The organism is Immundisolibacter sp., from assembly GCF_050250495.1.
In the GTDB taxonomy this organism is placed as follows: domain Bacteria; phylum Pseudomonadota; class Gammaproteobacteria; order Immundisolibacterales; family Immundisolibacteraceae; genus Immundisolibacter.
This window is the reverse complement of record NZ_JBFWOM010000001.1, coordinates 306751-363707: the sequence shown is the minus strand read 5'-3', so window position 1 is coordinate 363707 and position 56957 is coordinate 306751. Positions and strand designations below refer to the sequence as shown.

Annotated in this window: 52 protein-coding genes (1 of these 52 running past the window's edge); 47 read left to right on the top strand and 5 right to left on the bottom strand. The window is 69.2% G+C overall.

Features of this window, described 5'->3' with window-relative positions:
- On the top strand, positions 1-103 hold the 3' end of the coding sequence (gene pepN / locus AB7F93_RS01745; RefSeq protein ID WP_428301155.1) for an aminopeptidase N. The gene continues 2534 nt to the left of window position 1, outside the view; only the last 103 of its 2637 coding nucleotides appear in the window; its start codon lies beyond the left edge, outside the window; the stop codon is at positions 101-103.
- 24 nt (positions 104-127) lie between these two features.
- Here the strand turns inward: pepN and AB7F93_RS01740 are convergent, their stop codons facing one another.
- Positions 128-1024 (bottom strand): transaldolase family protein, encoded by an 897-nt coding sequence (locus AB7F93_RS01740; protein WP_428301154.1) that lies wholly within the window; start codon positions 1022-1024, stop codon positions 128-130.
- Positions 1025-1183: 159 nt separating this feature from the next.
- On the opposite strand from AB7F93_RS01740, the gene AB7F93_RS01735 reads away from it, so the two are divergent.
- From AB7F93_RS01735 to AB7F93_RS01715, 5 genes are all read left to right on the top strand, one after another.
- Entirely contained in the window at positions 1184-2479 is a 1296-nt protein-coding gene (locus AB7F93_RS01735; RefSeq protein ID WP_428301153.1) for an aromatic ring-hydroxylating oxygenase subunit alpha, read from the top strand.
- A 27-nt stretch (positions 2480-2506) separates the two neighbouring features.
- Positions 2507-2989: an aromatic-ring-hydroxylating dioxygenase subunit beta gene (locus AB7F93_RS01730; RefSeq protein ID WP_428301152.1), complete on the top strand. Its 483-nt coding sequence runs from the start codon at positions 2507-2509 to the stop codon at positions 2987-2989.
- A gap of 118 nt (positions 2990-3107) precedes the next feature.
- The gene (locus AB7F93_RS01725) at positions 3108-4019 is read left to right on the top strand and encodes a VOC family protein (protein WP_428301151.1); all 912 of its coding nucleotides are present in this window, start codon (positions 3108-3110) and stop codon (positions 4017-4019) included.
- 4 nt (positions 4020-4023) lie between these two features.
- Positions 4024-4782, top strand: a complete 759-nt coding sequence (locus AB7F93_RS01720) for an SDR family NAD(P)-dependent oxidoreductase (protein WP_428301150.1) — start codon at positions 4024-4026, stop codon at positions 4780-4782.
- A 124-nt stretch (positions 4783-4906) separates the two neighbouring features.
- Positions 4907-5245, top strand: coding sequence for a tryptophan synthase subunit beta (locus AB7F93_RS01715; protein WP_428301149.1), 339 nt, complete (start codon positions 4907-4909; stop codon positions 5243-5245).
- Positions 5246-5330: 85 nt separating this feature from the next.
- Here AB7F93_RS01715 and AB7F93_RS01710 read toward each other — a convergent pair whose 3' ends face one another.
- Both AB7F93_RS01710 and AB7F93_RS01705 read right to left on the bottom strand, forming a co-directional pair.
- On the bottom strand, positions 5331-7274 hold the full coding sequence (locus AB7F93_RS01710; RefSeq protein WP_428301148.1) for a bifunctional diguanylate cyclase/phosphodiesterase: 1944 nt from the start codon (positions 7272-7274) through the stop codon (positions 5331-5333).
- On the bottom strand, positions 7271-7993 hold the full coding sequence (locus tag AB7F93_RS01705; protein ID WP_428301147.1) for a transglutaminase-like cysteine peptidase: 723 nt from the start codon (positions 7991-7993) through the stop codon (positions 7271-7273). Before AB7F93_RS01705 ends, AB7F93_RS01710 begins: the two co-directional genes overlap by 4 nt.
- A gap of 211 nt (positions 7994-8204) precedes the next feature.
- Here AB7F93_RS01705 and AB7F93_RS01700 point away from each other — a divergent pair, with 211 nt between their 5' ends.
- From AB7F93_RS01700 to AB7F93_RS01685, 4 genes are all read left to right on the top strand, one after another.
- The gene (locus tag AB7F93_RS01700) at positions 8205-10379 is read left to right on the top strand and encodes a type I secretion system permease/ATPase (protein ID WP_428301146.1); all 2175 of its coding nucleotides are present in this window, start codon (positions 8205-8207) and stop codon (positions 10377-10379) included.
- Positions 10376-11752 carry an HlyD family type I secretion periplasmic adaptor subunit gene (locus tag AB7F93_RS01695; protein WP_428301145.1) on the top strand — a complete coding sequence of 459 codons (1377 nt, stop codon included), beginning with the start codon at positions 10376-10378 and terminating at the stop codon, positions 11750-11752. Before AB7F93_RS01700 ends, AB7F93_RS01695 begins: the two co-directional genes overlap by 4 nt.
- 150 nt (positions 11753-11902) lie before the next feature.
- Positions 11903-16522, top strand: coding sequence for a retention module-containing protein (locus AB7F93_RS01690; RefSeq protein ID WP_428301144.1), 4620 nt, complete (start codon positions 11903-11905; stop codon positions 16520-16522).
- Positions 16523-16647: 125 nt separating this feature from the next.
- Positions 16648-17976, top strand: a complete 1329-nt coding sequence (locus AB7F93_RS01685) for a TolC family outer membrane protein (protein ID WP_428301143.1) — start codon at positions 16648-16650, stop codon at positions 17974-17976.
- A 65-nt stretch (positions 17977-18041) separates the two neighbouring features.
- Here AB7F93_RS01685 and AB7F93_RS01680 read toward each other — a convergent pair whose 3' ends face one another.
- Positions 18042-19223: a pyridoxal-phosphate-dependent aminotransferase family protein gene (locus AB7F93_RS01680; protein ID WP_428301142.1), complete on the bottom strand. Its 1182-nt coding sequence runs from the start codon at positions 19221-19223 to the stop codon at positions 18042-18044.
- Positions 19224-19392: 169 nt separating this feature from the next.
- On the opposite strand from AB7F93_RS01680, the gene AB7F93_RS01675 reads away from it, so the two are divergent.
- From AB7F93_RS01675 to AB7F93_RS01500, 36 genes are all read left to right on the top strand, one after another.
- Positions 19393-20226: an ABC transporter ATP-binding protein gene (locus tag AB7F93_RS01675; RefSeq protein WP_428301141.1), complete on the top strand. Its 834-nt coding sequence runs from the start codon at positions 19393-19395 to the stop codon at positions 20224-20226.
- Positions 20226-21005 (top strand): lipid asymmetry maintenance ABC transporter permease subunit MlaE, encoded by a 780-nt coding sequence (gene mlaE, locus AB7F93_RS01670; RefSeq protein ID WP_428301140.1) that lies wholly within the window; start codon positions 20226-20228, stop codon positions 21003-21005. The genes AB7F93_RS01675 and mlaE overlap by 1 nt, the downstream gene beginning before the upstream one ends.
- A gap of 15 nt (positions 21006-21020) precedes the next feature.
- Positions 21021-21500, top strand: a complete 480-nt coding sequence (gene mlaD / locus AB7F93_RS01665) for an outer membrane lipid asymmetry maintenance protein MlaD (RefSeq protein ID WP_428301139.1) — start codon at positions 21021-21023, stop codon at positions 21498-21500.
- Complete coding sequence (locus AB7F93_RS01660; protein ID WP_428301138.1) at positions 21500-22108, top strand: MlaC/ttg2D family ABC transporter substrate-binding protein; 609 nt, start codon at positions 21500-21502, stop codon at positions 22106-22108. The genes mlaD and AB7F93_RS01660 overlap by 1 nt, the downstream gene beginning before the upstream one ends.
- A gap of 10 nt (positions 22109-22118) precedes the next feature.
- Positions 22119-22412: an STAS domain-containing protein gene (locus AB7F93_RS01655; protein ID WP_428301137.1), complete on the top strand. Its 294-nt coding sequence runs from the start codon at positions 22119-22121 to the stop codon at positions 22410-22412.
- On the top strand, positions 22409-23344 hold the full coding sequence (locus AB7F93_RS01650; RefSeq protein WP_428301136.1) for an ABC transporter ATP-binding protein: 936 nt from the start codon (positions 22409-22411) through the stop codon (positions 23342-23344). The genes AB7F93_RS01655 and AB7F93_RS01650 overlap by 4 nt, the downstream gene beginning before the upstream one ends.
- A 4-nt stretch (positions 23345-23348) precedes the next feature.
- Complete coding sequence (locus AB7F93_RS01645; RefSeq protein WP_428301135.1) at positions 23349-24116, top strand: ABC transporter permease; 768 nt, start codon at positions 23349-23351, stop codon at positions 24114-24116.
- 471 nt (positions 24117-24587) lie between these two features.
- Complete coding sequence (locus AB7F93_RS01640; protein WP_428301134.1) at positions 24588-25193, top strand: GspH/FimT family pseudopilin; 606 nt, start codon at positions 24588-24590, stop codon at positions 25191-25193.
- A complete protein-coding gene (gene pilV / locus AB7F93_RS01635) occupies positions 25165-25617 on the top strand; it encodes a type IV pilus modification protein PilV (protein WP_428301133.1) in 453 nt (150 codons plus the stop codon). The genes AB7F93_RS01640 and pilV overlap by 29 nt, the downstream gene beginning before the upstream one ends.
- A 2-nt stretch (positions 25618-25619) precedes the next feature.
- Positions 25620-26717 (top strand): PilW family protein, encoded by a 1098-nt coding sequence (locus tag AB7F93_RS01630; RefSeq protein ID WP_428301132.1) that lies wholly within the window; start codon positions 25620-25622, stop codon positions 26715-26717.
- A complete protein-coding gene (locus AB7F93_RS01625; protein ID WP_428301131.1) occupies positions 26714-27241 on the top strand; it encodes a pilus assembly PilX family protein in 528 nt (175 codons plus the stop codon). Before AB7F93_RS01630 ends, AB7F93_RS01625 begins: the two co-directional genes overlap by 4 nt.
- A 38-nt stretch (positions 27242-27279) precedes the next feature.
- The gene (locus AB7F93_RS01620; protein ID WP_428301130.1) at positions 27280-30504 is read left to right on the top strand and encodes a pilus assembly protein; all 3225 of its coding nucleotides are present in this window, start codon (positions 27280-27282) and stop codon (positions 30502-30504) included.
- Positions 30501-30920 (top strand): type IV pilin protein, encoded by a 420-nt coding sequence (locus AB7F93_RS01615; protein WP_428301129.1) that lies wholly within the window; start codon positions 30501-30503, stop codon positions 30918-30920. The genes AB7F93_RS01620 and AB7F93_RS01615 overlap by 4 nt, the downstream gene beginning before the upstream one ends.
- Before the next feature lie 228 nt (positions 30921-31148).
- The gene (locus tag AB7F93_RS01610; RefSeq protein ID WP_428301128.1) at positions 31149-31385 is read left to right on the top strand and encodes a BolA family protein; all 237 of its coding nucleotides are present in this window, start codon (positions 31149-31151) and stop codon (positions 31383-31385) included.
- Between the two features lie 32 nt (positions 31386-31417).
- Positions 31418-31732 carry a Grx4 family monothiol glutaredoxin gene (gene grxD, locus AB7F93_RS01605; RefSeq protein ID WP_428301127.1) on the top strand — a complete coding sequence of 105 codons (315 nt, stop codon included), beginning with the start codon at positions 31418-31420 and terminating at the stop codon, positions 31730-31732.
- A gap of 55 nt (positions 31733-31787) precedes the next feature.
- Positions 31788-33059 (top strand): UDP-N-acetylglucosamine 1-carboxyvinyltransferase, encoded by a 1272-nt coding sequence (murA, locus tag AB7F93_RS01600; protein ID WP_428301126.1) that lies wholly within the window; start codon positions 31788-31790, stop codon positions 33057-33059.
- Positions 33059-33700, top strand: coding sequence for an ATP phosphoribosyltransferase (gene hisG, locus AB7F93_RS01595; RefSeq protein WP_428301125.1), 642 nt, complete (start codon positions 33059-33061; stop codon positions 33698-33700). Before murA ends, hisG begins: the two co-directional genes overlap by 1 nt.
- Positions 33687-34982 (top strand): histidinol dehydrogenase, encoded by a 1296-nt coding sequence (gene hisD, locus AB7F93_RS01590; RefSeq protein ID WP_428301124.1) that lies wholly within the window; start codon positions 33687-33689, stop codon positions 34980-34982. The genes hisG and hisD overlap by 14 nt, the downstream gene beginning before the upstream one ends.
- Positions 34979-36061: a histidinol-phosphate transaminase gene (gene hisC / locus AB7F93_RS01585; protein ID WP_428301123.1), complete on the top strand. Its 1083-nt coding sequence runs from the start codon at positions 34979-34981 to the stop codon at positions 36059-36061. The genes hisD and hisC overlap by 4 nt, the downstream gene beginning before the upstream one ends.
- Complete coding sequence (gene hisB, locus AB7F93_RS01580) at positions 36058-36654, top strand: imidazoleglycerol-phosphate dehydratase HisB (RefSeq protein ID WP_428301122.1); 597 nt, start codon at positions 36058-36060, stop codon at positions 36652-36654. The genes hisC and hisB overlap by 4 nt, the downstream gene beginning before the upstream one ends.
- A gap of 30 nt (positions 36655-36684) precedes the next feature.
- Positions 36685-37326 (top strand): imidazole glycerol phosphate synthase subunit HisH, encoded by a 642-nt coding sequence (hisH, locus tag AB7F93_RS01575; RefSeq protein WP_428301121.1) that lies wholly within the window; start codon positions 36685-36687, stop codon positions 37324-37326.
- Between the two features lie 13 nt (positions 37327-37339).
- The gene (gene hisA / locus AB7F93_RS01570; protein ID WP_428301120.1) at positions 37340-38077 is read left to right on the top strand and encodes a 1-(5-phosphoribosyl)-5-[(5-phosphoribosylamino)methylideneamino]imidazole-4-carboxamide isomerase; all 738 of its coding nucleotides are present in this window, start codon (positions 37340-37342) and stop codon (positions 38075-38077) included.
- Between the two features lies 1 nt (position 38078).
- Positions 38079-38861, top strand: coding sequence for an imidazole glycerol phosphate synthase subunit HisF (gene hisF, locus AB7F93_RS01565; protein WP_428301119.1), 783 nt, complete (start codon positions 38079-38081; stop codon positions 38859-38861).
- Positions 38854-39255: a phosphoribosyl-AMP cyclohydrolase gene (gene hisI, locus AB7F93_RS01560; protein ID WP_428301118.1), complete on the top strand. Its 402-nt coding sequence runs from the start codon at positions 38854-38856 to the stop codon at positions 39253-39255. Before hisF ends, hisI begins: the two co-directional genes overlap by 8 nt.
- Positions 39248-39568, top strand: coding sequence for a phosphoribosyl-ATP diphosphatase (locus tag AB7F93_RS01555; RefSeq protein WP_428301117.1), 321 nt, complete (start codon positions 39248-39250; stop codon positions 39566-39568). Before hisI ends, AB7F93_RS01555 begins: the two co-directional genes overlap by 8 nt.
- Positions 39569-39640: 72 nt before the next feature.
- On the top strand, positions 39641-39883 hold the full coding sequence (gene tatA / locus AB7F93_RS01550; RefSeq protein WP_428301116.1) for a twin-arginine translocase TatA/TatE family subunit: 243 nt from the start codon (positions 39641-39643) through the stop codon (positions 39881-39883).
- A gap of 42 nt (positions 39884-39925) precedes the next feature.
- On the top strand, positions 39926-40273 hold the full coding sequence (gene tatB, locus AB7F93_RS01545) for a Sec-independent protein translocase protein TatB (protein ID WP_428301115.1): 348 nt from the start codon (positions 39926-39928) through the stop codon (positions 40271-40273).
- The gene (gene tatC, locus AB7F93_RS01540) at positions 40263-41021 is read left to right on the top strand and encodes a twin-arginine translocase subunit TatC (RefSeq protein ID WP_428301114.1); all 759 of its coding nucleotides are present in this window, start codon (positions 40263-40265) and stop codon (positions 41019-41021) included. The genes tatB and tatC overlap by 11 nt, the downstream gene beginning before the upstream one ends.
- Before the next feature lie 119 nt (positions 41022-41140).
- Positions 41141-41755: a TetR/AcrR family transcriptional regulator gene (locus AB7F93_RS01535; protein WP_428301113.1), complete on the top strand. Its 615-nt coding sequence runs from the start codon at positions 41141-41143 to the stop codon at positions 41753-41755.
- Entirely contained in the window at positions 41755-42852 is a 1098-nt protein-coding gene (locus AB7F93_RS01530; RefSeq protein ID WP_428301112.1) for an efflux RND transporter periplasmic adaptor subunit, read from the top strand. The genes AB7F93_RS01535 and AB7F93_RS01530 overlap by 1 nt, the downstream gene beginning before the upstream one ends.
- On the top strand, positions 42849-46106 hold the full coding sequence (locus AB7F93_RS01525; RefSeq protein WP_428301111.1) for an efflux RND transporter permease subunit: 3258 nt from the start codon (positions 42849-42851) through the stop codon (positions 46104-46106). The genes AB7F93_RS01530 and AB7F93_RS01525 overlap by 4 nt, the downstream gene beginning before the upstream one ends.
- Positions 46107-46223: 117 nt before the next feature.
- Positions 46224-47306, top strand: a complete 1083-nt coding sequence (locus AB7F93_RS01520; RefSeq protein WP_428301110.1) for an efflux RND transporter periplasmic adaptor subunit — start codon at positions 46224-46226, stop codon at positions 47304-47306.
- Positions 47303-50380 carry an efflux RND transporter permease subunit gene (locus tag AB7F93_RS01515; RefSeq protein ID WP_428301109.1) on the top strand — a complete coding sequence of 1026 codons (3078 nt, stop codon included), beginning with the start codon at positions 47303-47305 and terminating at the stop codon, positions 50378-50380. Before AB7F93_RS01520 ends, AB7F93_RS01515 begins: the two co-directional genes overlap by 4 nt.
- Before the next feature lies 1 nt (position 50381).
- Entirely contained in the window at positions 50382-51746 is a 1365-nt protein-coding gene (locus tag AB7F93_RS01510) for an MFS transporter (RefSeq protein WP_428301108.1), read from the top strand.
- 78 nt (positions 51747-51824) lie between these two features.
- Complete coding sequence (gene purE, locus AB7F93_RS01505; RefSeq protein ID WP_428301107.1) at positions 51825-52328, top strand: 5-(carboxyamino)imidazole ribonucleotide mutase; 504 nt, start codon at positions 51825-51827, stop codon at positions 52326-52328.
- Entirely contained in the window at positions 52328-53437 is a 1110-nt protein-coding gene (locus AB7F93_RS01500; protein ID WP_428301106.1) for a 5-(carboxyamino)imidazole ribonucleotide synthase, read from the top strand. Before purE ends, AB7F93_RS01500 begins: the two co-directional genes overlap by 1 nt.
- 157 nt (positions 53438-53594) lie before the next feature.
- Here the strand turns inward: AB7F93_RS01500 and AB7F93_RS01495 are convergent, their stop codons facing one another.
- The gene (locus AB7F93_RS01495; protein WP_428301105.1) at positions 53595-54491 is read right to left on the bottom strand and encodes a patatin-like phospholipase family protein; all 897 of its coding nucleotides are present in this window, start codon (positions 54489-54491) and stop codon (positions 53595-53597) included.
- Positions 54492-54577: 86 nt separating this feature from the next.
- On the opposite strand from AB7F93_RS01495, the gene AB7F93_RS01490 reads away from it, so the two are divergent.
- On the top strand, positions 54578-56957 hold a 2380-nt coding region (locus tag AB7F93_RS01490; RefSeq protein ID WP_428301104.1), incomplete at its 3' end, for an AMP-binding protein.

The window sequence follows — 56957 nt, the reverse complement described above, 5'->3', positions numbered from 1 at the left end:
CGAGCCCGGCCGGCAGGCGCTGATGCGTGGGGAACTCGAACGCCTGGCCGCGGCCAGGCTGTCCAAGGATCTTTACGAGGTGGTCAGCAAGGCGCTCGCCTGAGCAGGCGCCGCTGCCTGCGGCGTCTCAGCCCCCGCTGAACACCGCGGCATCCGCGACGAACGCCTGCATGCCAAGGTCGGTCAGTGGGTGGTCGGCCACGCCGGCCAGGATCGGTGCCGGCACGGTCAGGATGTCGGCCCCGGCAAGCAGCATTTCGGACAACTGCGCCGGGTTGCGGATGCTGGCGGCCAGCACTTCCGTGCCGATGTCGTAGTGCGCGAAGGTGGTGACGATTTCCTGCACCAGGCGGGAGCCCGCGTCGTGCAGCGGGCCGCCGCAGGCCACGTACTCGGTGTTGTGGTGGCGCTGCGGGTTGCTGGCCTGATAGAGCGAATTGCCGGGCAGGCCGTCGGCGTCGTCGTGCCTGGCGAGGTAGTCCGCCACGCGACCCAGGAACGGGCTCACGCAGCTCGCGCCGGCGTTGGCCGCCCAGAACGCCTGCGTGGTGTTGAACACCAGCGTGGCGTTGGTGTGGATGCCCTGCTCCCACAGCGCGCGGATTACCTTCAGACCGGTGAACGGGTCGGCGTGCGCATCGATTGCGCGGTAGCCGCCGACCGGCACCTTGATGACGGCGTTGCTGCCGAGCGCGGCCAGTTCCTGCGCCTGCACCAGCATGGCGTCGTGGCTGAGTTCGGTCAGCTCCAGACTCACCGGGTTCGGCGCCAGCAAATTCAGGATGTCCGTCAGCATGGCCTTGGCCTGCGCCCACGAGCTGGCGCCCGCCCGTTTCACCAGCGTCGGGTTGGTGGTCACGCCGGTGATGATGCCGGCCCGGTACAGCGGTTCGATGTCGCCGATGTCGGCGCTGTCGGCAAAGATGCGCGGCGCGCGGCTGGCGGGGTGGCGCGGGTCGCGGATGGGCGGCAGACCGCGGCGACGTTGCTGGATGGCGGGGCCGAAGGCGGCGGGCTTGAACATGGCGGTTCCGGTAGTCGAGGCCGCTCGATTCTAGCAACGGCAAGCGGCTTGCCCGGCGTCAAGCGCACGGTCGCTCCCCTTTTTGCAAGCGCCTTGTAACGCGTAAAGTTAACGCCCGTTCGGCCAGCGCCGACCCCGTTCCCCGCTTCGGAGAGCCCCATGAACAAACCCGTCGAACCCGGCCTGGGCGGCACGCATTTCATCCGTATCGACCCGCAGCGCAGCGAGTTTCTGGTGCCGCGCTGGGCGTTTACCGATCCGGCGGTGCTGGACAAGGAGCGGGCGGAGATCTTCGGCCGCTGCTGGATTTACGCCGGCCACGCCTCGGAAATCCCCAAATCCGGCGATTTCGTGGCGCGCAAGGTGGGTGGCCGGCAGTTGTTCCTGTGGCGGGGCGAGGACGGCGCGGTCAAGGTGTACTTCAACACCTGCACCCACCGCGGCGCCATGGTGTGCCGCGAGAAGCAGGGCAACGCCAAGCGCCTGACCTGCCCGTACCACGGCTGGACCTTCGACACCCAGGGCGGCATGGTCGAGCAGCCGGGCGCGAGCGGCTTTCCGGAGGGGTTCTTCGACAACGGCGCCAAGGACCTGGTGTCGCCGGCGCAGGTGGACGTCTACCGCGACTTCATCTTCGTGAACTTCGACCCGGCCGCGGGCGACCTGAAAACCTACCTCGCCGGCGCCGCCGAGTATCTCGACCTGGTCGCCGACCAGGGCGCGCAGGGCATGGAGGTGACGCCGGGCGAGCAGGTGTACTCCATGCGCGCCAACTGGAAGCTGCTGTACGAGAACAGCGCCGACGGTTACCACGCCATCACCGCGCACGCGTCCTACTTCGACTACCTGCGCGCCACGGTGGGCGTGTTCCGCGAGGACTTCAACCCGCACGACGTTGGTGGCGGCGGCAAGAGCCTCGGCAACGGCCACGCGGTCATCGAATACCAGGCGCCGTGGGGCCGGCCGGTGGCGCAATGGGTGCCGCAGTGGGGCGAGTCCGGCAAGCAGGAAATCGCGCGCGTCCGGGCCGAACTGTCGGCGCGTCTTGGCGACAAGCGCGCCGACCGCATCGCCAACTGGAACCGCAACATCCTGATTTTTCCGAACCTCATCATCAACGACATCATGGGTCTGACGGTGCGCACCTTCCAGCCGGTGACGCCGGGGTATCTGGAGGTGAACGCGGTGTCGCTGGCGCCGCGCGGCGAGCACGCCCAGATGCGCGCCTGGCGGCAGTACAACTTCAACGAGTTCCTCGGCCCGGCCGGCTTCGCCACGCCGGACGACGTGGAAATGCTCGAGCTGTGCCAGCAGGCCTACCAGAACATGCCGGAAGTCGGCTGGAACGACATTTCCAAGGGCATGAACCGGCCGGACAACAACCAGGGCGACGACGAGGTGCAGATGCGCTCGTTCTGGATTCGCTGGGACGAGCTGATGGGCGCGAAGGGTTAAGCGTTACTCAAACCAAGGAACACAACGATGGCACTGCTGACCCGGGCCGAGGTGGAGGATTTTCTCTACCACGAGGCGGCCCTGCTGGATGACTGGAAGACGATGGAATGGTCCGGGCTGTTCACCGAGGACGGCGAGTACCTGGTGCCGCCGACGGACCTGCCGGACGCGGACAAGAACGCGGCGCTGTTCATCATCAACGACGACCACCACCGCCTGGTGCAGCGCGCCAAGCGCCTGACGCGGCGCACCGCGCACGTGGAATTCCCGCACTCGAAGGTGCGCCACACCATCCACAACGTGCGCATCCTGGAGCAGGACGAGGCCGGTGTGACCGTGGCCAGCAACCAGGTGGTCTACCGCGCCAAGCGGCAGAACCTAGACACGTTCGTGTGCCACACCGTGCACAGGCTGGTGCGCACGCCCGCCGGCCTGCGTATCAAGAGCAAGCGCGTGATGCTGGACATCGACGGCCTGCGCCCGCACGGCATGGTGAGCGCGATTCTTTGAATCGCTTCGCCCGTCGCGGCACACGTCCGCGACGGGCTCCACCGATCACGCGCGAAAGCGCCTGATCCGTGAGCAAGCCAGCCCTGGCCTGCGCCGCCGTAATCTCAAGGAGAAACCCATGTTCCGCTACAAGAAACTCGGCTACGTCGCGCTCAACGTGAGCGATCTCGCCCGGTCGGTGCCGTTCTACCGCGACCTGGTCGGCCTGCAACTGAACGAGCAGGTGGACGGCGGCCCGGCGTTCTTCGCCTGCAGCGCAGATCACCACAACGTCGTGCTCTACGAGGGCGGCGAGGTGGGCCTCAAGCGCGTCGGCTGGGAAATGGAGCAGCCGGAGGAACTCGACGCGCTCTATGAGCACCTGCAAGCGGCCGGCCTCAAGCCCGCGTACCTGTCGCCCGAGGAATGCCGGGCGCTGCGCCAGCGGCGCACGCTGCGCATCCGCGAGCCGTTCAGCGGGCTCACGTTCGAGTTTTATGAAGGCCAGCTCGAACGCGGCAGCACCTACACGCCCACCGTCACCAAGATCGCGCGCCTCGGGCACGTGGTGCTGAACGTCGACCGCTGGCCGGAAGCGGTCAAGTTCTTCAAGGAGACGCTCAACTTCCGCATCTCGGACTACGTGGACGGCTTCATCGCCTTCATGCGCTGCTTCCCGAACCCGTACCACCACTCGCTCGGCGTCGGCAACGCCGCCGCCACGCGCAAGGAGCCGGGCCTGAACCACGTCAACTTCATGGTGACCGACATCGACGACATCGGCTGCGCGCTCACGCGCGTCAAGCGCCACGACGTGCCGATCGTCTACGGCCCGGGCCGCCACCCGCCGTCCGGCAGCATCTTCCTGTACTTCCTCGACCCGGACGGCATGACCGTCGAATACAGCTACGGCATGGAAGAGTTCCCCGAGGAGCGCCCGCGCAAGGCGCGCGTGCTGGAGGCGCGGCCGGATTCGCTCGACTACTGGGGCAACGTGCCGGACCCGCGGTTTGCCTCCACCGGCCGCTTCGAGCCGGCCGCGGAGGGCTGAGCGCATGAGTCTCCACAAGGACCGCGCCGCCATCGTCACCGGCGCCGCCAGGGGCATCGGCCGCGCCATCGCGCGCGAGCTGGCGCGCGAGGGCGCCGACCTGCTGCTGGCCGACATGGACGGCGACACGCTGCGCGCCACCGCCGCGGCCATCGGCGCCGAGTACGGCGTGCGCACCGCCTGCCATGTGGCGGACCTGGCCACCGAGGCCGCCAACCAGGCCATGACGGACGCCGCGCTCGCCGCCTTCGGGCGCATCGACATCCTGGTCAACAACGCCGGCGGCGGCGTGATCAAGCCGTTCCTGGAACACACGCCCGAAACGCTGCACACCACCATCGACCGCAACCTGTGGACCGTGCTGTGGGCGAGCCGCGTGGTGCTGCCGGTGATGCTGCGCCAGGGCTACGGGCGGATGGTGAACATCGGCGCCGATTCCGTGCGCAACGGCCTGTGGGAGCACGCGGCGTACAACGCCGCCAAGGGCGGCGTGCACGGCCTCACCACGGGTCTCGCGCGCGAGTTCGCGGCGCAGGACATCACCTTCAACACCGTCGCGCCATGCGCCGTGCGCACCGAGCAGGTGGACGAGCTGGTCAAGGCTTACCCGCAGGCGTTCGAGAAGTTCGTCGGCGTCATCCCCAAGGGCCGGCCGGGCGAAATGACGGAGGTCGCCGCCGTGGTGAGCTTCCTGGCTTCCCAGCAGGCGTCGTTCGTCACCGGCCAGGTGATCAGCGTGAACGGCGGCAGCACGATGCTGTGACCGCAGGTCGCGGGGTCCGGGCCGTGGGCGCGGCGGGAATCAAGGAACTGCCGGGCCTGGTCGATACCGGGACAGCCCGAGCCCGGCCGCACCATGATGATGGCCACCAACCCTGGGATCCGAAATGTTCTACGTGCAGCGTGGTGCCGACGGCAAGGTGAGCGGCGTGTCGGCCGAGCCGCCGGCGAGCGGCGAGCCGCCGCTGCCGGCCAACCATCCGGACGTGCTCGAATTCCTGTTGCGCCACGGCGATCAGGAAACGACGGCCGCGGCGCTTGCCGCCACCGACACGAACCTCGCGCGGGTGGTGGAGGATCTGGTATCGCTGCTGGCCGACCGCGGCGTGATCCTGTTTACCGACTTGCCGGATCAGGCGCAGCGCAAGTTGCTGTTGCGCGGGCGCTTGCGCTCGCGCCTGGGCGATGGCAACCCGCTGGTGGACGGCGAGGACGCGATTCTCTAGCGGGCCGTCGCAGGAACTTTTCAACCGCCTGTCTGGGCCTCACGGCGCCGCGCGGACGCCCGGTCGCGGCGCGTTCGCCGTCGGCTCAAAGCGGCTGCGGCGTGGCCAGGTGATAGCCCTGCGCGCCGTCCAGGCGCAGCTCCGCCACCGCGGCCAGTTGCGCGGCGTTCTCCACGCCCTCGGCGATGATCAGGCAATCGAGGCCGTGGGCGATTTCGCGCAGCGTGCCGATGAAGTGCCGGCTGTCCGGTTCGCCCGCCAGGGCCTGGATGTAGCGCCCGTCGACCTTGATGTACGCGAGCTTCAGGCCGGCGAGATAACCCAGCGGGTTGAAGCCGCGCCCGAAATGGTCAAGTCCCAGCCCGCAACCGCGCGCGGCAAGGCCGCCGGCCAGCGCACGCAGGGCCGGCGTGTCGCTGGATGCGCCGTATTCCGGCAGCTCGAAGGCGAGCCTGGGCGCGACCGGCGCGTGCTGGTCGAGCTGCGCCAGCAGCCAGGCGAGGAACTGCGGGTCGGCGAGTGACCCGGGGCTCAGGTTCACCGCCAGCGGTCCGCTGCCGGGCGACAGGGCAAGCCACGCGAGCACGGCGCTGATGACGGCGCGGTCGACCGCCGGCGCGAGGCCAAGGCGCTCGGCCATCGGCATGAATCCGCCAGCCGGCAGCAGGCCCTCGTCGGTCGGCAGGCGCAGCAGCACTTCGTGGTGGAGCACCGCCGTGTGGTCGTGCGGGCGCAGCACCGGTTGCGCGTACAGCTCGATTCGGTCGCTGGCCAGCGCGTCGGTGATCAGCGCGCGCCAGGCGGACGCCGGCCGCGCTGGCCGGGTGACATCGCCGCGCGCCAGTTGCCAGGTGTTGCCGGACGTGGCCTGTGCGGCGCGCAGCGCTGCGTCGGCGCGGCTGAGCAGCGTGGCAGCGGTGTCGGCCGGGGCACGGCGCGCCATGCCGATATGGCCGACGTCGGCGTCCGGGGCAACGCCGCTTTCGTAGAGGCGCGCCAGGGCTTCGCCGAGTGCGGCGCCGAGGCTCGTGACCTCGTCGTCATCGCTCGCAGGCACCAGCAGGCCGAAGTCCGCCCCGGTCAGCCGTGCCAGGCAATGTGGGCGGAAGGCGCCGGCGGCGTCGCCGAGCGCGCTGGCTGCCTTGCGCAGCAGTTCGTCGCCAGCGGCGTAGCCGTGCGTTTCGTTCACGTGCCGCAGGTGCCGCAGCTGCACCAGTACCAGCAGACCCTCGAAATGCGCCTCGTGGGACTCCAGCAGGTGGGCGAGGTCGCGCTCGAACAGCGCGCGGTTGCCGACACCTGTCACCGGGTCCCTGAACGCCTGCTCGCGCAGGCGCTCGCCCAGCGCGATCTGCTCGTCGAGCATCTGGCGCACCTTGCGCGACATGTGGTTCATCGCCTCGACCACGCGGCGCAGCTCGCGCGTGCGCGGCAGCCGCTTCTGGACCGGGAACTCGCGGTTGGCGATGGCGGCGGCCTGCGCCTCCGTGGCGCGCAACGGGCGCAGCAGCACGTGCACGCCGAGTGCCGCGAGCCCGGCCGCCACGGCGGCGATCAGCGCGAAAAGGCCGGCGGAGTCGCGGGCGGTACGCCACAGTTCAAGGTAGGCATAGCCGGGGTTGCTGGTCACCGTTATCGTGCCGAGCCGGCGCCAGCCGGACATCAGCAGCGCCTCGCCGCGCGGCGCGTGCAGCGGCAGCAGGCGCACGAACCAGGCCGGCACGTCGTCAAAGCGCGCCGCCTGCTCGCGCTGGGCCAGCGTGCGGCCTGCGGTATCGACGACCTTGACGGTGCGGTAGTAGCCGCTGTCGGACAGCGCGTCGACCATGGCCTCGATGGTCGCCTGATCGCCCTGCGCGGCGCTGCTCGACAGCGACAGGCCAAGCGACGTGGCAGCATCCTGCGCATGTGAGCGCAGCTGAGCATTGAGGTAGCTGCGCGTGTGGGCAACGCCGATGGCAAGACTGCCGACGAGCACCACCGACAGCAGCGCGAGGATGGCGATCAGCAGTTGCCGCAGCAGGGTCATCGCAGGGTCTCGGTGGGCGGCGCGGGCGCCGGCGCGTCCAGGCGCGCGATAAGGTCTTGCCAAAGGCCGAGGCGTTCGGCGCCGCCGACGCGTTTGCCGCGCCCGCGCGCGCGGGACAGCCACAGCCCCTGACCGTTGAAACTGTACACGGGGACCAGATCGTCGCGCGATGAGCCCGGCAGGACCTCGACGACCAGGTTGTCGAGCACCAGCGGGTCAGCCGCCGGGTGGGCGTAGTAGGCAAGCACCATGTGCGCCTGGTTCAGGCGAACGGCCTTGACGTAGGTGATCTGCAGCCGGCTCTCCGGCACTCCGAGCTCCAGCAGCGTGAAATACTTGGCAATGGCAAAGTCTTCACAGTCGCCACCATCGGAGCCCAGAAACTCGACCGGCGTCGCCCAGTAATCGCGCCTGTGCCAGTGCGTGGCGTCGTCGACGAATTGCAGCTGGTTGAAGAAATCATTGACCGCGGCGAGTTTGCCCGTCACGGGCAGATCGCGTTCGCGGGCGATCAAGTCGCGCCAGGCGAGCACGCGCGCCGCGCCCGCCGGCCCGAAGCGCGCCTCGACTGCCTGCACGGTGCCGGTGTCGAAGGTCGGCCGATTGGCCGCCGCCGGCGCCAGCAGCAGCCCCAGCAGCGCGCCGAGCCAGCGCCTGCGCGTGAATCGCCGTCGACGCTCGCTGCGCGGCCAGCCGATGGCGTCGGGGGGCAGCGACACGAAATAAATCCTGCCCGCAGGGTCAAGGGCTTGGATGAGGCAGCCGACAATAGGCTGCCAGCGACGCGTTGGTCACGGATCGGGGTGCAAGGTGTCGCGGATACGGCATGGCCCGGGGTCCAGATGGGCGCAGCGCGCCGCGGTGATCAGGTTTCATCAAGGGTTTCGCTAGCGCGTCTTCGGTTGGTCTTGCAGGAATCTTGAGCGTTTCATGGACAACACTGCCCGCAAGGACACGAGCTGGTCGCTCGCCGCTACGGACGCCCACCGGGCCGACGATCCGTTGCTCGATTGCCTGGTTTTTCTCGCCCGGCTGCACCAGCGGCCCAAGTCCGCGCAGGCGCTGACCGCCGGTCTGCCGCTGCAGGACGGGCAGTTGATGCCGGCGCTGTTCGTGCGCGCCGCCGAGCGGGCCGGGCTGAACGCGCGCCTGGTGCGCCGGCCGCTGGAGCGCATCACCGGCGCCGTGCTGCCGGTGGTCGCGCTGCTGCACGATCGGCGCGCCGTGGTGGTGCTGGCCTGGGAGGACGACGGCAGCGCGCGGGTCGTCGACCCGGACTGCGCCATGGGCGAGGCGGTGTGGCCACGCGCCGCGCTGCTGGACGCTTACGCCGGCAGCGTGCTGCTGCTGCGCCCGACGCCGCTCTATGACGCCCGCAGCGCCGAGCACGGCCCGCTGCACTCCGGGCACTGGTTCTGGGGCACGCTGCGCAAGCTGTGGCCGGTGTACGGCGAGGTGCTGCTGGCGGCGTTTCTGGTGAACGTGTTCGCGCTCGCCATGCCGCTGTTCACCATGAACGTCTACAACCGCGTGGTGCCGAACCGCGCGGTCGAGACGCTGTGGGTGCTCGCCATCGGCGTGGCGGTGGTGTCGCTGTTCGATCTCCTGATGCGGTCCCTGCGCGCGTATTTCCTGGACGTGGCCGGCAAGAAATTCGACGTTGCGCTGTCGGCGCGGCTATTCGAGCAGGTGATGGGCCTGCGCATGGAGGTGAAGCCGCGCTCGGTCGGCGCGTTCGCCAACCAGCTCGGCGAGTTCGAGAGCTTTCGCGAGTTCATCACGTCCGCCACGTTGACCACGGTCATCGACCTGCCGTTCGCGCTGCTGTTTCTGGGGATGATTGCCTGGCTCGGCGGGCCGCTGGTGGCGGTGCCGCTGGCGCTGATGCCGCTGGTGGTGCTGTACGGCTGGTGGGCGCAGCGGCGCCTGCGTGGGCTGGTGCAGCAGGCGCTGCGCCTTGGCGCGCAAAAGCAGGCCGCCGTGGTCGAGACACTGACCGCTTACGAGACCGTGCGCAGCATTGGCGCCGCGGGCCCCATCCAGCGCCGCTGGGAGCAGACTATCGGTGCCCTGGCGCGCGTGGGCATGCGCTCGCGCTCGCTGTCGTCGTCGGTGGTCAACGCGGCGGGGCTCGCCGTGCAACTGTGCTCGCTCGGCATCCTGGTGTACGGCGTGCACCGGGTTATCGCGGGCGATCTGAGCGTCGGCGCGCTGATCGCGTGCGTGATGCTGGCCGGCCGGGCGCTGTCGCCGCTGGCACAGGTCGCGGGCCTGCTGGTGCGCTTCGATCAGTCGGTGGCGGCGCTGCGGTCGGTGGACCAGATCATGCAGCTGCCGGTGGAGCGGCCTGCGGAACGCAATTTCCTGCACCGGCCGGCGCTCGGCGGCGCCATCGAATTCAGCAATGTCAGTTTCGCTTACCCCGATCAGCAGGTGCCGGCGCTCGACAACGTGTCGCTGCGCATTGCGCCGGGTGAGCGGGTGGCCGTGATCGGCCGCATCGGTTCGGGCAAGAGCACGCTGGAGAAGCTGATCCTGGGCCTGTATCAGCCGACCGCGGGCGCGGTGCTGCTGGACGGCATCGATCTGCGCCAGGTGGACCCGGCCGACGTGCGCCGCAACATCGGCTATGTGCCGCAGGACGTGACGCTGTTCTTCGGCAGCCTGCGCGACAACATCGCGCTCGCGGCGCCGCAGGCCGACGACGAGAGCATCCTGCGCGCGGCGGAACTCGCCGGCGTGATGAGCTTCGCGGCGCGCCACCCGGCGGGGCTCGAAATGCCGGTCGGCGAGCGCGGCGAGGGGCTGTCCGGCGGCCAGCGGCAGGCGGTCGCGATCGCCCGCGGGCTGCTGCTGGACGCGCCGGTGCTGATCATGGACGAGCCGACCAATGCCATGGACAACTCCACCGAGGAGCAGTTCAAGAACCGCCTCGCCTCGGTGCTGGACGGGCGCACCCTGCTGCTGGTGACGCACCGCGCCTCGTTGCTGTCGCTGGTCACGCGCGTGATCGTGATGGACGGCGGGCGCGTGGTCGCCGACGGTCCCCGCGACCAGGTGCTGGAAGCCCTGCGCGGCGGGCGTCTTGCCGGACGCGCGTCATGAATTACCTGAAACGCCGCTGGGCGGAACTGCGCCTGCTGTGGCGCGACATCGACCGCGACGACCTCGACTACATGGCCGACACCACGGCCGTGGATCTCGACCCGGCGCACCCGGCCGGGCACCTCATTCTGGTTACGGTGGCGGTGCTGCTGGTGGTGGCGCTGGTGTGGGCCGCCCTGGCGCGGGTGGACGAGGTGACGCAGGCCGACGGGCAGATCATCCCGTCGAGCCAGATTCAGGTGGTGCAGAACCTCGAAGGCGGCATCGTGCAGGAAATCCTGGTCAAGGAAGGCGACGTGGTCGACAAGGACCAGATCCTGCTGCGCATTGATCCCACGCGGTTCGCCAGTTCCTACCAGGAAGGGCGCCTCAAGTACCTCGCGCTACAGGCGCAGGTGGCGCGCCTCGGCGCCGAGTCGCAGGGCCAGGCGCTGGACCTGCCGCCGGAAGTCGTCAAGGAGGCCCCGCCGCTCGCCGAGGACGCCCGGCGCCTGTTCGAGACGCGCCAGCAGGAGCTTGCCTCGTCGGTGCAGATCCTCACCGAGCAGCGCGACCAGCGCCAGCAGGAGGTGTTCGAGCTGCAATCGCGTGCCGGCCAGCTTGCCCGCAGCTACGAGCTGCTGCGCGAGGAGCACGACCGCACCGCGCCGCTGGCCGACGAGGGCGTCATCTCGCACGTGGAGCTGCTGCGCCTGCAGCGGCAGGTCAACGAGACGCGCGGCGACCTCGAAGGCGTGCGCCTGCGCCTGCCGGCGGCGCGCTCGGCGCTTGAGGAAGCGCGCGGCAAGATCGAGGAGGCGCGCATCAAGTTCCGCACCGAGGCGCAGGGCCAGCTCAACGAGGCCAAGGCCGAACTCGCCGCCATGGCCGAGAACAACACCGCGGCGCTGGACCGCGTGACGCGCACCGCCGTGCGCTCGCCCATGCGCGGCACGGTCAAGCGCCTGAAGGTCACCACCGTGGGCGGCGTGGTGCAGCCCGGCATGGACCTGGTGGAGGTGGTGCCGCTCGATGACACGCTGCTGGTCGAGGCCCGCGTCAAGCCGCAGGACATCGCCTTTCTGCACCCGGGGCAGACGGCCATGGTCAAGTTGACCGCCTACGATTCGACGATCTACGGCGCGCTCGAAGCGACGCTGGAACACATCAGCGCCGACTCCATCACCCAGAAGGACGAGAACGGCGGCGAGCGCAGCTTCTTCCTGATCCGCGTGCGCACGCGCGATCACGGCTACATCAAGGACGGTCGGTCGCTGCCGATAATTCCGGGTATGACCGCCACCGTGGACGTCCTGACCGGCCGCAAGAGCGTGCTGCACTACCTGCTGCGGCCGATCGTACAAGCGCAGGAACGCGCGCTGCGCGAGCGGTAAACGCGCCGTGCGTTGCCCCGCCAATGCTGTACCTAAAGCCAATGCCGCGCGTGCACCGCTCGATACCATTGGTACTGAAACGACCCACAAGCCGCGTTCTGACGCCGTCGGGCCGCGGTCGACTCGCTCAGCCTCACCCTGAGAATCAACATGGCAGCGCAGCAAATCGGCATCGTCAGCATCGTCGTCGGGCACGTCGTCGCGGTCAACGCCGACGGTGTCGAGCGGGTGCTGGCGGTGGGTGATGTCGTCTACGCCGACGAAGTCATCCGCACCGCCGACGCGGCCGCGATCACCATCGAGTTCAACGGCGGCGGCTGGTTTGATCTCGGCGGCAACGCCCAGGCAGTGCTCGATGCCGACCTCACCGCGCAGGCCAAGCAGGGCAGCGTGGCCGACGAACCCGTCGCCGCGACCGAGTCCGTGGAAGACCTCCAGGCCGCCATCGAAGCCGGCGCCGACCCCACCGCCGTGCTGCCGCCAACCGCGGCCGGCCCGGCCGGTGGCGGGGCGGGCGAGGGTGGTCACAGCTTCGTCGCGCTCGACCACAACTTCGTGGCCGTCAACCCCGAGGCCGGCATACCGACCAGCGCCGAACCGCTGCTGTTCGAGAACGCCATCGACATCATCCTGCCGGCCGATCGGGAAGACGCGGGCGTGGCGATCGTCGGCCTCACCGCGGAGGGCGGTGACGCGGTCGTGTTCGAAAAGTTCCTGCCCGGAGGCAGCGCGGCCGAGGAGGGCGCGCCGACCGGCGCCGGCAGCTTCACGTTGCTCGCCCCCGACGGGCTCGGCAGCCTCACGATCAATGGCGTGCTGGTTATCGACGCCGGTGGTCTTACCGGCACCACGGTGACAACACCGCTTGGTAATGCCTTGATGGTGACGGGCTACGACGCCCTGAGCGGCGAAGTCAGCTACGCCTACACGCTGCTCGATAACGAGACCCACCCCACAGGCGCAGGCGCCAACGACCTGCTCGATTCGATGTCGGTCGTGCTCGTGGACAGCGACGGCGACAGCGTCACCGAGAGCTTGTCGATCCGCGTCGTCGACGACGTGCCGGCAGCGCGTAATGACGCCGACAGCGTCACGAAAGATGATTTTCTGGGTGAGGAGAGCGGCCCGCTGGTGGCGGACGGCAACGTGCGCAGCGGCGTGGGCGGCGGCGACGCCAACGCGACCGACGGCGTGGCCGACACGGCCGGCGCGGACGGCGTGGGCGCGATCACCTGGACGGGCGCGGTGGGCAGCACCGTGGCGGGCAGCTACGGCACCCTGACGGTGGGTGCGGGTGGCGCCTACAGCTACGTGCTCGACAACAGCCTGGCGGCGGTGCAGGCGCTGGATGCCGGCCAGAGCCTGACCGAGACGTTTGGCTACACCCTGACCGACGGCGACGGCGACCCGTCGTCGGCGACCCTGACGGTGACCATCAACGGCGCCAACGACGGCCCGCGGATCGAGGTCGACAGTGGCAACCCCGGCGGTGCCAACGACACCGTCTACGAAGCGGGCCTGGCGTCGGGCTCGGGCGTCGGTCCGACCACCGTCACCGTGGGCGGCACCTTTACGCTGTCCGACCCGGACGGCCTGTCGGACATCGAGTCGGTGACCCTCAACGGCACCGTGATTGCCATTGCCGACCTGGGCACTGGCAACAGCATCGTGGGCGCGCACGGCACCCTGACGGTGACCGGCTACGACCCGGCGACCGGTGTCGCGACCTACAGCTACACCCTGAGCGGTGCGACCGTGGACGGGTCGGGCATCGAAAGCGACGTGTTTACGCTCACCACCAGCGACGGCACGGTCAGCTCGGCGCCGGCGACCGTCACCATCGAGATCGTGGACGACCTGCCGGTGGCGCGTGCGGACGTGGACAGCGTGACCGAGGACGGAGCGCTGGTGGCGGACGGCAACGTGCGCAGCGGCGTGGGCGGCGGCGACGCCAACGCGACCGACGGCGTGGCCGACACGGCCGGCGCGGACGGCGTGGGCGCGATCACCTGGACGGGCGCGGTGGGCAGCACCGTGGCGGGCAGCTACGGCACCCTGACGGTGGGTGCGGGTGGCGCCTACAGCTACGTGCTCGACAACAGCCTGGCGGCGGTGCAGGCGCTGGATGCCGGCCAGAGCCTGACCGAGACGTTTGGCTACACCCTGACCGACGGCGACGGCGACCCGTCGTCGGCGACCCTGACGGTGACCATCAACGGCGCCAACGACGGCGTGACCATCACGGGTATCGGGAGCGCCGCAGGCGACAGAACTGTCAATGAGAACGACTTGCCCGGTGGTACCAGTCCGGACAACGCCGCGTTGACTCAATCCGGCACGTTCAGCATTCAGGCGCTCGACGGCATCGCGGCTGTCACGGTGGGCGGCACGGTGCTTACGCTGGCGCAGCTGCAGGGGCTAGGCAGCAGTCCGGTGACTGTCGAGACGCCGTACGGATCGTTGACGCTGACCGGCTTCAGCGGCACGGCGGCTGGCGGCTCGGTGAGCTACCGCTACACGCTTGACACCACAGTCGACAACGACAGCCAGCCCGGCGCGAACACGACCCAGTATCTGGAGAGCGTGGCGGTCAGTGTGACGGACGAGGACGGCAGCGCGGCCAGCTCTGCGGTGACGATTCGTATCGTCGATGATGCGCCGCTGGTCTCCGGGGCGCAGTCGGCTGCCACGGTGGACGAAGACGGGCTCGGCTGTGGCATCGCCGGCGGCGTCGGCGATGTGCCTGGCACGGCGACCGTGGCCTCGGGCAACGTGCTTGGCCTGTTCGCGTCCGGCGCCGATGCGCCGCTCAGCTACAGCCTGGCCGGTAATACGGTGGAGCAACTGGCGGCCCTTGCCCTGAAGTCCGGAGGCGTCAGCCTGGCCTACAGCGTGTCGGGTGACACGGTGACGGCCACCAGGGGTGCTGGCGGCGCCAGTGTCTTTACCTTCGAGCTTACGGCGGGTGGGACGTATACCTTCACGCTGACGGGTCCGTTGGATCACGCAACAGGCAACGCCGAGAACGATCTCACGCTCAACCTCGGCGGGCTGGTGGTAGCGACTGACGCCGACGGCGACAGCGTTGCTGCGGCTGGCAACGGGCTCATCATCACCATCGACGATGACAGCCCGGCGGCGTTTGCGCCCGACCCGGCGGCCGTGCTCGACACCAACATTGCGCCTACGCCATTCAACCTGAACCTTGCGCTCGGCGCAGATGGCCTTGGCTCGGCGGTGTTCGACATTGCCAACAACGGCATGCTGGCCCGTGATGTGGCCGGCAACCTGTTGAAGCTCGGCGGCCAGCAGCTGTACCTGTTCGGCGACGGCACCGGCACGCTGATCGGCACCACCAGCAGCACCGGTGTGGGTGGCACGGTGGCCTTCACCGTGACGCTGAATCCGCTCACCAACACGTACACCGTGGACGTGAACGGCACCATCAGCAACGGCACCGAGTTCAGCGTGTCGAACCTGACCAGCGCTGCTGCCGGCAACGTGGATTTTCGCGGCATCGGCGTCGACAGCACGGCGCAGGCGGTGGATATCCTGTTCAGCGCCCGCAGCGCGGACGGCAGCGTGGGTACGGTCAACACCAGCAACACCACCATCGGCGTCGACAGTCAGTCGATCAACGCCGGCGCGGCGGTGCGCATGGACTTTGTCACCAACCTCACGGCCGGCGTGGGTGGCAGTGGTTTCAACTACACCGGCCACCAGTCGGCCCTGTCGTTCAAGCAAGTCATCCCCCAGGTGCAGGGTGCGCAGGCCAATACGGTGTCCATCGTGGTCGCCGCGATCGTCGACACCACCAATGACCAGACCTTCCCGTCCACGCTGGCGGGCATCGGCACCGATCCCAACGAGTCACTGGCGGCGGTGACCGGTGTGACGGTGTGGGAGGGGACGACGGCGCGCGTCTTCACGGCGGATGGGACGCTTGGCGGCATCACGGTCGATTTCCGGGTCGATGGCACGGTGCTGATCGCGGGCCTGCAGGAGGGCGACAGTTACCAGATCCGGACCAGCACGCCGTTCCAGGCGGTGCTGGTCGAGGCGCCAAGTTCCAACAACAACATCAGCTTCGACCTTGGCGCGTTCAGCCTGGAGACGGTGAACGATCGCTCGCCGGTCAACCTGGCCTTCGAGGTCGACGCTGCCGACGCGGACGGAGACGCGGTGTCGGGCACGCTCAGCTTGGCCCTCCTTCCGGACCAGTGCGAAACCGTGATCGGCAACGCAACCGGCCAGACGCTCAACGGTGACGCCGACAGCAACAACCTGGCGGGCCTGGCCGGTACCGACACCGTGAACGGCAACGCCGGCAACGATTTCCTGCTGGGTGGGGCAGGCAACGACATTCTGGTCGGTGGCACCGGCAGCGATGTGCTGTACGGCCAGACCGGGTCCGACAGCCTGACGGGTGGCATAGGTGGTGCCGACACGGTGAGCGATCGGTTCGTGTTCCAGCGCGGTGACGTTGGGCACGGCGTCGACACCATCACCGATTTCAAGGTGGCGGCGCTGGGTGCCGGCGGCGACGTGCTCGACATCGGCGATCTGCTGACCGGGGCCGGCATCTCGCCGGCCACCTTCGAGGGCAGCCCGGCCAATTACCTGGTGGTGACGGCCGGGACGAACACGACCATCGCCTTTGACGCGGACGGTGCAGGCGCCGGCGCGGCGGTGCAGATCGCCACGCTGCAAAACGTCAACACGACCTTGAACACGCTGCTTGCGAACGGGCAAATCGATGCGACACCGTGATTCGGCACTTGCCATCAGGTCGACGGCGCTGATCGGATCAACAGCGTCGACGGTATAGTCCGCGCCGGCGGCGTGCGCCGCCGAGGCTGGGCGCTTCAACAACACTCTCAGGGGAACGGACGGACATGAATTCCAAATACTCGGTTGCGCTCGCCGGCGTGCTGTCGCTGACCGGCGGCCCGCTGCTGGCCGGCGACCTCGCCGACACGGTGCACAAGGCCATCGCGCACAACCCGGACGTGTTGGTGACCCAGGACGACCGGCGCGCCATCGAACAGAACGTGCGCGAGGCCAAGGCCGGCTACCTGCCGCGGGTGGATGTGAATGCCGGCATCGGGGGCGAGAAGAGCGACAACGCCTCGACGCTCGGCGCCACCGGCCGGCAGGGTTACCTTGGCCTGCATCGGGAAGAGAGCGGCATCCGGATCACGCAGATGCTGTTCGACGGCTTCTTTACCCGGCAGGAGGTCGCCCGCCAGACGGCGACGCTGCAGGCGGCGTCCTATCGGGTGCTGGCGGCGGCCGAGGACGTCGGCCTGCGTGCCACGCAGACCTACGTCGATGTGCTGCGCCGGCGCGAGCAGGTGGAGTTGGCCCGCGACAACCTGGCCGCCCACCAGCGCGTGTACGACCAGATTCGCATGCGCAGCGAACGCGGCGTGGGGCGGGTGGCCGACACCGACCAGGCGGCCGGTCGTCTGGCGCTCGCCAAGGCCAACCTGGAAGCGCAGATGGGTAACCTGCGCGACGCCGAGATTGCCTACGTGCGCGTGGTCGGCGAAATGCCAGCCGAGCTGACGGCCCCGACCGCGCCGGACGGCGCGCTGCCGGCGGACCTGCAGGCGCTGGCGGATGAGGCACGGCAGACGCACCCGACGCTGGCCTCGGCGGTGGCGGACATCGACGCCACGGTGGCGCAGCACGCGCAGGCGCGCGCCAACGACTATCCGCGCTTCGACCTCGAACTTGGCGCCAGCCACAACAGCAACATCGACGGCGTGCGCGGCGCCGACGAGGACCTGATCGCCATGGTGCGGATGAACTACAACATCTACCGCGGCGGTGCGGACCTTGCCCGCAAGCGGTCGACCGCGCATCGCGTCAGCCAGGCCAGGCACATCCGCGACAGCGCCGAGGACCAGGTGATCGAGGAGGCCAGCCTGTCCTGGAACGACTACCAGACCGCCAATACCCGCCTTGATCTGCTGCGCCAGCACGCCGACTCGGCCAACAGCACGCGCGGCGCGTATCTCAAGCAGTTCAACATCGGCCAGCGCACGCTGCTCGACCTGCTGGATACCGAAAACGAGCGTTTTACTGCCGAGTTGAACTACATCGACGGCAAGTACCGCGTGCTGTACGCGCAGTACCGCATCATCGCCAGCAAGGGCCAGCTGCTGGGCGCGATGGGCGTGACGCCGCCCGACAGTGGCGACGCGCAGCCCGGAAGCTGAACCGGCTGTCCGCTGACTGAAAACCCCGCTGCGGCGGGGTTTTCGCTGTCTGGGAGGCGGAATCCTCAGCGCGCATACACGGCCTCGGCCGCGGCGAGCGTGGCGCCAAGGTCCACCGCACGATGGTGGCGCGCGAGCGCTCCGCCCAGCGCGGCAAGACACGTCAGCACGTGCCGCCGGCTGGCCGACTGCCCCATGAGGCCGATGCGCCACGCCTTGCCGGCGAATTCACCGAGGCCGGCGCCGATTTCAAGGCCGTAATCGGTCAGCAGCGTCTGGCGCACCGCGGCGTCGTCCACGCCGTCCGGCAGGGTGACCACGTTCAGCTGTGGCAGGCGCTCGCCGTCCACGCCAGCCAGCCGCAGACCCATCGCTTCCAGGCCCGCGCGCAGCGCGCGGTGGTGCAGCGCGTGGCGTGCCCAGGCGGCTTCGAGCCCCTCCTCGTGCAGCATCAGCAGGGCCTCGTGCAGGCCGTACAGGGCGTTGATGGGCGCGGTGTGGTGGTAGCTGCGCCGGGCGCTGCCGGACCAGTAGCCGAGCACCAGGTTCAGGTCCAGAAACCAGCTCTGCACGGGCGTCCGCCGGGCGCGCAGCGCTTCGATGGCGCGCGCGCCGAAGCTGACCGGCGACAGGCCCGGCGGGCAGGACAGGCACTTTTGGGTACCGCTGTAGATGGCGTCGATGTCCCAGCCGTCGACGTCGAGTTCCACGCCGCCGAGCGCCGTGACCGCGTCCACGATGGCAAGCGCACCGTGGCGGTGGGCGATTTCGGTGAGCGTGCGAGCGTCCGACAGCGCGCCAGTGGAGGTCTCGGCCATCACAAACGCCAGCGCCTTGGCCCCCGGATTGGCCTTGAAGGCATCCTCGACGCGCTGCGGGTCTACCGCGCGCGTCCATGGGTCGTCCACCATTACCGCGGTGGCGCCGCAGCGCTCGACGTTCTCCTTCATGCGCCCGCCGAACACGCCGTTGCGGCACACGATTACCGTGTCGCCGGGCTCGACCAGATTCACGAAGCACGCCTCCATGCCCACTGAGCCCGGTCCGGAAACGGGAAACGTGACCTCGTTGTCGGTCTTGAAGGCGCGGCGCAGCAGCACCTTGATGTCGTCCATCAGGTCCACGAAGGCGGGGTCCAGGTGGCCGATGGTCGGCCGCGCCATGGCGGCCAGCACGCGCGGGTGCACGTCGGACGGGCCGGGGCCCATGAGGGTGCGCAGCGGCGGTTGAAAGCTCGGCATTGGCATGGCTCCAGTAGGGGATGACGTGGGTCGGGGGCGTGCGGCGATTATCGTCGGACAGCGGGGCATGGGATGGCGGCAACGGCCCGTGGCCGGCCGAGCGCAGGGCAGGCGCGCGGTTGACAGTGCATTGGCGGTCAACCGAGACTTGCGCGCCCCCGGTCGACACCCCCGCATGAACAGCACCACAGACAGCCCGCAAGCCGGCGATGCGCCGCTGATCCAGATTCGGGGCCTGACCTTCCGCCGCGGGGCGCGGGCCATCTTCGATTCGGTCGATCTCGACATCCCGCGCGGCAAGATCACGGCCGTGATGGGGCCGAGCGGCACCGGCAAGACCACGCTGCTGAAGCTGATCGCGGGCGTGCTGCGCCCGCAGGCGGGCTCGATCCGCGTCGCCGGGCAGGAAGTGACCACGCTGTCCCGGTCGGGCCTGTACGAGTTGCGCAAGCAGATCGGCATGCTGTTCCAGAGCGGGGCGCTGCTGACCGACCTCAACGTCTTCGACAACGTCGCCTACCCGGTGCGCGAACACACGGATCTCACGCCGTCGCTGCTGCGCTCGCTGGTGCTGATGAAGCTGCAGGCGGTCGGCCTGCGCGGCGCGCGGGACCTGATGGCGAGCGAGCTGTCGGGCGGCATGGCGCGGCGCGTGGCGCTGGCGCGGGCGATCGCGCTCGATCCGATGCTGATCCTCTATGACGAGCCGTTCACCGGCCAGGATCCGATCTCGATGGGCATCCTGACGCGGCTGATCGCCTCGCTCAACCGTGCGCTTGGGCTGACGAGCCTCGTGGTGTCGCACGATATCGACGAGACCTGCCGCATCGCCGATTACGCCTACGTGATCGCGCAGGGCAAGGTCATCGGCCACGGCAAGCCGGCTGACCTGCTGGCCTCGACCGAGCCCATGGTTCACCAGTTCCTCAGCGGCGAGGCCGACGGGCCGGTGCGCTTTCATTTTCCGGCTCCGGCGTACCGGGACGATCTGCTGGCAGGCGCCCCGTGATGGGTCCGCTGCGGGGGCTCGGTGTGCGCACGATGGACGGCGTCGCCCGTCTGGGGCGGGCCGGCATGTTTCTGATCACGCTGCTGGCGGCGGTGCCGTCGCAGTTTCTGTCGCCGCGGCGGTTGGCCCAGCAGGTGTTCAGCGTCGGCGTGCTGTCGCTGGTCATCATCCTGGTGTCGGGCCTGTTCGTGGGGATGGTGCTTGGCCTGCAGGGCTACAATACGCTGGTCGATTTTGGCTCCGAGAGCAGCCTTGGCATCGTGGTGGCGCTGTCGCTGGTGCGCGAGCTCGGGCCGGTGTTGAGCGCGCTGCTGTTTGCCGGCAGGGCGGGTTCCGCACTCACCGCCGAGATCGGCCTCATGAAGGCGACCGAACAACTTTCGGCGCTCGAAATGATGGCCGTGGACCCATTCCGGCGCGTGCTCGCGCCGCGCTGGCTGGCCGGGTTCATCAGCCTGCCGCTGCTGGCGGCGGTGTTCAGCGCGGTCGGCATTCTGGGCGGGTATCTGGTCGGCGTGCAGTTGCTCGGGCTCGACCCGGCGCCGTATTGGTCGCACATGGAAAGTGGCGTCGATTTCTTCGACGACATCCTGAACGGTGTGATCAAGAGCGTGGTGTTCGGCGCGATCGTGACCTGGGTCGCCGTGTTCGAGGGTTACGACGCGGTGCCGACCGCCGAGGGCGTGGGCCGGGCCACTACGCGCACCGTGGTGACCGCGTCGCTCGCGGTGCTGGGTGCGGACTTCCTGCTGACCGCGCTGATGTTCGGCGAACCCTGAGGAGATTCGAATTCCATGCAATCGCGTAGCGTCGAACTGTGGGTGGGCCTGTTCGTGGCCCTGGGGCTGGCGGCGCTGGCGTTCATGTCGGTGCGCGCCAGCAATCTTGCCGAGTACCGCGACGGCGACGCCTACACCGTGCTGGCACGCTTCGACAACATCGGCAGCCTGCGCGTGCGGGCGCCGGTGACGGTGGCCGGAGTGCGCGTGGGCCGCGTGGCGGAAATCGACTTCGACAAGGAACAGTTCAAGGCGGTGGTCAAGCTTGCCATCACGGCGCGGTACGACAACCTGCCGCAGGACACGGTGGCCAGCATCCGCACTGCGGGGCTCATCGGCGAGCAGTTCGTCGGCCTCGACCCGGGCGGGGCGCCGGACGCGCTCAAGGAAGGCGACGAGATCGAGATTACCCAGTCCGCGCTGGTGATCGAGCAGTTGATCGGCCAGTTCCTGTACGGACAGGCCGGCAAGAGTGACAAGGAAGGAGACCAGTGATGATCAAGCGATTGATGACTGCCCTGATGGCGCTGTGGCTGGTGGGCGTGGCGCCGCTGGCGCCAGCCGCCGAAGACCCGACCGCGGTGGTGCGCGACACCGCCGAGAAGGTGCTGAACAGCCTGCGCACGGACCGCGCGCGCTACCAGGACGACCAGGCGCTGTTCCAGCTGGTGCGGGACGTGGTGTTCCCGCGCATTGATCAGGAGCGCACCGCACAGTGGGTGCTGGGCGCCAACTGGCGCACCGCGACGCCGGCCCAGCGCGAACAGTTCATCAACGAGTTCTCGGACCTGCTGCTGCGCACCTACGGCACGGCGCTGCGCCAGTACGACAGTGAGAAGCTGAACTACCTGTCAACGCAGGCGGCGGCCGGCGCCGACCGCGTGACCGTGCGTACCGAGATCATCCGCCCGGACGGCCCGAAGGTGAGCGTGGACTACCTGCTCACCAACCGCAGCGGCGAGTGGAAGGTGTACGACATCATCATCGAGAACGTGAGCATGGTGGTGACGTACCGCTCCGAGTACGCGGCCATCATCAAGCGCGACGGCATGGACGGCCTGCTGAAGCAGCTCGCCGACCGCAACCGCAGCCTGAACTCCTGATCGGCTGGCGATGGACGTCGATGTCGACGGTCGGGTGCGCCTGACAGGCCCACTGACCTTCGCCACCGTGAGCGCCTGCCTCAAGGACAGCCAGGCGCTGTTCCGGCCGCGCCAGCGGCTGTGCTTCGACCTCGCAGGCGTGACCGCGGTGGACAGCGCCGCGCTCGCGCTGCTGGTGGAATGGCTGCGCCTTGGCCGCGCGCGCGGCGCGCAGGTGGAATTCGCCGCGGTGCCGGCGAGCCTGCGCAGCCTCGCCGCGGTGAGCGAGCTCGACGAGATCGACGCCGCGCTGGGCATGGCATGACGGCGGCCATCGCCGTCCGGCAACTGCACAAGCACTTCGGGCCGTTGCACGCCCTGCGGGGCGTCGACCTCGAAATCCGCCCCGGCGAATTCTTCGGGCTGCTCGGGCCGAACGGCGCCGGCAAGTCCACCCTCATCAACATCCTGGCCGGGCTCGTGCGCCCGGACGCCGGCAGCGCGGCGGTGCTGGGGCACGACGTGCAGCGCGATCCCGTGGCGGCGCGGCGGGCCCTCGGCGTGGTGCCGCAGGAGCTGGTGTTCGATCCGTTCTTCGGGGTGCGCGATTTCCTCATGATCCAGGCCGGCTATTACGGCGTGGCGCGCAAGCACCGCGCCTGGATCGACGAACTGCTGCGGGCGCTCGGCCTTGCCGACAAGGCCGACGCCAACATGCGCAGCCTGTCCGGTGGCATGAAACGGCGCGTGTTGATCGCCCAGGCGCTGGTGCACAAGCCGCAGGTGCTGGTGCTGGACGAGCCGACCGCCGGCGTGGACGTGGAGCTGCGCCAGACGCTGTGGGCGTTTGCGCAGCGCCTGCACGGCGAGGGGATGACCATCGTGCTGACCACGCACTACCTCGAAGAAGCCGAGGCCATGTGCGAGCGCATCGCCATCATGAGCCACGGCACCGTGGTGGCGCTCGACGACAAGCGCAGCCTGCTCGGTCGCCACCCGTGGTACCAGGTGCACCTGCGCCTGGCGAGCGAGCCGGCCGAGCTGCCGCCGGAAGTCGCCGCCAGCCTAGCCTCGCGCGAGCACGGCTGGCTGGTGCTGCGCCTGCAGCGCGGAGGTGACGAGCTCTCGCGCGTGCTCGCCGCGCTGCACCGGGCGGGTCTGGCAGTGGTCGAGATCAGTACCCAGGAGCAGACGCTCGAACAGGTGTTCCTGGAGCTGACCGCTGGGCACCACCTGGCCGCGGCGGCTGGAGACTGAGGCCATGATCGGCAACTGGCCCGGCCTGTGGACGCTGTTCGCCAAGGAGGTCAAGCGCTTCACGGTGGTGTTCATGCAGACCGTGACGGCGCCCGTGATCAGTGCGCTGCTGTACCTGTTCATCTTCTCGCACGCGCTGGCCGGGCGCATCGACGTCTACCCGGGCGTGAGCTACCCGCAGTTCCTGGTGCCGGGCCTGATGATGATGACCATCATCCAGAACGCGTTCGCCAACACCTCGTCGAGTCTCATCTTCTCGAAGGTCACCGGCAACATCGTGTTCGTGCTGCTGGCGCCGCTGTCGCACCTGGAGTTTTTTCTCGGCTTCGTCGGCGCCGCGCTTGTGCGGGCGGTGGTGGTGAGCGTTGGCGTGTACGCGGTGGCCTTCGTCTATCTCGGGGTGACGGTGGCGCACCCGCTGCCGCTGCTGCTGTTCGGGCTGCTCGGCGGCCTGCTGCTGGCCACCTGCGGGCTGCTGGCCGGCATCTGGGCCGACAAGTTCGACCAGGTGGCGACGGTGCAGAACTTCCTGATCCTGCCGCTGACGTACCTGAGCGGCGTGTTCTATTCCATCCACAGCCTGCCGCAGGGCTGGCAGGCGCTGTCGCGGGCGAATCCGTTCTTCTACCTGATCGACGGTTTTCGCTACGCCTTCTTTGGCCACTCGGACGTGTCGCCGTGGCTCAGCGCCGCCGTCATGGCGGGGGCCAGTCTGGCCTTGTGCCTGCTTTGTCTTCGCCTGCTGGCTCGCGGCTACAAGCTTCGCGGCTGATAGTATGGCGGACGGCCTGCAACTACCCGGTCCGGTGTTGGGGCGGATGTCATTCACTAAAACTTTCGCCGATCTCCTAAAGTCGCGGCGCGATCGACCGATATTGAAGTTGAATTCAGCAAGCGGAGACTAGCCGATGGAACCGCAGCGCGTGGGTTTTCGTACCGCCCCCTGGGAAGCGATACGCGGCCTTGGGCGACGGCGCTCGATCGCGGTGGGCGCCATCGCGGGCGTACTCGCGATTACGGCAACCACGCGGTTCGCCACGGTAACGCACAGCACCGCCGATGCCCACAGCACCCGCAGCCCAGTACGGGCTGCAATATTGCTGGAATCCGCTGACGGCAGCATGCCCATTGCGATGTGCCAAGGGAAAGACGCTGCCTGCAGACCCGGCACTGGTGATTCCAGGCAAGCCGGCTGATCAGGCCGCATCGATTCCGACCCACAGGTAAACAGGGCGGGCCACCGATGAAACCAAGCGTCGTGCCGGCCTCGGAAATGGCCGCGCCTGGAAACAGGCTCGGTTTTACGATCGTCGAGTTGGTAGTCACGCTGACCGTGCTGGGCATCCTGACCGCCATTGCGGTGCCCCAGTTCACCGAATTTTTGCGTAACAGCCGGCGCGCCGCGACCATCAACGAGCTGGTCGGGTCGCTCTCGCTCGCCCGGTCGGAGGCGGTGCGTCGCGGCCTGCCGGTGGTGATGTGCAAGGCCGTGGATGACACGGCCTGTCGTACCGGGGCTGGTGATACCTGGCAGGCAGGGTGGCTCGTGTTCGTCAACACCGATGCTGATTCCCCGCCGGTGCTTGACGCCGGTGAAACGGTCTTGAAGGTACGCACCGTCCCCGCTAGCGGCTATCAGCTACGGCCAAGCGTCGGAGTAAGCAATTTCATCGCCTTTGGTGCTGACGGTAGCGCCGGTCAGGCAGGCTCGTTCACGTACTGCGACAGCCGCGGTACCCCGCGTGCACGGGCCATAGTCGTGGGCGAGGTCGGGCGCGTCCGCTTGTCGCGCGATACGAACGCCGATGGCGTGGAGGAAGATGACGATGGCGCGCTGTCCTGCCCCTGAAACCCGGCGCCAGGGTGGCGCTGGGCTCGTCGAGGTGATGGTCGCGCTGGTTGTGCTGGCGGTCGGGCTGCTCGGTATTGCCGGCCTGCAACTCGCCAGCTTGCAGAACAACCACAGCGCGGCCTTGCGCAGCCAGGCGATCACGCTGTGCTACGACGCGCTCGACCGCATGCGCGCGAATCGCGACGCGGCCAACGTCGGCGACTACACCACCGATTTTGCAGATGCCGCACCGGCGGGCACGACCATCGCCGAGCAGGATCTCCAGGAATGGAAGCTGATGCTGGCAGCGCTGCCGAGCGGGGCCGGTGCAATCAACAGCGCCGCCGTTGGCGGTCGTCTTTTGTTCACCGTGACCGTGCAGTGGGACGATTCCCGCGGCGCCGAGGCGGCGGAACAATTCACGGTGGTTTCCGAGCTGTGAACATGCACGCTTCACAACGCTGCGCCGGTTTTTCGCTGGTCGAATTGATGGTGGCCCTGGTGCTGGGCCTGGTCATCATGGCCGGTGTGCTCAGCATCTTTGTCGGCATGTCGCAAAGCGTGCGAACCGAAACCGCCATTTCCCGTCTGCAGGAAAATGCCCGCTTCGGGCTCGAAAAGCTGAGTGTCGATGTGCGGCAAGCCGGTTTCACCGGCTGTGTCTCCACCATCAACGTGCTTCTCGACACCACCGCCGCCGGCTACAGTCCGGCCCTGTATGACTTGAGCCGCGCCCTGTCCGGCTGGGAATACACGGGCACCGGCCCCGCAACGACATTCACGTCCACAACCCTGGTGGCCACCGGCGTGCCGGTGGGCAACTGGGACGATGCCGCCGGTGCCGATCTCGATGCGAGTTTCCAGAACCAGGTGGTGCCCGGCAGTGACGTGTTGATCGTGCGTCACGCTGGTCCGGCCCTGGACCTCGTTGCCTCCGGCAATACGCCGGTCAATGCCGCCAATGTCAACCTCACAACCGCCAGCGGGGTGCCGCAAGACACCATCGTGCTGATTTCCGACTGTGCGGGTGCGGACCTGTTTCAGAATCGAAGCATCGACACCGCCCATAACCTCAATCGTGGCACCGGTAGCGTGCCGGGTAACGTGGTGGTGTCGACCAAGGACTTCAGTCACGAGTACGACGGGACGCTGCAGGTCTATACATTTTCCATCTCGGCCTATTACGTCGGAACCGGTGCCAGCGGTGAGCCGGCCTTGTTTCGCAGGACGTATCCGAGGGGCGGCGCCGGGGTCACGGAGGAGCTTGTCGACGGTGTCGAAACAATGCAGGTCCGTTACGGCGAGGATACGGACGGCGATCGCATTGCCGATGTCTATCGCCCGGCCAACGCGGTGGGCGATTGGGCCCGCGTGGTATCCGTAAAGCTCGGCCTGCTGCTGCGCCAGCGCGACGAGGGCCGGGGTGAGGTCGACACGGCCACCTACGGCGTGGGCGGCATGACGTTCAACCCCGTCGACGTGCGCAACGTGCGCCGCCGCACCATGAACTGGACCATCACCCTCAGGAATCGCGTGCCATGACCGGGCTGGATTTCAATGCGACCACCAAGCCGCATCGACAGGACGGCGTGGTCCTGGTGATCGCGCTGGTCATGCTGGTGATCACCACGCTGCTGGCCGTCAGTGCCGCGCAGGTCACCGGTCTCAACGAGCGCATGGCCGGCCACAGTCGGGATCGGGATCGGGCATTCCAGGCGGCGGAAGCCGCCCTGCGCGAAGGCGAGCGGGTGCTGCAACTAGCCGTGCTGCCAGCATTCGATGGCACCGGCGGCCGGTACTCGGTGCCCACGCCCGGCGACCCGCCCCGCTGGAAAACGATCAGCTGGACCGGCTCGGCGATTCCGGCCTACGGCGGGTCGATACCGGACGTCGCCGCGCCGCCGAGATATATCGTGGAGGAGATCGCCACGATAGCCGGCGCCGGCGACTCACTGGACGCGACCGAGACGGCAGCCAGCAATACCTATTACCGGGTCACCGCCCGAGCAGTCGGCGGACAGGATGGCACCGTGGTGGTGCTGCAGACAACTTATCGGCGGCAATGAGTACCGCCCGCGCACCTTGCGCCATCAACGGGGGAAAAATGGACACCATCCTGCAACGCGACCGTGCTCGGCTCCGGGTGGCCTGGTTCTTGACCTTTGCTTCCACACTGTTGGCTCCCGCGGCCCACGCGCTGACACTGGCCGATACGCCCTTGTTCCTGGTATCGGCTGGCAAGGCCAACGTGTTGGTCATTCTGGATAATTCCAACTCGATGGACGAGGCCGCAAGCGGTGCCGCCGTGGGCAGCAACAGCCCGGAGAGCAAATCGGAGATTGCGCGTGGCGTGATCAAGACCCTGATCACCACCTATACCAGTAAGATCAACATGGGCCTCATGGCCTATAAACTCAATACAACAAGCGAGTATTACCTGCACAACTCGCCATATGACGTGAGCTACGATCCGGCTAATTACGACGCCACATACGCCGGGCCGCGCGACGCCCTTACGAAGCGCTTCCGATCGATCAATCCCACGTCCGCCGGCGATTACATTCATTACAACATCGCGCTTCCATACTATTCCACTACCAACGACGGCAACCTGTTTTGCTATTCCGCATCGGCTGACTTCGATAACGGCACCGAAACTTACCCGGGCGGCCCTTGGGACAGCTATCGGTGCTTCACCGGCAAAGCCGGCACCTCCGACGGGATTGTCAGCCCTAGACCCACTGGTGGTATCAAGGCTGCGGAGACGGCGCTTGGATACTCCGGGCTATACGGTACCTTCACGTTTTCGCCCACTGACAGCGACTTGGCGCAAGGCATTCTCGACTTCGGTCGACATCTGACCTCGAATTACGTAGCACGTGCCTGGTTCCGCAACGACTCGCCCGGACGCGGATACTTGCACACGCCGATTAAATTCCTGGATGCGACACAAGCATCTGCGTTGAACGCCAAGCTCGCATGCAATATTCCTGGCACACCGAGCCCATGTACGGCGTCGGGTATCCAAAATGCCGGACTGACGCCCATCGAAGGAACGCTTTACACGGCGAGGGATTATTTCAAGGGGACGTGGACCAACGCGTCGGAAGGATATACCGCGGCGTGTTATCCGCTGCCCGAGTCCTGCGGCAAGAATTTCGTGGTCCTGGTCACCGACGGTCTGCCGTCCACTGACAAAGACGGTAACACCGTGACGGTACCCGCCACCGCGTTGACCCAAGCGGCCACCGCCGCTGCCGCGCTGAAGACGGACAAGGTTGAAACGTACGTGGTGGGCTTCGCACTGCCATTCGGCACTGACCCCGCAACGCTGAATACAATCGCCTCATCGGGCGGCACGCACACGGCCTACAGTGCTTCGGATACGGCGTCCCTGACAACGGCGCTCAGCACCATATTTCTGGATATTCTCACCAAGGTCTCGTCTGCGTCGTCTGTCGCTACCAACTCGACGCAACTCGATACCGACACCAAGATTTACCAGGCGCGCTTCGACAGTGCGGACTGGACGGGGCAGTTGCTGGCCTACCCGATCAAGGCGGATGGCACTCTGGACGCGCTCGCCTGGGATGCCGGCTCATCATCGAAGATGCCGGCGCATGGTGCGCGCAACATTACCTTTTACAAGCCGGGAACAGGCGGGGCGGATTTCACCTGGGCCAATCTGACGTTGACCCAGCAGGCAGCGCTCGACGGCGACACCCTGGGTGACGAGCGGGTCGACTACCTGCGCGGCAGCGACGCGCTGGAAGTGAAGAACAGCGGCACGTTCCGCAATCGCAGCAGGGCGCTCGGCGACATCGTCAACTCTGACCCGTTCTTTGTCGGGGCCGAAAGCTTCGGCAACCAAAAGCTGCCAGGCACCGAGGGCAGCACCTACGCCAGCCATGTAACTGCCAAGGGGCTTAACCCGAAGATGGTCTACGTGGGGGCCAACGACGGCATGCTGCACGGCTTCGACGCCGATACCGGTGTGGAGCGCCTGGCACACGTGCCGAATGCGGTGTTCCCCAATCTCAAGGCGCTGACGAGTCCCAGCTACACGCACCGCTATTTCGTGGACGGCTCGCCCAAGGCCGCGGACGCCTATTTTGGGGGCGCCTGGCACACGGTCTTGGTGGAAACGCTGGCCGGGGGCGGGCGGGCCGTGTTTGCGTTGGACGTGACGGACCCGACTGCTCATGCGGGCAGCAAGGTGCTGTGGGAATACACGGACACCGATCTCGGATACCCGCTCGGCGAGGCCAGCGTGGTGCGGATGGCCAATGGCGAATGGGCGGCGGTGTTCGGCAATGGCTATCTCAGTGATAACCACCATGCCGTGCTGTACGTCGTCAATGCCCAGACCGGTGCGCTGATTCGGAAAATCGACACCGGCGTCGGTGGACCCGCCGCCGCGGACCAGAACGGTCTGGCGAGCCCGACCGTGGTCGATACCAATGGCGACCGGATAGCCGATGCGGCCTACGGTGGCGATCTGAAGGGCAACATGTGGAAGTTCGACCTGACGAGCGCTACGCCGGCCAGTTGGGACGTCGCTTACAGAACCGGCGCCACCAACCGACCGTTGTTTACTACCGAGGCCCCGGACGGAACCGTGCAGGCCATTACCGCCAGACCAGCGGTAGGGCGGCATGCCGAGGGCGGCGTGATGGTGTTGTTTGGCACCGGCAAGTACATGGAGCTGTCGGACCGCATCATTTCGCCATCGCCGCAGGTGCAGACGTTTTATGGTATCCATGACGAAGGCAGTCGGGTGACCGGCGGGCGGTCTGCACTCAAGGAGCAGAAAGTCGTGGTCGAAGTGAGCGAGCATGGCTATGACCTTCGCTTGACCACGCAGTATGAGCCGGGCCCTGCGGACCATGGTTGGTTCATCGATCTGCCCGCAGCCGGAGAACGCCAGGTCAGCCGGCCGGTGTTGCGCGGCGGACGGATCATATTTACGACGCTCATTCCGAGCGGCGAGACGTGCAGTTATGGCGGCACCAGCTGGCTGATGGAGATGGATGCAATCACTGGCGGTCGCCTGAAAGAAACGCCTTTCGATCTTAACGGGGACGGCCTGTTCAACTCAGACGACTGGGCGACCGCCACAGGCGATTTCGATGGAGATGGAACTCCCGAGACCGTGAGGGTCCCGGCCAGCGGCAAGAAGTCGAAGGAAGGAATCATCAAAACGCCCGCGATCATCGGTGCCGGTGAGAAGGAGTACAAGTACGCCTCCGGCACCACGGGCAATGTGGAGATTACCGTCGAGCCCGGCGGCGGAGGGACGGGCCGCCAGTCCTGGAGGCAGTTGCAGTGACCGGTATTAGCTCGGCGTGCAGGGTGCAAAAAGGGTTCACTCTGGTGGAGCTGATGATCGTCGTGGCAGTGATCGGCATCCTGGCGGCGATTGCGTACCCGTCGTACCGCGACTTCGTGCGGCGGGGCAACCGCTCAGATGCCAAGACAGTGCTGCTGCGCGCGGCTCAGAGCCTGGAGCGGCGTTTCACGGAGACCAACAGCTACGCTGGCGCCACCATCGGCACCGGAGCGCTGACCGATGTGTGGGGGAGCACCACGAGTCCCGAGGGTTTCTACACCATCTCGTTGCCGACCCTGACCGCCAATACCTTCACGTTGCAGGCCGTGGCGACCGGCACCCAGGTCGACGACACCGCGTGCGCCACCATGCAGCTCGCCCACACCGGCGCGAAGACGCCCGCCGCCTGCTGGTAGTTACCGCAGCGGAGCCGCGACATGCGCGCTCCGAGCAGGGCGGCGCTGATCCAGCCAGCGCCCGCCGTGGCAGCGGCCTGCATCCGCGACGGGTCCGCGTCCGGACCCTACGCGCCCTTGTGTATACTAGCCGGGCGCCTGCTCGCGCGGGTCGCCGTGAGCCGCCTGAGCATCCGCAGGCATCGCCGCAATGGCCCGTTCGCATCCAACGCCCCACTTCTCGCGGTCATGGACCCTCAAACCATCAAGCAACTCATCGAAAAGGGCCTGCCCGATTCGCAGGCCTTCGTCGACGGCGACGGCCGCCATTTCGAGGCGGTCGTGGTGTGCGATGCGTTCGCCGGCAAGCGCCTGGTGCAGCAGCACCAGCTGGTCTACCAGACGCTCGCCGGGCAGATGCACGACGACGCCGTGCACGCCCTGTCGCTGCGCACCTTCACGCGCGCGGCCTGGGAGCAGCGCTGACCTTCCTCACTCCCCACGCGAGGGTACTGGCCATGGATGTGCTTGAAAAAATCGACCGTTTCGTCAACGCGGTGCCGGTGGTGCTGTTCATGAAGGGCGACCGCCGCTTCCCGCAGTGCGGCTTCTCCGGCAAGGCGGTGCAGATGCTGGACGCCTGCGGCGTCGAGTACGAGACCGTGAACGTGCTGGCGGACGACAGCGTGCGTCAGGGCATCAAGGCCTACTCCAACTGGCCGACCATCCCGCAGCTGTACGTGGGCGGCGAGTTCGTCGGCGGCAGCGACATCATGCAGTCGCTTTACGAGTCCGGCGAGCTGCAGGAGCTGCTGGAGTCCCTGCAGGGCTGAACTGTTCGGGCCGGTCGCCGCGCCGGTCCTGTCGCGACGCGGGTCCGGAACCACCTTGGAAAAACTGATTGTTCAGGGCGGCCACCGCCTGACCGGCGAGATTCGCATCTCCGGCGCCAAGAACGCGGCGCTGCCGATTCTGGCCGCCACGCTGCTGGCGGACGGGCCGATGCACATCGGCAACGTGCCTCACCTGCACGACATCACCACCACGCTCGAACTGCTGGGGCGCATGGGCGCCACCGTGTCGGTGGACGAGCACATGAGCGTCGAGGTCGATCCGCGCACCGTCAGCAACCAGTTCGCGCCCTACGAACTGGTCAAGACCATGCGCGCGTCGATTCTGGTGCTGGGGCCGCTGCTGGCGCGCTTCGGTCAGGCCGAGGTGTCGTTGCCCGGAGGCTGCGCCATCGGCCAGCGGCCGGTGAACCTGCACCTGGATGGCCTGGCCGCCATGGGCGCCGAGATCCGGGTCGAGAACGGCTACATCAAGGCATCCGCGCCGCGGCTGCGCGGCGCGCATCTGGTGATGGATCTGGTGTCCGTGACCGCGACCGAGAACCTGATGATGGCCGCCGCGCTGGCGGATGGCACCACCATCATCGAGAACGCCGCCCGCGAGCCGGAGATCACGGACCTCGCCCTGTGCCTGACGGCCATGGGCGCGCGCATCGAAGGCGCCGGCACCGACACGCTGATCATCGAGGGCTGCCGTTCGCTGTCCGGCGCGGCGCACACGGTGGTGCCGGACCGCATCGAGACCGGCACGTATCTGGTCGCCGCCGCGCTGACGGGCGGGTGTGTGAAGCTCAAGGACACGCGCCCGGAGCTGCTGGAGATCGTGCTGCACAAGCTGCGCGACGCGGGCGCCCGGATCGAGACCGGCGCCGACTGGGTCAGCCTCGACATGGGCGGCCGGCGGCCGCATCCGGTCAGCCTGCGCACGGCGCCGTACCCGGCCATGCCGACCGACATGCAGGCGCAGTTCATGGTGCTCGACATGGTCGCCGACGGCGCCGCCACGGTGACCGAGACCATCTTCGAGAACCGCTTCATGCACGTGCAGGAGTTGCAGCGCATGGGCGCGGACGTGCGTCTCGAAGGCTCGACCGCCTTCATCCGCGGTGTCGAGCGCCTGACCGGCGCACCGGTGATGGCGACCGATCTGCGCGCCTCGGCCTCGCTGGTGCTGGCCGGTCTGGTGGCCGACGGCGAGACGCAGGTCAGCCGCATCTACCACATCGACCGCGGCTACGAGTGCATCGAGGAGAAGCTCGCGCAGCTCGGCGCCGACATCCGCCGCGTGCCGGATCGCCGCGCCGCCTGATGGACACGCTGCGCATCGCGGTCTCCAAGGGCCGCATTCTCGATGAAACTTTGCCGCTGCTCGCCCGCATCGGCATCGAGCCGGCGGGCGACATCGGCCGGCGGTTGATTGTGGGCAGCACCAGGCCTGGCGTCGAACTCATCATCATCCGCGCCACGGACGTGCCGACCTACGTGGCCTACGGCGCCGCCGACGCCGGTATCGCCGGCAAGGACGTGCTCATGGAGCACGGCGGCGAGGGCCTGTACGAGCCGCTCGACCTTGGCATCGCGCGCTGTCGGCTGATGGTGTGCGGCCACGCGGACCGCGCGCTGCCGGCCGGGCGTCTGCGCGTCGCCACCAAGTATCTGAACATCACCCAGCGGTACTACGCCGAGCGCGGCGTGCAGGTGGAGCCCATCAAGCTGTACGGCTCGATGGAACTCGCGCCGCTGGTGGGCCTGGCCGACTGCATCGTGGACCTGGTCGACACCGGCAACACGCTGCGCGCGAATGGCCTCGCGCCGCTGGCGCACATCGCGGACATCAGCTCGCGTCTGGTGGTGAACCGGGCGTCGATGAAGCTGAAGCAGGCGGCGCTCGAACGCCTGATCGGCGAGCTCGAAGCGGTGACGCGGCAGGACGCCCATGCGCCGGCTTGACGCGCAGGCGGCCGGCTTTGGCCTCGCCTTCGACGCGCTGAAGGCGGTCGGCGCGCCCGACGACGCCTTCGTGCAGGGGCCGGTGCAGGCCATCCTGGCGGCGGTGCGCGAGCAGGGCGACGCGGCGCTGCTGGACTGCACGCGCCGCTTCGATGGCTGGACGCCGGTCGGGCCGGACGCGCTGGAGGTGCCGCGCGCGCGGCTCGAAGCCGCCGCAGCCGATCTTGCGCCCACCGTGCGCGATGCGCTGCACGCGGCGGCGCAGCGCCTGCGCGCGTACCACGACCGCCAGCGTGTGGATTCCTGGCAGTACCGCGAGGCGGACGGCTCGGTGCTCGGCCAGCGCGTGACGCCGCTCGACCGGGTGGGCGTGTACGTGCCGGGCGGCAAGGCGGCGTACCCGTCGAGCGTGCTGATGAACGTGATCCCGGCCAAGGTGGCCGGGGTCGGCGAGATCGTCATGGTGTCGCCGACGCCAGGCGGCGTCGACAACCCGCTGGTGCTGGCGGCGGCGCACATCGCGGGTGCCGACCGGGTGTTTCGCATCGGCGGCGCGCAGGCCGTGGCGGCGCTCGCCTACGGCACCGCGCAGGTGCCGGCGGTGGACAAGATCGTCGGCCCCGGCAACCGCTACGTGGCGGCCGCCAAGCGGCAGGTGTTCGGCACCGTCGGCATCGACATGATCGCCGGGCCGTCGGAGGTGGTGATCGTCGCCGACGGCAGCGTGCCGGCCGACTGGCTGGTGTGGGACCTGTTCGCGCAGGCCGAGCACGACGAGCAGGCGCGCTCGATCCTGCTGTGCCCCGACGCGGCGTATCTCGACCAGGTGCAGGCGCGCGTGGCGGCGTTGCTGCCCACGTGCGAACGCCGCGCCATCGTCGAGGCCTCGCTCGCGGCGCATGGCGCGCTCATCAAGACCCGCGATCTGGCCGAAGCGGCGCAGCTCGCCAGTGATCTCGCCCCGGAGCATCTCGAGCTCGCCGTGTCCGACCCGCAGGCGCTGCTTCCCCACGTACGCCACGCCGGGGCGATTTTCCTCGGCGCCCACTCGCCGGAAGCCATCGGCGATTACTGCGCCGGGCCGAACCACGTGCTGCCGACGGCGCGCACCGCCCGTTTCAGCTCGCCGCTTGGCGTGTACGACTTCCAGAAGCGCAGCAGCCTGATAGCGCTTTCCGCCGCCGGCGCGGCCGCGCTGGCGCCGCTGGCGGCGGAGCTCGCCCGTGGCGAGGGCCTCGGCGCCCACGCGCGCTCGGCCGAATGTCGTGTGGGGCAGCCGTGAGTCGTCTGGAGGCCGTGCTGCGGCCGGAAATCCGCGCGCTCAGCGCCTACCACGTGCCCCCGGCGGCGGGGCTGCTCAAGCTCGACGCCATGGAAAATCCGTACCGCTGGCCGGGCGAACTGGAAGACGCATGGCTCGCGAGCCTGCGCGGGGCGGAACTGAACCGCTACCCGCTGCCGCACCCCGCGGACTTGGTGCAGGCGCTGGCGCGCCAGGCCGGCGTGCCGCCCGGCTGCGAGCTGCTGCTCGGCAACGGCTCGGACGAGCTGATCCAGTTGATCGATTTGTGCGTCGCGCGGCCGGGTGCGTGCGTGCTGCTGCCGACGCCGACGTTTTCCATGTACTCGCTGATCGCCCGCGTGGCCGGGCTCGACGTGCGGGAAGTGCCGCTGCGGGCGGATTTCGGCCTTGATCTGCCGGCCATGCTGGCGGCCATCGCGCAGCACCGCCCGGCGCTGATTTACCTCGCCTGCCCGAACAACCCGACCGCCGGCCTGTTCGATGTCGACGCCGTGCGCGCGGTGATCGCCGCCGCGCCGGGTCTGGTGGTGGTGGACGAGGCCTACTTCCCGTTCGCCGGCCGCTCGGTGCTGCCCTGGCTGTTGGAGTTCGAGCACCTGCTGGTGCTGCGCACGCTGTCGAAGGTGGGCCTCGCCGGCCTGCGCCTGGGGTACCTGATCGGGCACGGACAGTGGCTGCGCGAGTTCGACAAGGCGCGGTTGCCGTACAACATCAACACGCTGACGCAGCTGTCCGCGCAGTTCGCGCTCGCCCATGCCGACCGGCTGGCGGGGGAGGCGGCGCGCATCCGGGCGGATCGGGCGCAACTGCTCGCGGGGCTGGGCGCGCTGCCCGGCGTCACGGCCTACCCGAGCGACACCAACTTCATCCTGCTGCGCCTGCCGGCCGGCCGCGCGCCGGGCGCGCATGAGGCGCTGCGGCGCGCCGGTATACTCGTCAAGAACGTCCACGGCAGCCATCCGCTGCTGGCCGATTGCCTGCGGGTGACGGTCGGCACGGCGGCCGAAAACGATGCCTTGCTGGCCGCCCTCGCGGCGCACCTGACCGGAACGACATGAACAGCCAACGCAGCGCCGAGGTGCGGCGCACCACCCGCGAGACCGACATCCGCGTCGTGGTGAATCTGGACGGCAGCGGCGCGGTGAGCCTGGCGAGCGGCCTGCCGTTTCTGGACCACATGCTGGAGCAGGTGGCCCGCCACGGCGGCATCGACATCACGGTGGACGCCACGGGCGACCTGCACATCGACGCCCACCACACGGTGGAAGACATCGGCATCACGCTCGGGCAGGCCGTGCAGCGGGCGCTCGGCGATCGCGCCGGCATCACCCGCTACGGGCACGCCTACGTGCCGCTCGACGAGGCGCTGTCGCGCGTGGTGCTGGACTGCTCCGGCCGGCCGGGGCTGGTGTACGAGGTGGCCTATCCGCGCGCGCGCATCGGCGAGTTCGATGTCGACCTGCTGCGCGAGTTCTTCCAGGGCTTCGTCAACCACGCGCTGGTGACGCTGCACGTCGATTGCCTGCGCGGCGGCAACGCGCACCACATCGCCGAGACCGTGTTCAAGGCCTTCGGCCGGGCGCTGCGCGTGGCGGTGGCGGTGGATGCCGGCGCCGCCGGCAGCATCCCCTCGACCAAGGGCACTCTTTGATCCCCCACGGCGTGCTGGTGCTGATTCGACATGGCTGACACGGTAGTCATCGACTTTGGCATGGGCAACCTGCGGTCGGTGGCCAAGGCGCTGGAGCACGTCGGCGCCCGCGTGACGGTGAGCGGCGACCCGGCCGTGATCCGCGCGGCCGACCGGGTGGTGTTCCCGGGCCAGGGCGCGATGGGTGCCTGCGTGTCGCGGCTGGCCGGGCACGGGCTTGAAGATGCCGTGCGCGAGGCGGCGTCGAGCAAGCCGTTTCTGGGCATCTGTCTCGGCCTTCAGGCGCTGCTCGATTTCAGTGAGGAAGACGGCGGCGTGCCGGGCCTGGGACTCGTTGCGGGCCAGGTGCGGCGTTTCGCGGACGGCGAGATCCAGCCCGGTGGCGAGCGGCGCAAGGTGCCGCACATGGGCTGGAACCAGATCGGCCTCACGCGCCGCCACCCGGTGTTCGCGGGCATCGCGGACGGCGTCTGGTTCTACTTCGTGCACAGTTACTACGTGTGCCCGGCCGACGAGGCGGCGGTGCTGGCGCGCACCCGGCACGGCAGCACGGCGTTTGCCTGCGCGCTGGCACGTGGCAATCTGGTCGCCACGCAGTTTCATCCGGAAAAAAGTCACCACGCGGGCCTGCGTCTGCTGGCCAATTTCGTGAACTGGGACGGCACTACCTGAGGAGAGTGGACCGATGCTGCTGATACCCGCCATCGATCTGAAGGGCGGCAAATGCGTGCGCCTGCGTCAGGGGCACATGGACGACGTGACGGTGTTCGACGACGACCCGGTCGCGGTCGCCGCCCGCTGGCTGGAGCAGGGCGCCACGCGCCTGCACGTGGTCGATCTTGACGGCGCCGTGGCCGGTCGGCCGGTCAACGCCAAGGTCATCGCCGCCATCACGGCGGCGGCGGCGGGCGTCGACGTGCAGGTGGGCGGCGGCATCCGCGACGAGGACACCATCGAGGCGTATCTGGACGCCGGCGTGCGCTACGTGATCCTCGGCACGCAGGCGGTGAACGTGCCGCACTTCGTGGCCGATGCCTGCACCGAGTACCCGGGGCACGTGATCGTGGGTCTGGACGCGCGCGACGGCAAGGTGGCCATCGACGGCTGGTCCAAGCTGTCGCAGCACGGCGTGATCGACATGGCCCAGCACTTCGAGCGCGACGGCGTCGAAGCCATCATCTACACCGACATCGGCCGCGACGGCATGATGCGCGGCGTGAACGTGGACGGCGTGGTCGAGCTCGCGCGCGCCGTGAACATCCCGGTCATCGCCTCCGGCGGCGTGACCAACCTCGCCGACATCGAGGCGCTGTGCGCGGTGGCGGACGAGGGCGTGGCCGGCGCCGTGATCGGCCGGGCGCTGTACGAGGGCACGCTCGACCTGCCGGCCGCCCTGCGCCGGGTGGCGCAGCTGCGCGGCTGACATGCTCGCCAAGCGCATCATCCCGTGCCTTGACGTCGACCGCGGCCGGGTGGTGAAGGGCGTGCGCTTCGAGGGCCTGCGCGACGCCGGCGACCCGGTCGAGGCCGGCCGGCGCTACAGCGAGGCCGGCGCCGACGAACTCGTGTTCCTCGACATCACGGCCAGTTCCGACGACCGCGACGTGATGCTGCACGTGGTGGAAGCCGTCGCCGAGCAGGTGTTCATCCCGTTCACCGTCGGCGGCGGCGTGCGCAGCGTGGACGACATCCGCCGCCTGCTGGTGGCGGGCGCCGACAAGGTGTCGATCAACACCGCCGCCGTGCAGCGCCCGGAGCTGGTCGCCGAGGCCGCGCAGGCCTTCGGCAGCCAGTGCATCGTGGTCGCCATCGACGCCAAGCAGGTCGCCCCCGGTCGCTGGGAAGTGTTCACCCACGGCGGGCGGCGCGAGACGGGTCTTGATGCCATCGACTGGGCCCAGCGCATGGTGGCGCTCGGCGCGGGCGAGCTGCTGCTGACCAGCATGGACCGCGACGGCACGCGCGAGGGCTTCGACCTCGCCCTCACGCGCGCGGTGAGCGACGCGGTGACGGTGCCGGTGATCGCCTCGGGCGGCGTCGGCACGCTGGATCACCTGCGCGACGGCGTGCTGCAAGGCCACGCCGACGCCGTGCTGGCGGCCAGCATCTTCCACTTCGGCGACCACAGCATCGGCGAAGCCAAGGCGCATCTGGCCGCCGCCGGCGTGGTGGTGCGCCAGGACCAGCCGGTCGCCGCCGATGCCTGATTATCTGGATGCCGTGCGCTGGGACGAGCGGGGTCTGGTGCCCGCCATCGCGCAGGACGCCGCCAGCGGCCGCGTGCTGATGATGGCGTGGATGAACCGGGACGCGCTCGCCGCCACCGTGGCCGAGGGCGTCGCGGTGTACTGGTCGCGCTCGCGCGGGCGCCTGTGGCGCAAGGGCGAGCGCTCCGGCCACACGCAACAGGTGCGCGCGGTGCGCCTGGACTGCGACGGGGACACGGTGCTGCTGAGCGTGGAACAAACCGGCGGCATCGCCTGTCATACCGGCCGCGAGCGGTGTTTTTTTCTGCGTTACGACAACGGCGAGTGGATCGCCGACGAGCCGGTGCTGCGCGATCCGGATGCCATTTACCCCGGCGGGAGCGGCCATGAGTGACGTGCTCGCCCGCCTGCAGGCGGTGCTGGAATCGCGCCGCGGCGCGGCGCCGGAAAGCTCCTACGTTGCCAGGCTGCTGGCCGGCGGCGCCGACGGCATGCTGAAGAAAGTGGGCGAGGAGGCGACTGAGCTGGTGATGGCCGGCAAGGACGGCGTGCCCGCGCGCATCGTGTCCGAGACCGCGGATCTTTGGTTTCACACGCTGGTCGTTTTGGTGGCGCACAATCTGTCCGTCGACGACGTGCTGGCGGAACTCGACCGCCGTTTCGGGCGCTCGGGTCTCGACGAGAAGGCCAGCCGCAAGCCGGCCTGAGTTCTTGGGCCGACCGGCGCCGCGGTCGACACCTGGCCGCCCGTCGGCGGCCACACACTGGAGCAAGCAATCATGGGTCTGGGTGGCATTTCCCCGTTTCAGTTGTTGATCGTGCTGCTGATCGTGCTGGTGCTGTTCGGCGGCAAGCGCCTGCGCGGGCTGGGCGGCGATCTTGGCAGCGCCATCAAGGGCTTCAAGAGCGCCATGAAAGAAGGCGAACAGGATGGCAAGGCCGCCGATGCCGAGCGGCTCACCGACACCCGCACCGACGATGCCGCGGCCAGCACCGCCCGCCGCGAGCGGCACGACGCCTGACAGCCCGTGCCGGCACCGGCCGGCGCCCGAGGACAACCCGCCGTGTTCGATATTGGGTTCGGTGAGCTGCTGCTGGTCGGCGTGATCGCGCTGGTGGTGCTGGGTCCCGAGCGCCTGCCGCGGGCGGCGCGCACCGCCGGTTTGTGGCTTGGCCGGGCGCGCGCCACGGCGCAGCGCTTTACCGCCGAGATCGATCGGGAACTGAAGGCGGAAGAACTTCGCCAGGCCCTGCGCGAGGAGGCGAGGCAACTGATCGAGCCCGTGGCCGAGCCGCTGGCGGCGGTGAAAAAGGATCTTTCGACCCTCGGCGTTGACAATGATGCGCCGGCCAAGCCGCCGGTTGCAGCGCCCGCCGATCCATCTGCCACCCCGCGTGATGATGGAACCTGACGCGACCCCCGCCCAGTCGCTGATCTCGCACCTGCTGGAGCTGCGTTCGCGGCTGCTGCGCGCGCTGGTGGCCGTGCTGGTGTGCATGGGGGCGCTGTTGCCGTTTGCCAACCGCCTGTATGCGCTGCTGGCCCGGCCGATGATCGAGAGCCTGCCGCAGGGCGCGTCCATGATCGCCACCGGCGTGGCGGCGCCGTTCATGGTGCCGTTCAAGTTCGCCGGCATGCTGGCGGTGTACCTGGCGATGCCGTACGTGCTGTACCAGGTGTGGGCGTTCGTGGCGCCGGGCCTGTACCGGCGCGAGCGGGTGTTTGCCATGCCGCTGCTGGTGAGCAGTGTCGTGCTGTTCTACGCCGGCATGGCGTTCGCCTACTTTCTGGTGTTTCCGGTGGTGCTGGGATTCTTCGCCTCCACGGCGCCGGCCGGCGTGCTGGTGATGACCGACGTGTCGAGCTACCTCGATTTCGTGCTGACGTTGTTCCTGGCGTTTGGTGTCGCCTTCGAGGTGCCCGTGATCGTGGTGCTGCTGGTGCTGGTCGGCTTCGTCGACGTGGCGGCGCTGCGCCAGGCGCGGCCTTACGTGGTCGTCGGTGCGTTCGTGGTCGGCATGCTGCTGACACCTCCCGACATGTTCTCGCAGACCCTGCTGGCGGTACCCATCTGCCTGCTGTACGAAATCGGGCTGCGGGTGGCCGACCTGCTCGGACGGCGCGCCGCGGCGCGGCAGCCGGCCAACGTCGCCGATTGATCCCGGAAGACAGTTTTGGCGCGGGGTTTGCTAACCGCTGACCCCGCCGAAGCTGGCTTTTGTCACACGGCCGGGTATGATGCGCGCGGCTTAACGTTCATTCAGGGAGGAATTCGACGGTGTCTGCAGTGGAGAAAAATTCCCGGCGCCTCAGCAAGGAAGACATCCTCGAAAAGACCGCGCCGCTGTTCGCTTCCGAGGGCTACGACGCCACCTCGATGCGCGATCTGGCCAAGGCCTGCGGCATCACGCCGGCCGCGCTCTACCACCACTTCGCCGACAAGGAACAGCTGTACCTGGAAGTGCTGGAGTACACCTTCCGGCGCCGCATCGGCCGCATGGGCGAGGCCCTGAAAGGCGTCGAAGGCTTCGAGAACAAGGTGCGGCGGGTGGTCGAGGTGCTGGTCGACGCGGTGCACGACGACGAGCTGTTCCTGCCGATGCTGCGCCGCGAGCTGCTGGTGCGCGACGAGAAGCGCCTGGAGTACCTGGCCACGCGCGTGTTCGCCGAGCCGTTTCGCGAAATCATGCGCGTCGGGCGTGACCTCAAGCCCGACAACTTCAAGCCGTCGTTTCTGGCCGCCTCGGCGCTCGCGCTCACCATCGGCCACTTCACGCTGGAGCCGGTGCGGCGCTACCTGATGCCGAGCGATACGCCCGAAGACCTTCGCCAGACCATCATCGATCACGTGACCAAACTCGCCCTGGAAGGGATGGCCAAGGACCGCAAGTAATGATTCAAGCAGTCCTCGGCCGGCCAGGGATTGGCTGCCGGCTGCTGGTTTGGGTGCTGCCGCTGTGTCTTGCCGCCTGCGGGGATGGCGCTGACCTCCCCGCGCCGCGCACCCGCACCGATATCGCCTTCGACGAAGCCAGTGTGCGTGAGGTGCCGCGGTACTACACCGTGCCCGGCAGCGTAATCGCCGACGAGCGGGTGCAGCTGTCGTCGCGCATCAGCGGCTTCATCCGCAAGCTCGCCGTGCGCGAGGGCGAGGTGGTGCGCGAGGGTCAGGTACTGGTCGAGATCGATCCCGCGGACGTGGACGGTGCGGTGCAGCGCGCCGCCGCCAGCGTGGCGTCGGCGCGGGCGGATCTCGCCGACGCGCGGGTCGATGTCGACAAATTCACCGCGCTGACCAGGACCGGCGCCGTGCCCATCGACACGCTGCGCAAGGCCGAAGTCCGCCGCGACGTGGCGCAGGCGCGCCTGGCCGAGGCGCAGGCGGCGCTCGGCACGGCCAACGCGCAGCGCGCTTACACCAGCATCACCAGCCCCGTCGACGGCACCGTGGTGGCGCGCCTGCGCGAGTCGGGCGATCTGGCCACGCCAGGCCTGCCCATCCTGGAACTCGAAGCCCGCAACACGCTGGTGTTTCAGACCTACGTCGCCGAGAGCCGTGTGGCGCAGCTCGACCCGGCGCAGCCGGTGCAGGTGGAGCTCGATGCCGTGCCCGGCCCGCACGCGGGGCGGTTGCTGCGCGTGGTGCCGTCGGCCGATCCCGCGACGCGGCGCTACGAGGTAAAGGTCAGCCTGTCGGCCACCGGCGGCCTGCTGCCGGGCATGTTCGGTCGCGCGCGGTTCGTGCTGGGCAACGAGTCGGTTTTGACGGTGCCGCGGGCGGCGCTTGCCGAGCGCGGCGGTCTTGAAGGCGTATTCGGGCTCACGCCGGACGGCGAAATCGCGTTTCGCTGGCTGCGCACGCGGCGGGAAATCGACGGCCACGTGGAGGTGACCGCCGGTCTCGCGCCGGGTGATCGGGTGGTGCTGAACCCGCCGGCGGACCTGCGCGACGGGGACCGCCTGACGGCGCCCGCAGCACCCGCGCAATGACCGGCGGGCAGTTCAACGCGGCGGGGCGTCTCGCCAGTGCATTCGTCGACTCGAAACTCACCCCGCTGCTGATTCTGGGCGTGCTGGCGTTCGGCACGCTCGCGCTGCTGCTGACCCCGCGCGAGGAAAACCCGCAGATTCTGGTACCGGCGGCGCAGGTCAGTGTAGCCATGCCGGGCGCGAGCGCGCAGGAAGTCGAGCGCCTGCTGCTGACGCCGCTCGAAGCGGCACTGTCCGAGATGCCGGACGTCGAGCACACCTACGGCACCGCCAGCAACGCGCTGGCCTCGGTGCAGGTGGAGTTCGACGTCGGCGTGCCCAAGGAAGCGGCGCTGGTGCGTGTTTACGACAAGGTGGAGCAACTGCGCCCGCGCCTGCCGCCGCAGGCCGGTGCGCCTGCCATCACCCCCATCGACGCCGACGACGTGCCGGTGGTGACCATCACCCTGGCCGGCGCCGCCTACGACGACTACGCGCTCAAGCGCATCGCCGAGCGCATGGCCGAGCGCCTGCGCAGCGTGCGCGGCGTGTCCATCGTGCAGGTTTACGGCGGGCATGACCGCGAGCTGCGGGTCGAGATCGAGCCCGAGCGCATGCAGGCCTTCGGCGTCACGCTGGACCAGGGCCTCGCCCGGTTGGCGGCGTCCAATCTGGCGCTGGCGGTGGGCGACATCACCGAGCACGGCGAGCGCGCCGGCGTGTATCTCGACAACCTGCTGGCGTCTCGACAGGACCTGCTCCGCCTGGTCGTGGGCGAGAGCGACGGCCGACTGATTTACCTCGAAGACGTGGCACAGCTGGTGGACGGGCCGCCGCAGCACCCGCGCAGCATGGCGCGCCTCGCGTTCGGGCCGGCCGACGCGCGCTCCGCGACGCTCGGCGGCACCGAGTTGCCGGCCGTCACCATCGCCGTGGCCAAGAAGGCGGGAGAGAACGCCGTGCGCATTGGCCACGAGGTGCAGGCGCGCGTGCGGCACATGCAGCGCGAGATGGTGCCGGCCGGGGTCGAGGTGGTCACCACGCGCAACGACGGCGACAAGGCCGACGACGCCGTCAACACGCTGGTCGAACACCTCGGCATCGCCATCATCACCGTCGTCGGCACGCTGCTGCTCACGCTCGGCTGGCGCGAGGGCCTGATGGTGATGCTGGTGGTGCCGCTGGTGATGCTGTCGGTGGTGATGGCCGACGGTTTCGCCGGCGTCACCATCAACCGCGTGGCGCTGTTCGCGCTGATTCTGGCGCTGGGTTCGCTGGTCGACGACGCCATCGTGGTGGTCGAGAACATCTATCGCCATTACTCCGACAACCCGTCCGGCGACCGCCGTGCGCTGGCGGTGCTGGCGGTCGCCGAGATCGGCAACGCGACCAATTTCGCCACCTTTTCGATGATGGCGGTGTTCGCGGCCATGATCGTCGTCAGCGGCATGCCCGGGGAGTTCTTCTTCCCGATCGTGTTCAATCTGCCGACGGCGATGTTCACGTCGCTGGTGTTCGCCTACGTGGTCACGCCGTGGGCGGCGCGGCGCTGGTTGCGACCAAAGCCGCTGCTCGGCGACTTTCAGGCCCACAGCGCGCAGGCTTACGGCGCGTATGACCGCGTGCTGTGCCTGCTGCTCGACCGGCCGCGCGCGCGCCGGGCGCTGTATGTCGCGATGGGCACGTTGATCGCACTCGCCGCGTTGATGCCGGCCTGGCAGTACCTGCGCCCGGCGGGTCCGGTCGGCGAGAAATCGTTTCTTGGCCTGCTGATGACCTTTTTGCCCAAGGACGACATCAACACCTTCAACATCTTTGTCGACCTGCCCGAGCACGCCAGCGTAGAGACCACCGACGCGCTGGTGCGCGACATCGGGCGCGAGCTGCGCGCGACGCCGGAGGTCGAGAACTACCTGGTCGCGCTGGCGCAGCCGGGCGTGACCGACCTGTCGAACCTGCTGCGCGGCAGCCTGAGCCGCCACGGCGCGCACCAGGCCGAGGTGCGCGTGAACCTCAGCCACCGGGCGAAGCGCGAGCGCACCTCGCTCGACATCGTGGCGGAACTGCGCACGCGCCTGCACGCGCTGTCCCTGCGCTATCCCGGCAGCGTGATCCGCACCTTCGACGACCCACCCGGGCCGCCCAGCCGCGCCAAGGTGCTGGCCGAGGTGTACGGCACGGATCTGGCGCAGATGCGGCAGGTGGCAGACAAGGTGCGCGGGGAGTTCGCCGCCACGCCCGGCATGGCGGAGGTGTTCGACTCGGTCACCGAACCGGTGCGCCGGCACCGCGTGGTGGTGGACGAGGAAAAGGCCGCGCTGTCCGGCGTCAACACGCGCCAGATCGCGGACGTGCTCAGCGTGCTGTTCGACGGCGCCACGGTCGGGCGCGTGCATCTGCCGGACGAGCGCAACGTGGTGCCGATCCGCATAGAGGTGCCGCAGCACGAGGAGCTGCGCCCGCAGGATCTCGACCGCATTCAGCTCGGCAACGCCGCCGGCCAGGTCGTGCCGCTGTCGGAGCTGGTGCGCGTCGTGGATACGCACGAGGACGAGCCCATCCTGCACAAGGACAGCGAGCGGGTGATCTTCGTCGGCGGCGAGTACCTGACCGGTGCCGGGCTGTACGCGGTGCTCGGCCTGAACGATCGCCTGCGTGCCATCGATGTGGGGGGCAGTGGGCTACGCATCGGCAATCTGGGGCTGTACGACGAGGCGCCGGACACCATCGGCGGCACCAACGTCCTGTGGGAAGGCGAGACGCGCATGATGCTCGACGCCTACCGCGACATGACCTACGCGCTGCTGCTGGCGATCTCGGTGGTGTACCTGATGCTGGTGGCGTACTACCGCTCGTTCGCCATTCCACTGGTGGCGCTGGCGGCGCTGCCGCTGGCCTTCATTGGCGTGTTTCCGGGGCATCTGGTGATGGGCGCCGAGTTCTCCGGAGCGTCCATGGTCGGCATCATCGCGCTGGTGGGCATGGTGGTGCGGGCGTCGCTGCTGATCATCGAGTTTGGCCGGGACGCCGAGGCGCAGGGCATGACGCTGCGGGAAGCCATGCGCACCGCCTGCGCGCTGCGTCTGCGGCCGATCGTGCTGACCTCGCTGACCAACATTCTTGGTGCCACGGTGATGCTGCTCGACCCGGTGTTCCGCGGGCTTGCCATCAGCGTGATCTTCGGCACGCTGTTCTCGACTGGCCTCACCATGATCGTGGTGCCGGCGCTCTATTACGCCTACCGGCAGCGCCTGCTGAGGGCGGCGGTGGTTTGACCGCGGCGGGGTGCCGAGGCGGCCCGGTCGGGGTGCGCAGCGACAGGTCGGCCATGCGCTTGACCGTTCGGTCAGGGGCTGGTGTAATGCGGGCGGACGCCGATCCCGGATAACAACATGCCCCACACGTTCGCGTTATCGCGCCGCCTGTTGCCGGTGGCGGTGCTGTCGTTCACCCTCGTGGCCTGCTCCGGGGCGGACAAGCCCGCCACATCAGCGGCTCCGGCGGCGGCTGGGGCGCCGCCGCAGGCCCTGCCGGTGGTGGCGGCGCAGGCGCAAACCCAGCCGCTCACCGATCGGCTGCGCGCGGTCGGCACACTCGCCGCCAACGAGTCGGTGCTGATCCGGCCCGAGATTGCCGGCCGCTTGGCGCGCATCCATTTCGAGGAAGGTCAGCCGGTTGCGGCCGGCGAGGTGCTGATCACGCTCGACGCTGCCGAGCACCGTGCCCTGGTTGCGCAGACCGAGGCCACCGTCGAGGCCAACCGCCTCACCTTCGAGCGCGCGCAGGATCTGGTCAAGTCCAACATGCTGAGCCGGCAGGATTTTGACCAGGCCAGCGCGCGCCTGGCGGAGTCCCGCGCGCTGCTGGCGCGCCACCGCGTTCTGCTCGACAAGACCGTGCTGCGGGCGCCGTTCGACGGCATTGCCGGTCTGCGGCAGGTGAGCCCCGGCGCCTACGTGCAGCCGGGCCAGGATCTGGTGAATCTGGAGGATCTCGACCCGCTCAAGATCGAGTTCCGCGTGCCGGAGCGCCACGCCGCCGCCATGACCGCGGGCCGCGAGCTGCGCGTGCGCGTGGATGCCGTGCAAGGACGCGAGTTCGTCGGCGAGATCTACGCCATCGATCCGCGTCTTGACGCCGCCACGCGCACGTTCGCGCTGCGCGGGCGGGTGCCCAATCAGGATCACCTGCTGCGGCCCGGCATGTTTGCGCAGGTGGAACTCACGGTGGGCGAGCGGCCGCAGGCGCTGGTGATTCCGGAGCAGGCCATCGTGCCGCGCGGCGAGCAGTTGCTGGTGCTGAAGGTGGTGGACGGCAAGGTGGTGCCGACGCCGGTGCGCACCGGGCTGCGCGAGCCCGGCATCGTCGAGATCGTGGAAGGACTCGCGCCCGGCGACACGGTGGTCACCGAGGGCCAGATGAAGTTGCGGCCCGGCACGCCGGTGGCGGTGCGCGCGGCGGAGGCGGCGCCGTGAAGCTGACCGAGGTATCGATCAGCCGGCCGGTGTTGGCCACGGTGATGAGCCTCGTGATCCTGCTGCTGGGGGCAATTTCGTTCTCGCGTCTGTCGGTGCGCGAGTACCCGATGATCGACACGCCGGTGGTGTCGGTGCGCACCATTTACCGCGGTGCCAGCGCCGAGATCATGGAAAGCCAGGTCAGCCAGCCGCTGGAGGACGAGCTGTCCGGCATCGAGGGCATCGACGTGATGAAGTCGGTGTCGCGCGAGGAGGTGTCGGAAATCACCGTCAAGTTTCGGCTGACGCGCGACCCGGACGATGCCGCCGCCGACGTGCGCGACCGCGTGGCTCGCGCGCGCAGCAAGCTGCCGCAGGACGTGGACGAGCCGGTCATCTCCAAGGTGGAGGCCGACGCCGATCCCATCATGTGGCTGGCCTTCTACAGCGACCGCCACACGGCGCTCGAGGTGTCGGACTACGCCGACCGGGTGGTGCGTGACCGGCTGCAGACCATCCCTGGCGTGGCAACGGTGCTGATCGGCGGCGAGCGGCGCTATTCGATGCGCATCTGGCTGGATCGCGAGCGCCTGGCGGGCTATGGCCTGACGCCGCTCGACGTGGAAACCGCCCTGCGGCGCGAGAACGTCGAGGTGCCGTCGGGGCGCATCGAGAGCACCCAGCGCGAGTTCACCGTGCTGTCGGAGACCGACCTGCGCACGCCGGCGCAGTTCGACGACATGATCATCCGCGAGGTCAACGGCTACCCGGTACGCCTGAAGGACGTCGGTCACGCCGCGGTTGGCGCCGAGGACGAGCGCTCCGGCATCCGCGTGGACGGCTCGCCGGCGGTGGGCTTGGGCGTGGTCAAACAGTCGACGGCGAACCTGCTCGATGTGGCGCGCGACATCAAGGCCATGCTGCCGGAGATCGAGGCCATTCTGCCGCCCGGCATGCAGTTCAAGATCGGCACCGACCGGTCGGCCTTCGTCGAGGAGTCGGTCAAGGCCGTCTACCAGACCCTGTTCGAGGCGCTAGCGCTGGTGGTGGTGGTGATCTTCGCGTTCCTGCGCTCGCCGCGCGCCACGCTGATCCCGTTCCTGTCGATTCCGGTCGCCATCGTCGGCGCGTTCTTTTTCCTCTACGCGCTCGATTTCTCAATCAACGTGCTGACGCTGCTGGCGCTGGTGCTCGCGATTGGTTTGGTCGTCGACGACGCCATCGTGGTGCTGGAGAACATCTACCGGCGCATAGAGGAGGGCCTGTCGCCGCGCGAGGCGGCGCTTGCCGGCGGGCGGGAGATCGGCTTTGCCGTGCTCGCCATGACCATCACGCTGGTGGCGGTGTTCGTGCCGATGGCGTTCCAGACCGGCACCACGGGGCGCCTCTTTCGCGAGTTTGCGCTGGCCGTGGCGGGCGCCGTCGTGGTGTCGGGCTTCGTGGCGCTGACGCTGGTGCCGATGCTGTGCGGGCGCATCCTCAGGCACTCCAGCCACAACGCGGCCTACCAGTTCACGGAGCGCTTTTTTGTCGCCATGAACCGCGCCTACGAGGCGACGCTGCGCGCGGCGCTGCGCGGCTGGGTGCTGGTGATCGTGCTGGCGCTGGTGGTGGGCGGCATCGGCGCGTACATGTTCACCAAGCTCCAGCGCGAACTTTCGCCGTTCGAGGACCGCTCGGACTTCGTGGTGCTGATGATCGGCCCCGAGGGCGCCACCTACGACTACATGTACCGCAACACGCTGGCGGCGGAAAAAATCCTGAATGACGTGCCGGAGATGCAGACGCTGTTCATGGTGGTGTCACCCGGCGTGCAGCGGCCGGCGCCGGTCAACGTCGGTGCCTCGTTCGCCACCATCAAGCCCTGGGGCGAGCGCACGCGCAGCCAGTTCGACATCACCCGCGAACTGGCCCCCAAGCTCGGCGCCATGCCGGGCGTGCTGGCGTTTCCGATCAACCGCGCCTCGCTCGGCATGGGCGGCTACCGCGAGACGCCGGTGCAGTTCGTGCTGCAGGCGGACACCTGGGAAGACCTGCAGACGGCGGTCGACGCACTGATGGCGCGCGCCGCGCAGAACCCGGCGCTGGTCAACCTCGACACGGATCTGAAGCTCAACAAACCGCAGCTGAAGGTGGACGTGAACCGAGACAAGCTGGCCAATCTCGGCATCACCGCCGCCGACGTCGGTCGCACGCTCGAATCCCTGCTCGGCGGGCGCGAGGTAACGCGCTTCAAGCGCGCCGGCAAGCAGTACGACGTGATCGTGAAGCTGGCCGACGACGCGCGCCGCCGGCCGACCGATCTCACCGACATTTACCTTCGCGCCGGCGACGGCTCGCTGGTGCAGGTGGACAACGTGGTGGCGCTGCGCGAAGCGGTGGCGCCGCGCGAGCTCAATCATTTCAACCGGCTGCGCGCGGCCAGGATCAGCGCCAACATCGCACCCGGCCACGCCATGGGCGAGGTGCTGGACTGGCTGGCGGCGGAGGCGAAGCAGATCCTGCCGGCCGGTGGGCGGGTCGACTACGACGGCATCTCGCGCGAGTTCAAGGAGGCGAGCGCGGCGCTGCTGTTCACCTTCGGGCTCGCGCTGGTGTTCATCTACCTCGTGCTGTCGGCGCAGTTCGAGTCCTTCCGAGACCCGCTGGTGATCCTGCTGTCGGTGCCGTTGGCAGTGGCCGGCGCGGTCGGGGCGCTGTTCCTGTCCGGCAACACGCTGAACGTGTACAGCCAGATCGGCATGGTGATGCTGATCGGTCTCACCGCCAAGAACGGCATCCTGATCGTGGAATTCACGCGGCAGCTGCGCGCCGGCGGCATAGCGGCGAAGGATGCGCTGGTGCAGGCCTCGGTCCTGCGCCTGCGGCCGATCCTGATGACGTCCGCCACCATGCTGCTGGCGGCGGTGCCGCTCGCGTTCGCGACCGGCGCCGGCGCCGAGACGCGGCATCCGATCGGCTGGGTCATCATCGGCGGCCTGCTGGTCGGCACGGTGTTCAGCCTGTACGTGGTCCCCGTCGTGTACCTGCTGCTGGCGGGGCGCGAACGCGCGCCGCGCGTGGCGGCACCGCCCGTTCCTCACCCGGCCTGACATGGCCCACACCGCTGCACCAGCGCGGCCCGGCGCCGCGCTGGTGCTGATTCCGCTCGCGAGTTTTCTCGGGCCGTTCATTGCCACCGCGGTGGTGGTGGCGCTGCCGCAGATCATCGCCGCGCGCGGCTTCACGCCGGCCCAGGCGGGTTGGTACACCAGCGCCTACTTCGTCACCGCAGCGGTGTTCATGATGCCGGTGGCGCGCGCGGGTGATCTTTACGGCCGCGGGCCAGTGCTGGGGCTCGGCGTCGCCATCATCGCGATCACCGCCCTGCTCGGCGCGTGGGTGGTCGATCCGGTGGCGCAGATTGCGCTGCGCCTGGTGCAAGGTGTGGGCTCGGCCGGCGTGTTCGGCACCGGCCCCGCGCTGCTGGCGCAGCTGGTGGCGCCCGAGCGGCGCGGCCGGGCCATCGGGCTCAACATCACCGTCACCTACATCGGCCTCACCGCCGGGCCGGCGCTGGGGGGTGTGCTGACGCAGGCGTTCGGCTGGCGGTCCATCTTTTACTTCACCGGGGGCGTTGGCCTCGCCGTGGCGGTGGCGCTGTGGCGACGGCTGCCGCGCGCCGCGGCGAGCGCGCCCGGTGGGCGCTTCGACTTCCTGGGCGCGTTGCTGCTGGGCGCGGCGCTGGGTCTGTTCTGGCTGGCCAGTGGACGCGCGCAGCACGCCGACGCGCTGCTGCTGCTCGGCACGGCGGCGGTGCTGCTTTGGTGGTTCATCGGGCATCAGCGGCGCACGCCGCAGCCGCTGATCGATCTTGCCCTGCTCGCGCCCGGACAAGGGCTGCGCTACTCGGCCGCCGCGGCGCTGCTGCACTACTGCGGCGTGTTCGGCCTGAGCTACGTGCTGAGTCTCGTGTTGCAGCACGGTGTCGGCATCGGGGCGGCGCGGGCCGGCCTGCTGATGGCGGTGCAGCCGGTGCTGCAAACGCTGCTCGCCGTGCCGGCAGGTCGGCTTGCCGATCGCGTGCCGGCGCGCCGGCTGACCACGGCGGGTCTTGCGCTGACCTCGACCGGCCTTGGCCTGATCACGTTGACCGGCATCACGGGGCAGTTCGGCCTGCTGCCGGCGGGTCTCGCCTGCATCGGCATCGGGACCGCGCTGTTCGTGCCGCCCAACCAGCACGCCGCGCTGGCCGCCGTGCCGCCGTCGTCGTTCGGTCTCGCCGCGGGTCTGCTGCAAACCACCCGGCTGGTCGGACAGATGGCGAGCATGGCGCTCGCCGTGTTGCTGCTCGGCGTGCTCGCGCCGCACAGTCCGGCCGAGTATCAGCACGCGCTGGCGGTGGGCGGGGCGGTGTTCATGGCGCTGTGCCTGTGCGCGCTGGCGGCCGCTTCGCGGCGGCCTGGGCAGAACGGCTGATCGCGCGGGCTCGACAGCGGCTGGCCGTCGTGTACCATCCGCCGCTTTTTTCCGGCGGCTGAACCGCCCGGAGAGGGCATGCAGCAGGCACAGGTCGAGGCGCCGCGGGTCGGCGTGATCATGGGCTCGCGCAGCGACTGGGACACGCTGCGCCACGCGAGCGACACGCTGACGGCGCTCGGCATCGCGCACGAGTGTCAGGTCGTGTCCGCCCACCGCACGCCGGACTTGCTGTTCGACTACGCCGGGCAGGCGGCCGGGCGGGGCCTTCAGGTCATCATCGCCGGCGCCGGCGGCGCCGCCCACCTGCCGGGCATGACGGCGGCCAAGACGCGCCTGCCGGTGCTGGGCGTGCCGGTGCTGTCGCGCACGCTGCAGGGCGTCGATTCACTGCTGTCCATCGTGCAGATGCCGCGCGGCATTCCGGTCGGCACGCTCGCCATCGGCGAGGCCGGGGCGGTGAACGCGGCGCTGCTGGCGGCGGCCATCCTGGCCCTCACGGATGCCGATCTTGCCGCGCGCCTGGACGACTACCGCGCCCGCCAGACGGCCGCCGTGCTGGCCGACAACCCACTGCCCTGATGCTGCTGCCGGGCGCCACCATCGGCGTGCTGGGCGGCGGCCAACTCGGCCGCATGCTGGCCATGGAAGCGCGGCGCATGGGCTACCGCGTGCGCGCTGTCGATCCCGATCCAGATGCCTGCGCGGCGCCGTTCGCGGAGCTGGTTCAGGCGCGGCTCGATGATGTCGACGCGGCGCTCGAACTCGCCGCCCACTGCGACGTGCTGACCATCGAAACCGAGCACGTGCCGGCCGCGGTGCTGGCGCAGATCGAGACCGTGCGCGAGGTGCACCCGAACTCCGCATTGCTCGGCACCGTGCAGGACCGCCTGCGCCAGCGGCAGTTTCTGGCCCGCCATGGGCTGCCGCAGACCGGCTGGGCGGCGGTGGATGACCTCGCCGGGCTGGAAGCGGCGCTCGTCACGGTCGGCCGCCCGGCCGTGCTCAAGACCCGCACCGAGGGTTATGACGGCAAGGGCCAGCTGCGCATCGGCGTGGGGGACGACCCGGCTGCCGCGTGGGCGGCGCTCGGCCGCGCACCGGCGGTGCTGGAAGCGTGGGTGGCCTTCGAGCGCGAAATCTCGGTGGTGCTGGCTCGTGGCCACGGCGGCGAGCTTGCGGTGTATCCCGTAGCCGAGAACGAGCACCGCCACCACGTGCTGCACATCACGCGTGCCCCGGCGAGGATCACGCCGGCCGTCGCCCATCGCGCGCGGGAGCTTGGCGTCGCGGTGGCGGAGGCGCTTGGCCACGTTGGCGTGATGGCGGTCGAGATGTTCCTGCTGGCGAACGGCGAGCTGCTGGTGAACGAGATCGCCCCGCGCACGCACAACTCCGGGCATTACACGCTCGGCGGCTGCGCCACCTCGCAGTTCGAGCAGCACCTGCGCGCCATCTGCGGCCTGCCGCTCGGCGACGTGACGTTGCCTAAGCCGGCACTGATGCTGAACCTGCTGGGCGATCTGTGGACCGACGGTGAGCCGCCTCTGGCGCCGATCCTGGCGCATCCGGGCGCGCGGCTGCACCTGTACGGCAAGGCGCCGCGGCCGGGGCGCAAGGTCGGGCACGTGCTGGTGCTGACGGACGATCTCGACGCTGCGCAGGCGTGGGCGGACGGCGTCGTCGGCTGAGTCATTTGGGCAGGCCCGTCTTCGGGCCGAATGCCGCGGCGGATCGTGCGCGGCGAGGGCGCCGCTCCCAAACCAGGACTGATCGTGGGAGGCCTGCCCTCGGGCCGAATGTTCAAGTCATGCAATTCGCGACGAAGGTGCCGCTCCCACGGCGCGATCAGGCCTCGCCGATCAACCCTTGCAACGCCGGCAACAGCGCTCGCATGGCCGCCTCGCCGGCATTGATGGCCTCGTCGGCGCGATTGAACTCCAGCACCCCGATGTGGCCGAGCCGCGGCTGGACCAGAATGTCCGGCGGGTCACCGGCAAGACGCGTGCGGGTGATCTGGTCCTGCATGATGTTGACGGCGCCGACCATCACGTCGAAGTAGCCGGGGGCCGGGCTGCCAACGGGCAGCAACGAGGCCAGCAGCTTGCCGGCCCGGCCTGATCGACGCCCGTTGCCGTCGCCGTCCGCATCCCTACCAATCAGCGGCGCCGGCAGGGCGCGGCGCCGGCCGGCAATGCCGCCGTTCAGGTTGACACCCAGTACCAGCTCGGCGCCGAGCGCGCGGCAAAGCGACACCGGGACCGGGTTGACCAGGCCACCGTCGACCAGCCATTGGCCCTCGACCTCGACCGGGGCCAGCACGCCCGGCAAGGCCATCGACGCGCGAATGGCGACCGCGAGATCGCCCTCCCGCAACCAGATTTCGCGGCCGGTCCCCAGCTCCGTGGCGACCGCCCCATAGCGCATGCCGAGCGTCTGCATGGCCTGGTGGCCGATCAGGTCGATCAGCGTCCGGGACACCCGCTCGCCGGCGAACAGCCCGCCGCCGGCCGGGCGAAGGTCGAGCTGACCCAGCACGCTGCGCCAGGTGAGGCCGCGCGCGAACGCCTCGATTTCAGCCAGCCGGCCGGCGGCGCAGGCGGCACCGACCACGGCGCCGATGGAGCTGCCGCAGACGACGGCGAGTTCGATGCCGGCCGCGGCGAGTGCCCTCAGCACGCCGATGTGCGCCCAGCCGCGCGCGGCGCCGCTGCCGAGCGCGATGCCGATGCGCGGTGCGGTCATGCGGGGCTCCGGGGCGGGCGGCGGGGCGTGTATGGTACGCGGCGGCTCGCGCCGGGCGGGTCGCCACGCTTGAGGGTCAAGGCCGCGTGAGTGTCGAGATTGCCGCCGCGCACGATATCGCCAGCCTGGTGTGGAGCCTGGGCCGCCACGGGGACCGGACGGCGCTGCGCTGGTTTGCCGCGGGCGGCGAGCAGGCGCTCAGCTACGCCGCGCTCGCGCAGCGCGTCGAGGCCGCCGCCGCGCGGCTGGTCAGCCACGGACTCGCCCCGCGCGGGCGGGTTCTGCTGCTGGCCGAAAGCGGCCTGCCGTGGGCGATCGCGGCGCTCGCCGTGCTGCGGGCGGGCGGCGTGCTGCTGCCGCTCGACGCGCACGGCGCCGACGACACCCTGCAGCATGTGCTCGCCGACGCTGGGCCCGCCCTGCTGCTGACCGACGCGGGCCAGGCACCGCGCCTGGCGGGCGCTGCGGTGCCGGTGCTGTCGGTCGACGCGCTGGCCGGGGCCGACCCCGCGGCCCGCGCCGTCGCTGCGGGCGACGTCGATCCGGCCGCGCCGGCCGTGATGTTCTATACCTCCGGCACCACTGGCGCGCCCAAGGGCGTGCCGCTCAGCCACGCCAACCTGCTGTACCAGGTGCGCACGGTGGCGGCACTCGATCTTGCCCGCCCCGGCGACCGGGTACTGCTGCCGCTGCCGATGCACCACGTGTACCCGTTCGTGATCGGCCTGCTGCTGCCGCTCGCCGCCGGGCTCACGCTGCTGCTGCCGGGCGCCACGACGGGCGCGCAGATCATGCAGGCGCTGCGCGACGGCCGGGCGAGCGTGCTGATCGGCGTGCCGCGGCTGTACCGGGCGCTGCTGGAGGGCATCGACGGGCGGCTCGCCGCGCTGCCGCCGCTGGCCGCGCGCCTGATGCGCGGGCTGCGCACGCTCGCGCGGCGTCTCGCGCCGCGGTTTGGCGCCGGTGTGGCGCGGCGGGTCCTGGCGCCGCTGCACCGGCAACTGGCGCCGGACCTGCGTCTGCTGGCCTGCGGCGGCGCGGCGCTGGAGGCCGATCTCGACGCCGCGCTCACGGCGCTCGGCTGGCAGGTCGCGGTCGGCTACGGGCTCACGGAGACATCGCCGCTGCTCACGCTGCGCCTGCCGGGGCAGGGCCGGCCAGGCAGCGCTGGGCGCGCCGTGCCGGGCACCGAGCTGAGGCTTGCGCCGCCCGACGCGGGCGACGAGGACCTGCCGGCCGGGGCGGGCGCGGTCGAGGTGCGCGGGCCGGGCGTGTTCGGGGGCTATTTCGACCTGCCGCAGGCGAACGCGCAGGCGTTCGCGCCGGACGGCTGGTTTCGCACCGGCGATCTTGGGCGCCTCGACACCGACGGGTGTCTTGAGGTGCTCGGCCGGGCCTCGACGCTGATCGTCACCGAGAGCGGCAAGAACATCCAGCCGGAGGAGGTGGAGGCGGTCTACCAGGCGCACGCGCTGATTGCCGAGGCGGCCGTATTGCAGGTGGGTCGCAAGCTGGTGGCGCTGCTGGTGCCACAGACGAGCGATGCCGCTCAGGACGTGCTTCAGGCGGCCGTGGCAGAGCAGTCGCAGCGCCTGCCGAGCTATCAGCGCGTGGTCGAGATCGCCGTCACGCACGAGCCGCTCGCCCGCACGGCGCTCGGCAAGCTGCGCCGGCACCTGCTGGCGGAACGTTACCGGCAGGCGCGCGCGGCGGTCGATGGGTCGGCGCCGACCGCGCGTCTGCCCGCGGCCGACGAGGCGCTGCTGCGCGACCCGCGGGCGCGGGCGGTGTGGGACTACCTCACCGAGCGCTGGCCGGGCCGTCCGCTCACGCCGGACAGCCACATGCAGCTCGATCTCGGCCTCGATTCGCTGGCGTGGCTGAACGTCGGCATGGACATCGCCGCCCGCAGCGGCGCGCAGTTGTCCGAGGACGCCATCGCGCGCATCGCCACCGTGCGCGACCTGCTGCGCGAGGTGAGCCTGGCCGAAACGGCGCCGCCGGCCACGCTGCTCGACGACCCGCAGGCGGCGCTCGACGCCGAGCAACGGCGGTGGCTGAGCCCCCCGCCGCGCTGGCTGTGGCCGCTGCGAGCCGTGGCCCTCGCCGTGACGTGGCTGGTCATGCGGCTGGCGTTTCGACTGCGCGTTACCGGGCGCGAGCACCTGCCGGCGCAGGGCGCCTTTCTGCTGGCACCGAACCACGGCAGTTATCTCGACGCCCCGGCGCTCGCCGCGGCGCTGGGGTCACGCGCGCTCGGGCCGCTGTGCTGGGCGGGCTGGGTCGGCATCATGCTGGCCAACCCCGCCATGCGCGCGGTGTCGCGCCTGGCGCGGGTACTGCCCATGGATGCCGAGCGGCGGGCGCTGTCGAGCCTCGCGCTGGGTCTTGCCGCGCTGCGCGCCGGCAATGCGCTGGTGTGGTTCCCGGAAGGCGCGCGCTCGCCGAGTGGCGCGCTGGAGGCGT

Excerpts from the sequence above, each read along its gene's own strand:
- AB7F93_RS01650 (WP_428301136.1), top strand. The coding sequence starts at position 22,409 with ATGACGGCGGCCATCGCCGTCCGGCAACTGCACAAGCACTTCGGGCCG.
- hisD (WP_428301124.1), top strand. The coding sequence starts at position 33,687 with ATGCGCCGGCTTGACGCGCAGGCGGCCGGCTTTGGCCTCGCCTTCGAC.
- grxD (WP_428301127.1), top strand. The coding sequence starts at position 31,418 with ATGGATGTGCTTGAAAAAATCGACCGTTTCGTCAACGCGGTGCCGGTG.
- AB7F93_RS01655 (WP_428301137.1), top strand. The coding sequence starts at position 22,119 with ATGGACGTCGATGTCGACGGTCGGGTGCGCCTGACAGGCCCACTGACC.
- AB7F93_RS01700 (WP_428301146.1), top strand. The coding sequence starts at position 8,205 with ATGGACAACACTGCCCGCAAGGACACGAGCTGGTCGCTCGCCGCTACG.
- AB7F93_RS01730 (WP_428301152.1), top strand. The coding sequence starts at position 2,507 with ATGGCACTGCTGACCCGGGCCGAGGTGGAGGATTTTCTCTACCACGAG.
- AB7F93_RS01610 (WP_428301128.1), top strand. The coding sequence starts at position 31,149 with ATGGACCCTCAAACCATCAAGCAACTCATCGAAAAGGGCCTGCCCGAT.
- AB7F93_RS01630 (WP_428301132.1), top strand. The coding sequence starts at position 25,620 with ATGCACGCTTCACAACGCTGCGCCGGTTTTTCGCTGGTCGAATTGATG.
- AB7F93_RS01645 (WP_428301135.1), top strand. The coding sequence starts at position 23,349 with ATGATCGGCAACTGGCCCGGCCTGTGGACGCTGTTCGCCAAGGAGGTC.
- AB7F93_RS01660 (WP_428301138.1), top strand. The coding sequence starts at position 21,500 with ATGATCAAGCGATTGATGACTGCCCTGATGGCGCTGTGGCTGGTGGGC.
- AB7F93_RS01695 (WP_428301145.1), top strand. The coding sequence starts at position 10,376 with ATGAATTACCTGAAACGCCGCTGGGCGGAACTGCGCCTGCTGTGGCGC.
- hisF (WP_428301119.1), top strand. The coding sequence starts at position 38,079 with ATGCTCGCCAAGCGCATCATCCCGTGCCTTGACGTCGACCGCGGCCGG.
- AB7F93_RS01500 (WP_428301106.1), top strand. The coding sequence starts at position 52,328 with ATGCTGCTGCCGGGCGCCACCATCGGCGTGCTGGGCGGCGGCCAACTC.
- AB7F93_RS01510 (WP_428301108.1), top strand. The coding sequence starts at position 50,382 with ATGGCCCACACCGCTGCACCAGCGCGGCCCGGCGCCGCGCTGGTGCTG.
- mlaD (WP_428301139.1), top strand. The coding sequence starts at position 21,021 with ATGCAATCGCGTAGCGTCGAACTGTGGGTGGGCCTGTTCGTGGCCCTG.
- AB7F93_RS01640 (WP_428301134.1), top strand. The coding sequence starts at position 24,588 with ATGAAACCAAGCGTCGTGCCGGCCTCGGAAATGGCCGCGCCTGGAAAC.
- pilV (WP_428301133.1), top strand. The coding sequence starts at position 25,165 with ATGACGATGGCGCGCTGTCCTGCCCCTGAAACCCGGCGCCAGGGTGGC.
- AB7F93_RS01620 (WP_428301130.1), top strand. The coding sequence starts at position 27,280 with ATGGACACCATCCTGCAACGCGACCGTGCTCGGCTCCGGGTGGCCTGG.
- AB7F93_RS01690 (WP_428301144.1), top strand. The coding sequence starts at position 11,903 with ATGGCAGCGCAGCAAATCGGCATCGTCAGCATCGTCGTCGGGCACGTC.
- AB7F93_RS01735 (WP_428301153.1), top strand. The coding sequence starts at position 1,184 with ATGAACAAACCCGTCGAACCCGGCCTGGGCGGCACGCATTTCATCCGT.
- tatA (WP_428301116.1), top strand. The coding sequence starts at position 39,641 with ATGGGTCTGGGTGGCATTTCCCCGTTTCAGTTGTTGATCGTGCTGCTG.
- AB7F93_RS01525 (WP_428301111.1), top strand. The coding sequence starts at position 42,849 with ATGACCGGCGGGCAGTTCAACGCGGCGGGGCGTCTCGCCAGTGCATTC.
- hisI (WP_428301118.1), top strand. The coding sequence starts at position 38,854 with ATGCCTGATTATCTGGATGCCGTGCGCTGGGACGAGCGGGGTCTGGTG.
- AB7F93_RS01685 (WP_428301143.1), top strand. The coding sequence starts at position 16,648 with ATGAATTCCAAATACTCGGTTGCGCTCGCCGGCGTGCTGTCGCTGACC.
- purE (WP_428301107.1), top strand. The coding sequence starts at position 51,825 with ATGCAGCAGGCACAGGTCGAGGCGCCGCGGGTCGGCGTGATCATGGGC.
- AB7F93_RS01720 (WP_428301150.1), top strand. The coding sequence starts at position 4,024 with ATGAGTCTCCACAAGGACCGCGCCGCCATCGTCACCGGCGCCGCCAGG.
- AB7F93_RS01710 (WP_428301148.1), bottom strand. The coding sequence starts at position 7,274 with ATGACCCTGCTGCGGCAACTGCTGATCGCCATCCTCGCGCTGCTGTCG.
- AB7F93_RS01680 (WP_428301142.1), bottom strand. The coding sequence starts at position 19,223 with ATGCCAATGCCGAGCTTTCAACCGCCGCTGCGCACCCTCATGGGCCCC.
- AB7F93_RS01520 (WP_428301110.1), top strand. The coding sequence starts at position 46,224 with ATGCCCCACACGTTCGCGTTATCGCGCCGCCTGTTGCCGGTGGCGGTG.
- AB7F93_RS01675 (WP_428301141.1), top strand. The coding sequence starts at position 19,393 with ATGAACAGCACCACAGACAGCCCGCAAGCCGGCGATGCGCCGCTGATC.
- AB7F93_RS01625 (WP_428301131.1), top strand. The coding sequence starts at position 26,714 with ATGACCGGGCTGGATTTCAATGCGACCACCAAGCCGCATCGACAGGAC.
- AB7F93_RS01495 (WP_428301105.1), bottom strand. The coding sequence starts at position 54,491 with ATGACCGCACCGCGCATCGGCATCGCGCTCGGCAGCGGCGCCGCGCGC.
- AB7F93_RS01740 (WP_428301154.1), bottom strand. The coding sequence starts at position 1,024 with ATGTTCAAGCCCGCCGCCTTCGGCCCCGCCATCCAGCAACGTCGCCGC.
- hisB (WP_428301122.1), top strand. The coding sequence starts at position 36,058 with ATGAACAGCCAACGCAGCGCCGAGGTGCGGCGCACCACCCGCGAGACC.
- hisH (WP_428301121.1), top strand. The coding sequence starts at position 36,685 with ATGGCTGACACGGTAGTCATCGACTTTGGCATGGGCAACCTGCGGTCG.
- AB7F93_RS01530 (WP_428301112.1), top strand. The coding sequence starts at position 41,755 with ATGATTCAAGCAGTCCTCGGCCGGCCAGGGATTGGCTGCCGGCTGCTG.
- hisG (WP_428301125.1), top strand. The coding sequence starts at position 33,059 with ATGGACACGCTGCGCATCGCGGTCTCCAAGGGCCGCATTCTCGATGAA.
- AB7F93_RS01555 (WP_428301117.1), top strand. The coding sequence starts at position 39,248 with ATGAGTGACGTGCTCGCCCGCCTGCAGGCGGTGCTGGAATCGCGCCGC.
- tatC (WP_428301114.1), top strand. The coding sequence starts at position 40,263 with ATGGAACCTGACGCGACCCCCGCCCAGTCGCTGATCTCGCACCTGCTG.
- AB7F93_RS01725 (WP_428301151.1), top strand. The coding sequence starts at position 3,108 with ATGTTCCGCTACAAGAAACTCGGCTACGTCGCGCTCAACGTGAGCGAT.
- hisA (WP_428301120.1), top strand. The coding sequence starts at position 37,340 with ATGCTGCTGATACCCGCCATCGATCTGAAGGGCGGCAAATGCGTGCGC.
- AB7F93_RS01715 (WP_428301149.1), top strand. The coding sequence starts at position 4,907 with ATGTTCTACGTGCAGCGTGGTGCCGACGGCAAGGTGAGCGGCGTGTCG.
- mlaE (WP_428301140.1), top strand. The coding sequence starts at position 20,226 with ATGGGTCCGCTGCGGGGGCTCGGTGTGCGCACGATGGACGGCGTCGCC.